Raw genomic sequence first — 55800 nt, 5'->3', positions numbered from 1 at the left:
GTACATCATCGCGCCGGCCAGGCCGCGCTGCTTGCCGTAGTCGACCCGGGCCTGGATCGACTTCTGGTTCAGGCCGGTGAAGAACTCGCCGTCCTTGTAGAAGTACGAGGCCTTGGCCTGGTCGTCCCAGTAGGTCGTCGCCGGGTTGTCGACGATCCCGCCGAGCTCCTTGTAGTTGGCGATGCCGGCCTGCTGGCTGGTGGGCCGGGCGCCGGAGGCGCCGGTGGCGGGCTGGGCGAGGCCGTTGTTCGCCCCGGCGGGGACGCCCTTCCAGCCGCGGTAGTAGAACTCGTAGCCCAGGGTCAGCTTGTTGGCGGGGAAGCCGCCGGTGATGCCGTAGGCCGGGTTGCCGTCGATCCAGGAGTCGATGGCGTTGTCGATGCTGTACTTCTGGGTGCCCGGGGCGATCGGGTCGGTCGGGTCGTTGGTGCCCGAGTACAGCGGGGACTGGTGGTACGTCGGCCCGTCGCCGTCCCAGGCGCCGTGCATGTCGTACGTCATGATGTTCGCGTAGTCGAGGTACGCGCCGATCTTGTCCGTCTCGATGTACTTGATCTTGTCCTGGCCGGCCGGGAGGGCCGCGGTCAGCAGGAGCTTCTTGCCGCCGTTGGCCTGGCCGTAGGCGTCGAGCTGCTCGCGGAACTCCTTGAGCAGGAGGGTGAAGTTCTGCTTGTCCTCGGGGGCGTAGTGGTTGCCGAGGTGGCCGCCGGACGAGCCCGGGTACTCCCAGTCGATGTCGATGCCGTCGAAGATCCCGGCCGCGGTGCCGGGGCCGCCGTAGCCGTCGGCCTTGGGCAGGTTGCCCTTGATGTACTGGTCGATGCAGGAGGAGACCAGCTTCTTGCGGGAGGCGTCGGTCTTGGCCGCGTCGCTGAAGTACTTCGAGTACGTCCAGCCGCCCAGCGAGATGTTGATCTTCAGGTGGGGATACTTGGCCTTCAGCTGCTTGAACTGGTTGAAGACGCCCACGATCGGCTGGTCCCACTTGTCCGCGACGCCGCTGACGCTGTCGGCCGCGCTGAAGGACTTCTGGTAGTCGGCGTACGAGTCGCCCGCGCCGTCACCGGCGTTGGGGTTGTTGTCGTCGCCCGCCGCCTTGTTCGCCTCGAAACAGGTGAGGTCGGTGGGGTGGATGTTGCCGAACGAGTAGTTGATGACGTCCAGCTTCCCCGCTATGCCCCGGGTGTCCAGGTGCTTGGGGTAGAAGGCGTTGCCGTAGACGCTCCACTGGTCGTAATAGGCGATCCGCACGCCGCCGGCCGCGGCGGTGGTGGAGGCGTCGGCGGCCTGGGCGGTGCCGAGTCCCGCGAAGGTGGCCAGCGCTCCGGCTGCCAGCGCGGCCGTGGCGGCGGCCGCGACGAGGGGTTTACGGATGTGCATGAACTGCCTCCGTGGGGGTGGGAGGGGAGGGCATCAGCTGTAGGTGAGAGAAGTGATAGCGATCACCCGCCGCCCCAGTCAATGGTTTGGACCAAAGAAGGACTAGACCACTCGGCGGCCAAATGCCCTCGTCAGAGCCCTGGGCGCATACCAAGAACCGCCCGCCACCCCGGGTGACGAGCGGTTTAAGGCTCCCTTAGGTCATGCTCCGGCAAGGTTTCGGCAACAAACCAGCCAAACGCCATTCTCCGCGGATCCGGCCCCGCTCAGCCGACCGTCAAGGGCTCCGTCGGCATCCCGTACGCATTGGCAACGAGCCCGTAGGAGCGGATGCGGGCGGCTCCGCCGTGGGCGTTGGCGGTCAGCATCAGCTCGTCCGCGCCCGTCCGCGCCACCAGGGCGTCGAGGCCGGTGCGGACCTCGTCGGCGGTGCCGTGGACGACGTTGGCGAGCCAGCCGTCCACGAACTCCCGCTCCAGCGGGGAGAAGCCGTACGCCGCCGCCTCCTCGGGCGTCGGCACCAGCCCGGGACGCCCGCTGCGCAGCCGGAGCATCGACAGGGCGCCGGTGAGCACCTGCGCGCGGGCCTCGGCGGCGGTGTCGGCGGCCAGCGCGGAGACCCCGATGAGGGCGTACGGGGCGTCCAGCACCGCCGAGGGGCGGAAGCTCTCGCGGTACAGCTCCAGTGCGGGCAGGGTGCCGGCCGCGGAGAAGTGGTGGGCGTACGCGAAGGGCAGGCCCAGCTCCCCCGCGAGCCGGGCGCTGAAGCCGGAGGAGCCCAGCAGCCAGACCGGCGGGCGGGCGGCGGGCCCCTGCACCGGGCCGGGCACGGCGTGCACCCGGGCGTACGGGTGCCCGTCGGGGAAGTCGTCGTCGAGGAAGCGGGTCAGCTCCGCGAGCCGCCGGGGGAACTCGTCCGCCGCCTCGTCCAGCCGCCCGGGCCCGCGCAGCGCGGCCGCCGTACGGGGGTCGGTGCCGGGTGCCCGGCCGAGCCCGAGGTCGATCCGGCCCGGGGCCAGGGCCTCCAGGGTGCCGAACTGCTCGGCCACGGCCAGCGGGGCGTGGTTGGGCAGCATCACCCCGCCCGAGCCGAGGCGTATGCGGGAGGTGTGGGCGGCGAGGTGGGCCAGGATCACGGCCGGGGAGGAGCTGGCGACCCCGGGCATGGAGTGGTGCTCGGCGACCCAGTGGCGGTGGTAGCCGCGGGACTCGGCCTGCCGGGCGATCTTGACGCTGGTGCGCAGGGACTCGTGGGCGGTGGAGCCGCTGCCGACGGTGACCAGGTCGAGCACCGACAGCGGCACGGGCGCCGCGCCGGTGGCGGTCCCGCGGACCGGGTCCGGGGCCGGCCCCCCCGGCCCGGGGGCGCCCTCCGGCTGCCCGCCCGTGCGTCGGCCCGCGTCCCCGGTGTCGCTCATCGTCGTTCCCGTCCCGTCCCGCTCGTGCGCCCGCGGCGCCCCGTATGCCCCGTACGCCTCGTACGGCGTTCGTACGAAGAACTCGAACGGGAAGTGCTCGCCGGGCATTCCCGGCAGACCGGGCCATGCCCGTGCCCGTGGCATATGCCAATCGATTAGGCCCAGGCAGAGGGGCTTGATTAAGCCATCAATCTCCTCAACACACGCTCCACGTGGGCCTCTTGATGGCTATCGTGGTAGAGCAAGCGGTAACAACCTGGTAGGGGGAAACCGTGGCGCTGAAGCCCGAGCCGACCGCGCCGTTCCACTCGGTGCAGTACGCCCTGCGCGTACTCGAAACGATCTCGCGGCACACCGGCGGTGTGACCGACGTGCAGATCGCGCGTGAGACCGGCCTGCCCGCGGTCCACCTCACCCCGATGCTCCTCATGCTGCGGCGCGAGGGATACGTCCTCCAGGTCTCCGACGGCGCCTACGCCATAGGGGACTCCCTCGTCCTGCTCGGCTCCGGCATGGACCGGCAGCAGGCCCTCCAGGAGAAGCTCCAGGACACCCTCGACAAACTGCGGGACTCGGTCGGCGCGGCCGTCTACATCAGCCGCTACGTGGACGGCGAGGTGCGCATCACCCAGTTCGCCGACAGCCCGCGCACGCCCAAGGTGCACGAGTGGGTCGACTTCCGCTCGGCGGCCCACGCCAGCGCGGTCGGCAAGTGCCTGCTGACCCAGCTCGACCTGAACGGGCGGCGCGACCACCTGTCCCGGCACAAGATCGCCCGGCTGACGTCGAAGACGATCGTGAACGAGCGGATCCTGTTCTCCAAGCTGGACTCCCAGCCCGCCACCGTCCCCGTCCTGGACCTCCAGGAGTACGCGGTCGGCACCGTCTGCGCGGCCGTCCCGATCACGGCCGGTGCGGCGGTGGGGTGTCTGGCCCTGTCCATGCCGGTCGAGCACGCCCACCGGCTGCGCGCCGCGGCCGACGCCCTGAACCGCAAGGCCGCACCGCTACTGCTGTCGCTCACGCTCTGAGGTCCCGCGGGCCCCGAGGGGGCGGTGGCGCCCGGCGGGGCACGGCGGGAAGGACCCGGAAAGCACTTCGGGCGGTTCCCGGTGAACCGGAAACCGCCCGAAGATCAGGTGCGCCGCCAGGGACTCGAACCCCGGACCCGCTGATTAAGAGTCAGCTGCTCTAACCAACTGAGCTAGCGGCGCCTGCTGACAGAGAAAATACTACCTGCTCTCGAAGGGTGCTCCAAACCATTACCGCGGCGGTCGCGCGGCGGGCCCCTCAGCGCTCCAGCAGCTCCCTGCGGCCCTGGGCCTCGTACGCCGACAGCAGTGCGGCGCGGCCCTCCCCGTCGAGGGGGCGGTAGGCGCCGCCGGTCCGGTGCCAGACCGGGCCGGGGCCGAGGAAGCCGGCCCGGCGCAGGGCGACCCGGTGGATCTTGTTCGTGGCCGTGACGGGCAGGGCGTCGAGGACCCTCACGTAGCGCGGGGCCATCTTCGTGCCGAGGTCGGGCTGTGCGGCCAGGAAGGCGGCGAAGGCCTCCGGGTCGAAGGACGCCTCCCCGCGCAGGGCCACCGCGGCCATCACCTGGTCCCCCGCGACCTCGTCCGGGACCGCGTACACGGCGACGGCGGCCGCCGCCTCCCAGCGGGCCAGGACGTTCTCGATCACCGCGGCGGCCAGGTTCTCGCTGTCGACCCGCAGCCGGTCGTCGGTGCGGCCCGCGAAGTAGAGGAAGCCCTCGGGGTCCCGGAAGAACAGGTCGCCGGTCCAGTACCAGCCCCCGCGGGTGCGGGCCGCCTCGGCGTCGGGATTGCGCCAGTATCCCTCGAAGAGGCTGCGGCCCCGGTTGACCAGCTCGCCGATGGCCTCGTCCCCGTTCAGCAGCCGGCCGCGCGCGTCCAGGACCGCGGGCGGGCACTCGCGGCCCGTCTCCGGGTCGACCACGGCCAGGTCGTCCCCCGGGGCGGCCCGGCCCAGCGCGCCCTCGGGGGTGCCGGGGCCGCGCTGGACGGAGGCGCCGCCCTCGGTGGCCCCGTACCCCTCGACCAGCCGGACCCCGAAGCGGTCGGCGAAGCGGGCCGCGTCCACCGCCCCCGCCTCGGTGCCGAAGCCGAGGCGCAGCCGGTGCTCCCGGTCGTCGGGGCGGGGCTCGGTGGCCAGCAGGTACTGGACGGCCCGGCCGACGTAGGTGAAGTACGTCGCCCCGTAGGCCCGTACGTCGGACAGGAACGCGGAGGCCGAGAAACGGTGGCGCAGCGCGACCGGGGCGCCGGCGCAGAGGGCGGGCAGCCAGTCGGCGATGACGGCGTTGCCGTGGAAGAGCGGCATGCAGATGTAGTGGACGTCGTCGGGGGTGACCGAGAAGTGCCGGGCGAGCGATCCCCCGGCGGCGGCGAGGCGGCCCTGGCTGCAGACGGCGGCCTTGGGGGCGCCGGTGGAGCCGGAGGTGAAGTAGAGCAGCAGGCGGGTGTCCGGCCGGGGGCCGCCGGGGCGCACGCGGGCCGCGCCGGGCTCTGCGGCGGCGTACGGGGCGAGCAGGGCGGCGTACTCCTCGGTGCCGGTCACCAGGAGGCGTACGCCGGGCAGGTCGAGGCCGCGCAGCAGCGGGAGGTGGGCGGGTTCGGTGACCAGGATCCGGCAGTCGGTGTGCAGGATGTCGCGGGCCAGCTCGGGGCCGCGCCGGGTGGGGTTGATCCCGGCGACGGCGGCCCCCGCGAGGGCCGCCGCGCCGAGCCAGAAGGGGAACTCGGGGGTGTTGTCGAGCAGCACCCCCACGTGCGGTTCCGCGCCCGGCGGCAGCAGGTCGGCGAGGAGCGCGGCGCGGGCGGCGGCCTCCTGCGCGGTCCGGTGGCGGCTGAGGACGACGGGGCCGGCGCTGTCGGCCGCGCCGGCCCCGTACATCAGTCCCGGCCGGTGGTCGCCCCACTGGCGCGCGACGAGTTCCGCGACGGTGCCGGCGGCATCGGGTGCTGTCGTGGTCCGCATGCCGCCGGAGGTTAGCTGACGTTCCGTCAGAATTGAACGTCGGAGCAGGCGTAGAAGGCCATCGGGGTGTCGTTGACCGTCCAGACAGCCAGGATCATGTGCCGGCCCGTCTTGCCGGCCGGCATGGAGCCACGGTGGATGGTGGTCATGTCCGGGCGGCCGCCGTTGTAGGGGACGACGAGGAAGGGCTGCGGGTCGAGGGAGGCGCGGGTGAGGGGCTTGGTGGGGTCCCAGCCGTTCTTGGTGACGTAGTACTTGAAGTCGGTGGTGGAGTGGTTGGCGGTGAACTGCCAGCGGAAGTCGAAGGGCTGGCCGGAGTTCACCCTGGTCGCGGGCCAGTTGCCGCCGCGCGGGTCGTCGAGCTGGGCGAACTCGGCGTGCCCGCCGGCGCATATCTTCCCGTCCGCCGGACCGGCCGCGGGGAAGCCCTTGTAACCCTCGACGCTCTGCGGCTCCCACTGGATGGGGCCGCAGTCGGAGACCGTCCTGTTGGCACAGAGCTTCTGGCGGCTGATGGGGGTGTCGGTGTAGCCGTGGCTGCTGGCGTTGGGGGCGCCGAGCAGGGTGGCACCGGCGAGGAGGCCGAGCCCGAGCGTCGCGGCCGCGCCGACGCGCACGGGACGGGAGGTACGGGAGGGTCGTGCGGGGCGCGAGGGCCATGAGGGCATGCGGAAGGAACGCATGGTGCTCCTTGGGCGTGGGGGGAGGGGATTCCGGCAGGTGCGTGCGCGCGCGTGGGGATCGGCCCTGGCGGGCCGGCGGGGACTGCGACTCCGAGCGGTGGGGCGGACTAGGTCTAGACCAAGTCCCACAGTATTGACGGGAGTTGGCCATGTCTATACCAATGCGAAAACGGGTGGTCCGGTCATTACCGGCCACCCGTCCGCGTACGGAACCCCCGTGACTGCCGTTACTGGTCGGACCGCCCGGTGTAGAAGGCGACGGTGAGGTCCTTGACCAGGGCCTTGCGCTCGTAGTCGTCCAGCTCCACGATGCCGCGCGAGGTCAGCCGGTGGACCGTGTCGTCCACGGCGTCGACCACGGAGGTCAGCACCGTGTCCCGGTGCTTGGCGTCGATCGCGGCGACCCGGCGGCGGCGCATCGCCTCCGCGACCTCGGGCGCGTACTCGATCCGGGTCGGCTGGGCGGAGAACACCTCGATCCCCACCGCCTCGGTCCCGGCCGCCACCATCCGGGTCAGCGCGTCGCCGACGGCCTCGGCGTCGCGCAGGGTCGGGGCGTCCTCGTGGAAGGCGTCGGCGGGCAGCTGGGACAGCACCCGGGCCATGGCCGACTCGACCTGCTCGGCCAGGTAGTCGACGTGGTCCTCGACGGCCAGCGTGGCCCTCGCCGTGTCCTTCACCTGCCAGACGACCTGCACGACCACCTGGAGGGCGAGGCCGCCGGAGTCCACGGCGGCCATCGGCTCGCTGCGCCAGTGGCGCAGCCGGACGTCGACCCGCTGGCGCAGCAGGAGGGGGCTGATCCAGGTCAGGCCGGTACGCCGGACCGTGCCGCGGTAGCGGCCGAAGAGGGTGAGCACCCAGGCGTGGCCGGCCCTGGCCCGACCGAGGCCGCCGAGCGCGAGGAGGGTGACGATGCCGAGGAGGGCGAGCGGGGGCCAGTGCGCGGCGCGCAGCCCGTGGTAGGCGCGGGGCGAGGCCCCGAAGGCGGCGACCACGGTGGCCGGGACCACTCCGGCCCGCCACAGCACCGCCGCGCAGCCGAGGAGGGCGAGGCCGCCGACCGCCACCGCGATCCAGCCGGGCAGTACGGGCCCTCGGTGCTCGCGGAGCCGGTCGTCGCCCCGGGGTACGCGGCGCCCGGCCGACGGCTTCTTCGGGGCGCGGGCGGCGGAGGTGGTGGCGGCCGGGACCGCGGGCGGTCGGGGCTGCGGGCGGAACGGGATGTGCAGCGGGACCTCCGTGACGGCGGTGCCGCTGCCGCTGCCGCGCGGGGGGCGGGGGGGCTCCTCGGCGCGCATCCCGCGCGCGACGGCCCGAGCGGCGATCTCGGCGGGCCCGGGGCCGGGCACGCCGGACGGGGGCTCGGGGGTGGGGTGCGGGATCCCGGCCGCGGCCCCGTCCCCCGCCCCGGCCTGGCTCCGCGCGGCGGGCACGTCACCCGGAGCCGGCTGCGCGGACCCGGCCGCGCGGGCCTCCGCCGGTGCGGCGGCGCGGGGGGCCGGGGCGGTGACGGCGGCCGGCTCCGGGCGGGCGGGGTGGACGGCGGCGACCCCGGACCCGAACCGGGTGGCCCCGAACGGCTGGGCCGCGGCCGCCTCGACCGGGTGCCCGTCCCGCACGGCCGGCCGCACCGGATCGGCGGGGTGCCCGGCCGCGGCGGCGGGCTGCGGGCCCGGGCCGGAGTGGGCTTCGGGCGCACCCGGCCCGGCAGCGGAATCCGGCTGCGGGCCCGACGCGGCGTCCGCTGCGGGCGACCCGGGGGGCATGCCCGGCTCGGCGTGGGAGGCGGGGTGGGGCGCGGGATGCCCGGCGGGCACACCCGGAGCGGCGTAGGCCTCGGGGCGCGGCGCGGGATGCCCGGCGGGCGCGGTGCGGGCGTCGGGCTGCGGCGCGGACGCACCCGGCGCCGGGGCCGGGCGCACCGCCGCCCTGGCCCCGGCCGGCGGCTGCGGGCCCGGGGCCGGGCGGGCTTCGGGGTGCGGCGCGGGGTGCCCGGCGGGCGCACCCTGAGCGGCGTGGGCGGCGGGGTGCGGCGCGAGGTGCCCAGCGGGCGCACCCGGCGCCGGGGCCGGGCGCACCGCCGTCCTGGCCTCGGCCGGCGGCTGCGGGCCCGGGGTCGGGCGGGCTTCGGGGTGCCCGGCGTGTGCGCCGGGTACCGGGGCCGGGTGCGCGGCCGCCCGGGCGGCGGTGACCGGCTGAGGGTCCCGCTCCGGGTGGGCCGCGGGGTGGGGCGCGGGCCCTCCGGCGTGCGCATCCGGGGCCAGGGCCGGGTGTGCCGCCCCCCTGACCTCGGCCGACACCCGCGGACCCGGCGCGGGGTGCCCGGCGGGCGAACCCGGGGCGGCGGGGCGCGGCGCGGGCGCGGCCACCCGGGTCGCGGCAACGGGCTGCGGGCCCGGCGCGGGGTGCGGCCCGGGCGCGGGCGCCGTGGCGGACGTGTCCGGGACCGGGTGCGCGGCCGCCCGGGCTGCGGGCTGCAGGGCCGACGGGCCGGCCGCACCCGTCGGCCGCGCCGGCGGCGGGGTGGCGGGGTACGGGGCCGCGGCCGGGTGGGCGGCCGCCCGGGCCTCGGCCGACGGCTGCGCGCCCGGCGCGGCGTGGGCGGCGGGGTGCCCGGCGCGCGTGCCCGGCGCGGGGTGCGGCGCGGGCGCGGGCGCCGCGGTCGACGCGCCCGGGGCCGGGTGCGGCGCCGGGTCGACCGGGTGCGCCGAAGCGGCGGTGGGGCCCGGGGCCCACGTGCCCCGGTACACCGCCACCGGGTCCGCGAGCGTCGCCGCAGGCGGAACGGCGGGGAGGCCGGGGACCCGGAAGGCGCCCGTGGTGAACGTGGTGTGGGTGGGGTACATCGTTGCCTCCGTCATGCGAACAGCCGGCGCCAGGTTTCCGGGCCCGGGTAGCCGTCGGCCGAGGCGCCGCGCCAGCCCTGGGCGCGCTGGAAGGCCTCGACGTTGCGGCGGTCGGCCTCGCTCCAGCGGGGGCCCGGGCCGGACGTGTAGTGCTTGCCGAAGCCCTTCTGCACCAGCCGGCGGCCGAGGGCGAGTACCGCCGGATGGGACTGCCCCGGGCGGAAGACCCGCAGCCCGGGATAGGCGGGCACCCCGGTGGAGCCCGGCAGGGCCGCCGGCGGGGATCCCGGCTTCGGCGCGCCCGGCCCCGTCCGCCCCGTCGGCGGGATGTCCCTGCCCTGGCGCTGGACCAGCAGCCGCCAGGTGTGCTCGCCCGGGATGCCGTCGGCGTCGGCGCCCGTCCAGCCCTGCGCCTGCTGGAAGGCCTGCGTGGCCTGCAGGTCGGCGTCGCTCCACTTCGGGCTCGGACCCTTGGGGTAGAACCGCAGGGCACCCCGCCCGATCAGCATCTTGGCCAGCTCGGCGACGTGCTCGTTGTCCGCGCCCGGACCGAACTTCGCCGCGCCGGGGAAGGCCGCCGTGCCCGCCGCCGGGGCGCCCGGTACCGGCGCGTCCGGGAGGACCCCGGTGGTCACGCCGTTGTAGCGGTACGGGAGGTACTTCTCCGAGTTCTTCCAGTACCCGTACGGCGTGGCCTGCTTCCGCGTGTACGGGCGGGTCTGCTCGTAGGCGACGTAGTGGGTGCGCGTCTCGTCGACCCAGCCGCCGAAGATGACCACGTGCGAGCCGTTGTTGGGGTCCGCCGGGTTGTGGAAGAGGAGCATGTCCCCCGGCAGCAGCTCCTCCTTCGTGATCTTCGTGGCGAAGGTGTCGAGGCTGCCGGTCCACTCGTTCGTACCGAGGTTCCAGACCATGGAGACGTACCCCGAGCAGTCCTGCCGGTAGCCGTCCGACCAGTACTCGGACATGCTGTACGGGACGCCGGCCTCCAGCCAGATCTTCGCCCGGTTGATGATCGTGGCCCGGTCGATGGCCCGCACCGCGGGCGGCGCGCCCGGCCGGCCCGTCGCCGAGGACGGCGGACGCGGCCCCGTGACCGGCGCCGGCCGTCCGTGCAGCGGGGCCCGGCCGCCCTGCGGGGTGCCCGGACCGTCCGAGCCGTTCCGGTCGTCCAGGGTCACCGGCCCCGGGCCCGGCACCGGCCCGGCCGCGGCCAGCGCCGCCGACCCGCCGCCGCCCAGCACCACACCGGCCGCGGTCGCCAGCACCAGCGCCCGGCGGGCCCCGCGCGCGGCCGGGTGGCCGCCGTCCCGCAGCGCTATGGCCCGCCCGCGCGCGAGGGCGCGGCGTCGCTGCGCGCACCCGAGGCACACGCAGTCGCCGGCGGGCTCGTACTCCTCGAAGGCCGGCATCGTCATCGGCGTCGGCATCTGCACATGCACCGGGGGCTGCGTCCTCATGCGGTTCCGTCCACTCCCCTGCTCGTCCACTGGTCGGCCGGGCACGCATCTGTCGGGGCATCAGATTCGGCTCGACCAGACATATCGTGCACGATAAACCCCCCAAACATGGGTTAATCGGACAACGCGGGCGCGGCTGGGTCACGAGCACCTCGGCAGGTGGGGTAGAGTTTTCCCTGTCAGCAAGCGCCGCTAGCTCAGTTGGTTAGAGCAGCTGACTCTTAATCAGCGGGTCCGGGGTTCGAGTCCCTGGCGGCGCACAGACGAGGAGAAGCCCCCCGCAGCGAAAGCTGCGGGGGGCTTCTTCGTTCCCTGCCTAGACCGATGCCGCGCCCGCCCCCGCGCCCGTCAGGTACGCGGAAACCACCACGTTCGCCGAGTACTGCCCGGCCGCCTTGTCGTAGTTCCCGCCGCAGGTCACGAGCCGCAGTTCGGCCCGGCCCGCGACCCGGGGCCCGTACGCCCGGTGCGGGTCGAAGCCCTCGCGCTCGTAGACCCGTACGTCCTCCACGGTGAACTCGGCGACCGTCGCGTCCGCCCGCGCCACGCGGATCTTCTGGCCCGGCTTGAGCGAGCCCAGTCCGTAGAACACCGCCGGCTTGGACTTCGTGTCCACGTGCCCCACCATCAGCGCGGCACCCGCCGCGCCGGGCGCGGGGCCCGCGCCCCACCAGCCCACCGTGCCCGGCAGCTCGTACGGCGGCGGGTCGATCGCCCCCTGCGCGTCCAGGCCGCGAGCGATCACCGGCGCCCGGACGCCCAGGTCCGGTACGTCGACCCGCGCGGGCATCGCCCCGGACAGCGGGGGCCGCGCCGCCGGGAGGGCCGCCCCCGGCTGCCCGGCGGCCTGGCCCGCGGGCGGAACGGGCGGGACCCCGGTGATCTCCTTGCCCCACAGCCACAGGCCCAGCACCAGCACCGTCCAGGCGGCGAAGGTCAGCAGCCGGCCGCCGGCGGAGGCCCTGGGCTCGCTCATCCGCCGTTGCGGCGGCGGCGCAGGGTGATGGCCCGGCCCGCGACCGCCAGGGTGGCCGCGGCGGCGAGGACGGCGCCGATCACGGTGTGGGGCAGCCCGGGGCCTTCGCCTTCGTGGCTCTTCTTCGCGGCCGCCGCCAGCCGGGTCGTCTCGGCGACCTGGGCGGACATCCCGCCGCCGCCCGCGTGGACCGGCCAGACCGGCGAGCGGTGCGGGTCGGGGCGGTGGTGGCCGCCGTGCCGGATCTCGATGGAGCCGCGCAGGCCGTCGGCGCCCTCGCACTTGACCCGGATCTCGTGCCAGCCCGGGTCGGCGTGCCGGGCGATCTTGGTCTCGCCGTACAGGGTCCGGCCGTCGCCGCGGCCCGAGGAGAGCCGGACGTCGGACGAGAAGACCGGGGACCGGGCGACCCCCCAGTCCCCGTCGCAGCCCCGCACGCGGATCTTGACGTGCGCTCCCGGCTCGGCCGGGTTCGGCTCCGCCGAGACACCGCCGCGGTCCCACTCGTTCGCGAGGGCGGCGGGGGCGGTCACGGCGGTGCACGCCGTCAGGGCGACGGCGGCCCCTGCGGCACGGAGAGCGATCAGAGAACTGCGCATGGTGAACCTCCTCAACAAGGAGATTCACGCGCGACGCGCCGCTCCGCATCCGGAGCGGCGCTCTCTTGGCCCGTACGTGTCAGCCGTACGCGCTAACGCACGGCCTCGCCGGCTAGACCAGGTCGACCAGGTCGGCGATGGAGTCGACCGTCTTGGTGGGCCGGTACGGGAACTTCTCGGTGTCCTGGGCCGTGGTCAGACCGGTCAGCACGAGGAAGGTCTGCATGCCCGCCTCCAGGCCGGCCAGCACGTCGGTGTCCATCCGGTCGCCGATCATCGCGCTGGTCTCGGAGTGGGCGCCGATGGCGTTGAGGCCCGTCCGCATCATCAGCGGGTTGGGCTTGCCGGCGAAGTACGGCTTCTTGCCGGTCGCCTTGGTGATCAGCGCGGCGACCGCGCCCGTCGCGGGGAGCGGGCCCTCGGTGGAGGGGCCGGTCTCGTCGGGGTTGGTGCAGATGAAGCGGGCGCCGCCGTTGATCAGCCGGACGGCCTTGGTCATGGCCTCGAACGAGTAGGTCCGCGTCTCGCCGAGGACCACGTAGTCGGGCTCGTGGTCGGTCAGGATGTAGCCGATGTCGTGCAGGGCGGTGGTCAGACCCGCCTCGCCGATGACGTACGCGGTGCCGCCCGGGCGCTGGTCGTCGAGGAACTTCGCGGTGGCGAGCGCCGAGGTCCAGATGTTCTCGACGGGCACGTCCAGGCCCATGCGGCTGAGCCGGGCCTGGAGGTCGCGCGGGGTGTAGATGGAGTTGTTGGTCAGCACCAGGAAGGGCTTGCCGGACTCGCGCAGCCGCTTGATGAAGGCGTCCGCCCCGGGGATCGGCGTGCCCTCGTGGATGAGGACCCCGTCCATGTCGGTGAGCCAGGATTCGATCGGCTTGCGCTCCGCCACTGACTTCTCTCCGCTCTGCTGGCCTCTGACCTGTGGGCCTGTGGTCTGTACCACCACCCTAGCGGGCGCGGGCCGCGGACGCCGGGGGCGTCCACGGCCCGGACGGACCGGCCGGAGTCCCCTTATCCGAGCCGGACGTTGTCGACGGTCCAGTACCAGTTGTTGTTGCCGCTGTAGCGGAAGCGGACCTGGACGTCGGTGGCCCCCGCCGGGACCTGGAGGGTGAGGGACTCGGACTTGGCGACGGCGTCGGCGGTGTACGTCTTCACGACCGCCGGGGTGCCGCCGTTGTAGGAGACGAGGACCTGGGCGGTCTGGCCGGCCTCGTGGCGGTAGTGCGTCTGGAAGTCCAGGGTGCGCGTGGTGCCGCCGGTGACCGCCCACTTGGGGGTGACGAGGGTGGAGTCGAAGGTGCCGGTGTGGGCCTTGTCGTCCCACTCGTCGGAGTCGGCGACGGCGAACACGTCTCGGGAGCGGACGTTCAGCTCGCGCCACTGGTCGCGCTGCGCCTGGCTCCAGAACTCGTCGGTGGCGAAGGCCCATCCGGCCCATTCGGTGACGCCGCCCGTGCCCATCTTCGAGTTGTCGACGGCCCAGCCGGCGGGCGGGGTGTGCGTGAAGCCCTTGGTGGCGGCGGGGATCCCGGTCTCGTCCACGCGGGCCTGGAGGTTCGGGCGCAGCGTGTCGAAGGGGTCGCTGTCGGGGGCGTTCAGCGGGAGGCCGTCCAGGGCGGCCGTGGTGACGCCGACCTGGGCGAGGGCGATCGCGGCGACGTCGACGAGGCGGACGTCCTCGCGGACGGAGCCGGCCGGGATGCCCGCGCCCTTGGCGATGACGAAGGTGCCGCGCTCCTGGATGGTGGAGCCGCCGTGGCCGCCGCCGTCGGTGTGTCCGTGGTCGGTGGTGACCAGGATCTTCCAGTTCTCCTGGGCGTAGGAGGGGCGGGCCTTGACGGCGTTGAGGAGCTGGCCGACCAGTACGTCGACGCGGCCGACGGCGTCGAGGTACTGCTGGCTGGCGGCGCCGTAGGAGTGGCCGGCGGAGTCGACCTGGCCGAGGTAGACGAAGGCGGCGTCGGGGTTCTGGTCGCGGAGTTCGGCGGCGGCCGCGGCGGCGATCTTCGGGTCCTCGTTGCCGTAGCCGTCCCGGTCGCCCTTGAGGGAGAGCCGCTTGTCGACCTTGGCGGAGAAGATCGGGCCGTTCTGGTCGGTGGAGGTGATGGGCTCCCAGTCGGCGGCCGCGTAGGTGTTCAGGGAGGGCTTGGCGTTCTCGGCGCGGGTCAGGAAGTCGGGGTACGCGCCGTAGTTCTTGCCGGTGAAGGAGTTGTCCTTCACGCCGTGCTTGTCGGGCCAGACGCCGGTGGCGATGGTGGACCATCCGGGGCCGGAGGAGGTGGCGGCCATCGGGTTCGCGTACAGGGTGCTGCGGGCGGTGAGGCCTTCGGCCATCAGGCCGTTCAGGTGGGGGGCGTTGGCGGCCTTGACGCGGTCGAGGACCACGCCGTCGAGGCCGATGACGAGGACCTTGTCGGTCCCGGCCTGCGCCGCGGCGGCAGCCGGGGCGGGGGCGGCCGGGGCGGAGGCGGCTGCCTTGGCGGCGGCCTCGGCCGCCTCCTTGGCCGGGTCGGCGGGGCCGGGTGCGGCGGCGGCCGTGGTGCCGAGGCCGAGGGTGGCGGCGAGCAGGGCCGTGGCGGTGGCGGCCACGGCGAGGGTGCGTCCGGACGGGACAGTGGACACGTGCTCCTCCAGGAGCGTCGGGGAAGGCGCGGCGGATCGAGCGGCAGCGTGCGGGTCGTGCGGGGACGTGCGGGGACGTGCGGCGGGTCCGGACCGAGGGCTCCCTCGGTCCAGACCCGTTATGCAGTGGTTACTCTTGCGGCCGTGAATGACCTGGGGGTTAAGGCTCAGCTTCCGGTCGCGGACTTCCACGCGTCGACGTGGGCGGTGAGGTTCTCGTCGATGTCGGCCCAGTCCGGCTGGAAGACCTCGACGCCGGTCATCAGCTGGGTGAGTTCGATGGCGTTGGCGTCGGTCGGCCTGACGTCGGAGCGCGCCGGGAAGCCGCCGCCGATCTCGCTGACCTGCTTCTGCGCCTCCTCGCCGAGCATGAAGTCCAGGAGCTTCTTGCCGTTGTCGGCGTGGGGGGCCTTGGCGACCAGGCCGGCGGCGTAGGGCAGGGCGAAGGTGGTGGGCTTGCCGCCGTCCTTGGCGGGGAACCAGATGCCGAGGTTGGGCATGGACTTGGACTGGGCGAAGTTCATCTGGACGTCGCCGTTGGCGACGAGCAGTTCGCCCTTGTCGGTCTTCGGCGCGAGCTTGCTGGTCGAGGAGGAGGGGCCGACGTTGTTGGCCTGGAGCTTCTTCAGGTACTCCATCGCCGGTTCCCTGCCGCCGAAGTCGTGCATCGACTTGATGAGAACGGCCGTGCCGTCGCCCGCGACGCCGGGGGTGGAGTACTGGAGCTTGCCCTTGTACCTGGCGTCGAGCAGTTCCTCCCAGGTCTTGGGGGCCTGGGGGAGCTCCTTCTTGTTGTAGACGAAGCCGAAGTAGTTGTTGACGACGGAGGTCCACTTGCCGTCAGCGGCCTTGTCGGCCCCGTTGACCTTGTCGGAGCCCTGCGGGACGTACGCCTGGAGCAGCCCCTTGCCGTCGGCCTGCTGGATGAAGGGGGGCAGGGTGATCAGCACGTCGGCCTGGGTGTTGGTCTTCTCGCGGACGGCGCGCTGCACCATCTCGCCGGAGCCGCCCTCCACGTACTTGACCTCGATGCCGGTCTTCTTGGTGAACTCGGCGAAGACCTTGTCGTACCAGCCGTCGCCCTTGTCGCTCTTGAGGCCGTCGGCGCTGTAGACGGTGACGGTCTTCTCGCCGCCGCCCTTGCCGGAGCCGTCGGCCGTGGCGGAACCGCCGCAGGCGGTGAGGGAGGCGGCGAGGGCGAGGCTGCCGGTGAGGGCGGCGGCGGTACGGAGCGCGAGTGTGCCGGTGGTCATGGAACTTCCTTACGGGGAAAGGGAGTCTGCGGGGACGGGGAGAACGCGTGGGGGGTCAGCGGTAGGACGCGCGGGTGCGGACGCGGGAGACGGCCAGCAGCACCAGCAGGGTGGTGGCCATCAGGACCACGGCCACGGCGGATCCGCCGAAGAGCGAACCGCGGTCGGTGGCGGTGAAGATCCGGACCGGGAGGGGCATCCAGTCCGGCGGGTAGAGCATCATCGTGGCGCTCAGCTCGCCCATGGACAGGGCGAAGCAGAGTCCGGCGGCCGCGGTGAGGGACGGCAGCAGGAGCGGGAGGCGGACCCGCCACAGCACGTAGCCGGGACGGGCGCCGAGGGAGGCCGCGGCCTGCTCGTACGCGGGGTCGAGACGGACGAGGGCGGCGGAGACCGACTGGTAGGCGAACGCGGTGACGAGGACCGTGTGCGCCAGGACGACGATCGGGGCGGTGCCGTTGAGGAGGACCGGCGGCCGGCTGAAGGCGACGAGCACGGCGAGGCCGACGACCACGGACGGCACGGCGACCGGCAGCACGAACAGGGCGTCCAGGGACCGCTTCCCGCGTCGGCCGAGGGAGGCGGCGGCCAGCGCGGCCCAGGTGCCGACGGTGAGTGCGAGCAGGCTCGCGGCCAGGGCGGTGACCAGGGAGGTGGTCAGGGCCTGGAGGGACTCCCCGCGGACGGCCGCGGCGTAGTTCTCGGTGGTCGGGCCGGAGGGGAAGGCGCCGGACCAGTGGGTGGCGAAGGAGGCGGCCACCACCACGAGGAGGGGGAGGGCGAAGAGGGGCAGGAAGAGGACGCCGAAGAGGGCCCAGGCGGCCCAGCGGCCGCCCTTGCTATGCACCAGCACGCTTGCTCACCACCCGGTAGAGGCCGAACAGGCCGACGGACACGGCGATGTTGACGACGGCGACCACGCAGGCAGCCGGGTAGTCGGATTCGAGGATCGCCTTGCCGTAGACGAGCATCGGGAGGGTCGTGACGCCCTTGGCCCCGGTGAACAGGACGATCCCGAACTCGTTGAGGCACATGACCAGGACGAGGCTGCCGCCGGCGGCCAGGGCGGGCAGGGCCTCGGGGAGGATCACCTGGCGGACGATCCGGGCGGGGCGGGCCCCGAGTCCCGCGGCGACCTCCAGCTGGGCGGTGTCCAGCTGGGAGAAGGCGGCGAGCAGCGGGCGCATCACGAAGGGGGTGAAGTACGTGATCTCCGCGAGGAGGACGCCCCAGGGGGTGGTGAGGAACCGGAAGGGGCCGTCGGCGACGCCGAAGACGTCGGTCCAAACGCCGTTGGCCATGCCCACCGTGCCGTAGACGAAGAGCAGGGCGAGGGTGATGAGGAAGGAGGGGAAGGAGAGGAAGACGTCGATGAACTTGGCGACGGCCCTGGCCCCGGGGAACGGGACGAACGCGATGACCAGGGCGAGGGTGAAGCCGAGGAGCAGGCATCCGGCGGTGGCGCCGACGGCCAGCCAGACGGTGGTGCCGAGGGCCTCGCGGAAGGCGTGCGAGGCGAACACGGCGGAGTAGGCGTCGAGGGGACCGCCGCCGTCGTCGGGCGCGAAGGACTGCCGGACGACCAGGGCGAGCGGGTAGAGGAACACCAGCGCGAGCACCACCACCGGGGGCAGCGCCCAGACCGCCGGTGGCAGCCGGAACCCGGTCCGGGCGGGCCGCAGGGCCTCAGCCATCGCCGACCCCCGCCGCCAGCAGCACCGCGTCGCGGGGCTCGAAGTGCAGGGTCACCTCGTCGCCCAGCGCGGGCGTCTCCCTCAGCTCGGGCAGGTCCGCCTTCACCCGGTGCCCGCCCACGTCCACGTACAGCCGGTGCGTCGAGCCGCGCCACTGCACCTCGCTGATCGTGCCGCGCAGGGCGTTCGGCCCCTCGCCGAGCCCGAGCAGGTGCGGGCGTACGCACAGGGTGGCGGTGGCGCCCGGAACCGCGGGCACGGCATCCAGGTCGAGCCGGCGGCCCGCGAAGACGGCGCCGCCGTCGGCCACCGTCACCGGCAGCAGGTTGGCGTTGCCGACGAAGGAGGCCGTGAACTCGGTGCTCGGTGCCCGGTACAGCTGCTGCGGGGTGCCGCAGTCCTGGAGCCGGGCCCGGTCCATCACGGCGATCCGGTCGGCCAGGGTCAGCGCCTCGACCTGGTCGTGGGTGACGTACAGGATGGACACCTCGGGCAGTTCGCGGTGCAGCCGGGCCAGTTCGGCCAGCATTCCGGAGCGCAGCTGGGCGTCGAGGGCGGAGAGGGGCTCGTCCAGGAGGAGGACGCCGGGGCGGATGGCGAGCGCCCGGGCGATGGCCACGCGCTGCTGCTGGCCGCCGGACAGTTCTCGGGGGTAGCGGCGGGCGTAGGCGGCCATCCCCGTCATCTCCAGGGCCTCGGTGACGCGGGCGGGGATCCCGGCCTTGGGGGCCTTCTGCGCCCTGAGCCCGAAGGCGACGTTGTCTTCGACGCGCAGGTGCGGGAAGAGGGCGTACTGCTGGACGACCATCCCGATGCCGCGTTTGTGCGGCGGGAGGGCGGTGACGTCCCGGTCGCCGATGAGCACCCGTCCGGAGGCGGGGCGGACGAAGCCGGCGACCGCGCGCAGGGCCGTGGTCTTGCCGGAACCGGAGGGGCCCAGCAGGGCCATGACCTCGCCGGGCTCGACGGTCAGGTCGAGGGAGTCCAGGACGGTGGTGCCGTGGTAGGCGACCGAGACGGAGTCGAAGCGGATGCCGCTCACGACGGCTCCGTTCCGGCGGGGAGGGCGGGGAGGGCGAGCAGGGCGGGGAGGGCGGCGACGGAGTCCAGGACGTGGGTCGCGCCGTGCCCGGTCAGCGTGGCGCGGTCGTGGGCACCGGTGAGGACCCCGGCGACGATGCCGGCGCCGGCGCGGCGGCCGCTGAGCATGTCGTACGCCGTGTCCCCGGCGACGACGGTCTCGCGTACGTCGGCCACGGCGCCGGTGCGCAGGAACGCGGCCAGCACCATGTCCGGGTAGGGGCGGCCGCGGCCGCCCGCGTCGGCGGGGCACAGGGTGAGGTCGGCGAGGTCCTGCCAGCCGAGGGCGGCGAGGATGGCGTCCTGGGTGACGCGGGCGAAGCCGGTGGTCAGGGCGACGGTGTGGCCGGCGGCGCGGAGTTCCTCGACGGCGGCGCGGGCTCCGGGGAGCGGGGCGACGAGGCCGCCGTCGACGAGTTCCGCGTACGCCTCCTCGAAGGCGGAGTTGGCGAGCCGGGCGCGGTCCTCCGTGCCGAAGAGGTGGCGGAAGACGGAGATCTTCGACTCGCCCATGGTGTCGCGGACGTACTGGAGCTTCTCGGCGTGGGCGGGGGTGCCCGGTTCGACGCCGAGGCGACCGGCGGCGTGCTCGAAGGCGCGCTCGACGAGGCCGCCGTCGGCGACGGTGGTGCCTGCCATGTCGAGGACGACCAGCCTGCGGTTCGTGTCGGTGGGGGTCTCGGTCATGCGGCTCACCAGCCCAGTTCGTTCGCGGTGGTCTCGGCTATGGCGGGCGAGCAGGTCATGCCGCGGCCGCCGGGTCCGGTCACCAGCCAGACGCCGTCGGCCACCTGCTGGCGGTGGACGACGCGGGTGGTGTCGGTGCACTGCGCGTACACGCCCGCCCAGCGGTGCCTGATCTTCGGCAGGGGGCGGCCCAGGAAGGACTCGACGACCTGGGCGAGGTGGTCGTACGGGTCTTCGAGGGTGTCGAACGCGAAGGGGTGCTCGTACTCGTGGGTGTCGCCGATGGTCAGTCCGCCGTCCTGGCGCTGGACCATCAGCAGCTGCATCTTGTGCGCGGCGGCGACGGGGGTCTGTGCCTGGGCGGCGTTGAGCTCGTCCAGGGCGGGGCTCCGGTAGGCGGGGTAGTAGCGGAAGCTGTCGGCGTCGGCGACGGAGGTGGTGAGCGGCTCGCCGAGCGGGGCGGTCTGCATCATCTGGAGCCGGACGCGGCGGACGGGGAGTTCGGGGGCGAGTTCGCGGACCAGGCCGGACAGCCAGGCGCCGGTGGCGAGGACGACGGCGTCGCCGCGGTGGACGTCGCCGTGGTCGTCGCGGACGGCGCCGGGGCCGGCCAGGTCGCGGACCTCGCGGCCGGGGAGGAAGGTGTAGCGGCCGGAGGCGCGCAGGGCCTCGCGGAGGTGGAGCTGGGCGGTGCGCGGTTCGACGGCGGCGTCGCGCTCGCACCACAGGGCGGCCTCGAAGGCGCCGCGCAGGGCCGGGTTGACCGCCCTCGCCTCGGCGGCGGTGACCAGCTCGTAGCCGCGGGCGGCGGCGTCGGGGCGGGCGGCGGCCGCCTCGGCGACCGCGTACTCGCGGGCGTTGCGTACGGGGGTGAGGGAGCCGATGGCGCGGAAGCCCAGTCCGGGCACCTCCGCGCCGATCCGCTCCCAGAGCTCGCGGGCGCGCAGGGCGGTTTCGAGCTCCTCGCCCCCGGCCCGGCCGCTGACCCAGATCTGGCCGAAATTGCGCAATGAGGCGCCGCGCGCCTCGGCCTCGCGCTCGATCTGGACGACCTCGTGGCCGCGTTGGACTGCTTGCCAGGCGTGCATGGTGCCGACCACGCCGCCTCCGACGACTATGACTCTCACGGCGACAACGGTGGGCGCGGTCCGTGACCCGGGGGGATCGCGGGGGCGACGGGTCGGTGAACAGCCCTCGACGCTTGGACTAGACCCGTTACCGTTCCGTGATGCGACTGGTGGCCGTTTTGGTTGACTTGGCGGTTGTTTGGGCGGGTGCTCCTGCCGCTATTCGGGCCGCAGGTGGGTCGTGAAGCTGAACCGGTCGCCACGGTAGAGCGAACGCACCCGTTCGAGCGGCCGGCCGTCCCGGTCCCGCGAGAAGCGGTGGATGAGCAGCATCGGGAGGGCGGGCGGGGTGCCGATCAGCAGGGCCTCGCGGGGGGTGGCGAGGACGGTCTCCAGCTTCTCGTCCGCGTCCCCGAAGGAGATGCCGAGGCTGTCGTGGAGGTAGCCGTAGAAGGAGGAGTCCGGCTTGAAATCGACGTCGAGGTGGGGGACCCGGGCCACCCGGATGTACGTGCTCTCCAGCCCGACGCGCTCGTCGTCGGCGAGCAGGACCCGCTCCAGGTGCCAGACCGGCTCGCCCGCCTCGGCCCCGATGCCGGGCGCGAGGTCGGCCGGGCAGGGAAAGCGCTCCAGGCCGATGAGGTTGCGGCCCGGACGGCGGCCCTGGCGGCGCACCCCCTCGGTGTAGCTGGCGAGGGACAGGGGCTGCTCCAGCTTGGGGCCGGCGACCACGGTGCCGCGCCCGGAACGGCGCAGCCGGCCTTCGAGCAGCAGCTCGCGCAGCGCCTGCCGCACGGTCTCGCGGGCCACCTCGTACCGCTCGGCGAGGTCGCGCTCGGTGGGCAGCGGGCCGCCCTCGCCGAGTTCGTCGAGGAGCTCGGCGATACGGGCCTTCACGGCGTAGTACTTGGGGATGCGGCCGTGCTCGGGGATGCCGGAGCGGACGGGCGAGCCGGGGCGGTGGGGCGGCGGCTGGTTCAGGTCTTCCACGCTCGGACTGTACGCGGGGCAGGTGTACGGGCTACGCGGACGTCCTGATCCTCCGGGCCCCGAGCAGCAGCCCGCCCCCGGCGGCGAGGGCGGCGGCGGCCGCGGCACCGTAGGCCCACTCGCGGGGGCCGGTGTGCGCGAGCGATCCCGCCTCGGCCGGGTCTTGCGGCCCCCGCACCGAGAAGCGGTACCCGCCGGCCTCGCCGACCCACTCGCCGTCGTCGGCCTTGCGCTGGACCAGCGCGGCATCGGCGACGACCTCGCCGAGGGGGGCGTCGGGGGCGAAGGCCAGCCGAACCTTGACGGTGACCGAGCCCCCGGCGGGGACGGAGAAGCCGGAGAACCGGCTCCCGCCGTCGAACACGGCGATGATCTCGTCGCGGTCGGAGCGCTCCAGGGTCACGGGGTAGGGGCCGCCGGGCGCCTCGAACTCCATCCGGAGGTGGGCGGGGCGCAGGGCCCGGGCGGCATCGGTGAAGACGACCACGGGGTGGATGGCCGTGCACGTGCCGCTGGTGGTGTTGGTCAGGTCCAGCAGCCAGCCCTGCGGCCCGGCCCCGGCCCGGTAGACCGCCGGACCACCCCGGATCCGCGCCCCGATGGGGAACGCCCCGGCCTTGCCGTCGCCGCAGGTGGCGTGCGCCCGGGAGGGCAGCGCGGGGGCGGGGCGGGCCCCGCCGCCGTTGCCGATGTCGGCGACGGCGGGGGTGCCGAGGGCGAGCAGGAGTGCGGTGAGGGCGAGGGCGTTGCGGGCGTTGCGCAGTCGCATGGGAGACCCTTTGCTGCTCGCCGGACGGTATGACGCACGGTACGGAACGGAACGCCCCCGGTGGGCACCGACCGAACCGCGGCCGACCGGAACGCTACGGGACGATGTTCGGACGAGGCGACAATCACCCCGCCCCGTGCCCGCACCCTGCCACGACCCCCCACCCCCCTCCCCGCACCCCACGCCCGAGCCCATCCGCTTTACGCCCGAACGGCGGCCGCCCCCGCCACGGAACGCCGCGGGCGCAGGAGGGGCGGGGGGGGCGGCCCCTGTCAACGCCACAGGCGCGGGGGTCCGGGGTGACGGCGCCGCAGGCGCGGGGGCGCAGCCCGCCGGCGCCGCAGGGGGTTCGGGGCGCAGCCCGCCGGCGCCGCAGGCGCGGGGGCGCAGCGCCGAGCTGCACCTCAGGGGGTTCGGGGCGGAGCCCCGAGGAACGGTGGAAGGGCGGGTAGGGGAACACGCCCCGCGCAGCGGCCCACCCCCGGCCCGCCGGACACCCCGCCCGGCCGGAGCGGCCCGCACCCGGCCGGAGCCGGCCGAGCCGGCCCCCCACCCCGCCCGGCCAGGGCAGCGGTCAGGTCCAGCCGAACACCCGCCCCCGCACCAGCGCCGCCGCCCCCTCCGCGACGCCGGCCGGGGAGCGCGCCACCGACGGGGGGTGCTCCAGCAGGACGCGGGAGGCCAGCGCCGCGCGGACCCCGGCCACGAAGGGCTCCGGGTCGGCGTCCACCACCCGGCCGCCGAGCAGGATCCGGTCCACGTCCAGCAGCGCGGCCAGGTTCGCCGCCCCCTCCCCCAGGATCCGCGCCGCCTCGGCCGGCTCGCCCCGGGCCACCGCCTCCAGGCAGAGCACCTCCAGGCAGCCGCGCCCCCCGCACCGGCACGGCGGGCCGTCCAGCCGGAGCACCTGGTGGCCGAACTCCCCCGCCGCCGAGCGCGCCCCCCGGTGCACCGCCCCGTCGAGCCGCAGCCCGGCCCCGAGTCCGGTGCCGACGTGGAGGTACACCGTCGTGCCCGAGCCGGGCCCGCCCGGAGCCGCCGCCGCGACCCCGGCGTTGGTGTCCTTGTCCAGCACCACCGGCAGCCCCAGTCGCCCCGCCAGCACCTCCCGCAACGGGTACCCCGCCCAGTCCGGGAACCCCGTCACCCTTCCGAGCACCCCGCCGCGCCAGTCCAGCGGGCCCGGCGCGGCGGCGCCCACCCCGAGCAGCGGCGGCCCCGCCCCCGCACCGCCGGAAACCCGCGCGACCGCGCGTACGACCGAATCCACCACCGGTTCGGGCCCGGCCCCGAAGTCCAGCGGCCCGCTCCACCGCGCGAGCACGCCGCCCGCCAGGTCGACGCGGACCGCGCTCAGCTCGTCGCGGTCCAGGTGCACCCCGACCGCGTGCCGGGCCCCGGGCACCAGCCGCAGCAGCGTGCGCGGCTTGCCGCCGGTCGAGGCACCGCGGCCGGCCTCGGCCACCAGGCCCTCCGCCGCGAGCCTGGCGGTGATCTTGCTGACGGCCTGCGGGGTGAGCCCCGTACGCGCGGCGAGCTCCGCCCGGCCCAGCCCCGGCGCACCGGCGGCGCGCAGCAGGTCCAGCAGCAGCGCCTCGTTGTGCCCGCGCAGCGCCGGCAGGTTCACCCCGCCCCGCCCGCCGCCGCCGTCTCCGTCCCGGTTACCCCTGTCCACCAGCCCATTGTCCACCCTCCTTGCACTTACGCAACACTGTTGCCAAAGTGGCCCCATGAACCTCTCCCCCACCTCCCCCCTGCGCGTCGCGCTCATCGGCTACGGACTCGCCGGCTCCGTCTTCCACGCCCCGCTGGTGTCCGCGACCGAGGGCCTCCTCCTCGACACCGTCGTCACCTCCGACCCCACCCGGCAGGCACAGGCGCGCGAGGCCCACCCCGGCGTGCGCATCGCCGCCTCCGCGGACGAGCTGTGGCAGCGGCCGGACGCCCCCGACCTGGTCGTCGTCGCCTCCCCCAACAAGACCCACGTCCCCTTCGCCACCGCCGCCCTCACCGCCGGCATCCCCGTGGTCGTGGACAAGCCGCTGGCCGCCACCGCCGCCGAGGCGTACGCGCTGGCCGCGCTCGCGGAGCGCACCGGGACCTTCCTCTCCGTCTTCCAGAACCGCCGCTGGGACAACGACTTCCTCACCCTGCGCCGCCTCCTCGCCGACGGCGAGCTCGGCGAGGTCCAGCGCTTCGAGTCCCGCTACGAGCGCTGGCGTCCGCAGCTCAAGGGCGGCTGGCGGGAGTCCGGAGCCCCGGAGGAGATCGGCGGCCTGCTGTACGACCTCGGCAGCCACGTCGTGGACCAGGCGCTGGTGCTCTTCGGCCCGGCGGTCCGGGTCTACGCGGAGACCGACGTGCGCCGTCCGGCCGCCGAGGCCGACGACGACACCTTCATCGCCATCACGCATGCGAACGGCGTCCGCTCCCACCTCTACGTCAGCGCGACCGCGGCCCAGCTCGGCCCGCGCTTCCGCGTACTCGGCTCGCGCGCCGGCTACGTCAAGTACGGCCTGGACCCGCAGGAGGCCGCCCTGCGCGAGGGCCTGCGGCCGGGCGGCGCCGACGGTCAGCCGTGGGGCGAGGAGCCCGAGCACCTGTGGGGCCGGCTCGGCTCGGGCGAATCCCCCTTGACCGGCGGCGGAGTCCCGGTGCCCACGGCCCCGGGCGACTACCCCGCGTACTACGCGGCGGTCGCGTCGGCCCTGCGCACGGGCGGCCCCGCACCGGTCACCGCCGAGGAGGCGGCCCGCTGCCTGGCGGTACTGGAGGCGGCCCGGAGGTCCTCCCGCGAGGGCGTGGCCGTGGAGATGTGATCCTTCTGACTTGATCCATCTTTGTCGCAAAATCGACGTTGGCCGTCCCCGGTCTACACCTATCCTTCACAGGCTGCCGATCATCACACTTGTGAAGAATGGAATCCCCACCTGTGAAGCTGCCCCGGATCGCATCCGTCGTGGCCACCGCCGCGATCGCCCCGGCCGTCCTGCTCTCCTCGCCCGCCTTCGCCGCTGACGCCTCGTCGGCGGCACCGGCCGCCCCGTCGGCGCCGACCGCGCCCGACCAGGACCCGCAGGGCGCGAAGCCCGCGGAGCCGTCGGCGAAGACCCCGGCCGCGGACCCGGCCGCCGACTACCGGGCCGAGATCCAGAAGATCCTGGACGACCCGTCGCGCGGCCCCGGCGTCCGCGAGGCCGCGATGGCGGCGCTCAAGGGAACGGTCGCCGACATGCAGACCTTCCTCACGACCGGCTTGCCGCAGCAGCAGCTGGAGGACGACCGCGTGCGGGTCGCCCGGATCGGCGAAGCGGGCGGCAAGGGCGTGCGCAGGGCGGCGGACGAGGCCATGCGCGTGAACACCCAGAAGGCGCTCACCGACTTCCTGAAGGAGGGCCAGCACGTGGCCCGCCTCGACGACGACCGCGTCGAGATGATGCGCATGCTCAACGGCGCCGGCCGGGGCATCACCCAGGCCGTCAACGACCTGATGAGCAACGGCACCCGCGAGCAGATCCGCGAGTTCGTCGCCACCGGCCAGCACAAGATCCGCGCCGTGGACGACCGCGTCGCGCTCTTCTCGATGCTGAACGGCGCGGGACCGGGCCTCAAGGAGGGGATCATCAAGCTCCTGGAGGGCAACGCGACCCCGGAGCAGCTGCGCGAGTTCATGACCAAGGGCCAGCACGCGCTGCGCGACGACGACAACAAGGTCGACATCTCGCGGATGGTGAACGGCGCCGGCCCGGAGCTGAAGAAGGCCGCCCTCGCCGCCCTCAAGGGCACCCCCGAGGACCGCGCCGCCTTCCTGAAGACCGGCCAGCACGTGGCCCGCGCCAAGGACAAGGCCGCAGGCCACACCGGCGGCACCGAAACCGGCACGGGCACCGGTACCGGTACCGGCACCACCGGCGTCCAGCCGGCCGGCGCCAAGGGCACGACCGGCAACACCAACGTCACCCCGGCGGGCGGCTCCTCCTCCACCCCGCTCGCCAGCACGGGCGCCGGCTCGGAGACGTGGATCGCCGGCACCGGCGCCGCCGCGCTCGCCGCGGGCGCCGGCCTGGTGATCGCCAACCGTCGCCGCCGCGCCTCGGCCGAAGGCTGACCGGCACCACGACCCGCACGCGGAGGGGCGGACTGCCACCGGCAGCCCGCCCCTCCGCGCACTCTTGCCCTACGCGCCCTACGCGCTCTTGAACTCCTGCCGCTGCCGGCCGAGCTTCTCGATCTCCAGCTCCACCACGTCGCCGGCCCGCAGGTACGGCTTCGGCTCCGGCTGGCCCATGGCCACGCCGGCCGGGGTGCCGGTGACGATGACGTCGCCCGGGTACAGGGTCATGAACTGGCTCAGGTACCGCACGACCTCGCCGACCGGGAAGATCTGGTCGGCGGTGTTGCCGTCCTGCTTGAGCTCGCCGTTGACCCACAGCCTGACGTCCAGGACCTGCGGGTCCGGGATCTCGTCGGCCGTGACCAGCCACGGGCCCAGCGGGGTGAACGTCTCGCAGTTCTTGCCCTTGTCCCAGGTGCCGCCGCGCTCGATCTGGAACTCGCGCTCCGAGACGTCGTTGACCAGCGTGTAGCCGCCGACGTGCGCGAGGCCCTCCTCGGCGGAGCCCAGGTAGCGGGCGGTGCTGCCGATGACGACGCCGAGCTCGGCCTCCCAGTCGGTCTTCACGCTGCCGCGCGGGATGAGCACGGTGTCGTCGGGGCCGACCACCGTGTCCGCGGCCTTCAGGAACAGGATCGGCTCGGCCGGCGGCTCGGCACCGACCTCGGCCGCGTGCCCGAAGTAGTTCAGCCCGATGCCCACGACCTTGCCGATCCGGCCGACCGCGGAGCCGATCCGCAGCCCTTCGGCGTCCAGGACCGGCAGCTCGCCGCCCTCCGCGGCCTCCCGTACCCGGGACAGCACGGACTCGTCGGACAACAGGGCGCCGTCCACGTCCGCGATCAGGCCGGACAGGTCCCGCAGGGTCCCGTCCTGGTCGAGCAGCGCGGGGCGCTCCGACCCGACGGGTCCGACACGCAGCAGCTTCATGGGCATTCTCCCGTGGTCGTGGGTGGTCGGCCCGCGGGCATGCCGGTGGAACGGGCACGTCACGGGCCGGCCGATGGGTTGCGGCCATCGGAGGATTGGTTGATCCTCCAAGATGTCCGACCAATCCGCAAGACCCTGTTCACAGACTGGAACGCGCTGCTCCGTCCTTGCGGTACTGGAGCCAGGCCCGCTCCCCGACCGACCAGGCGGTGGTGGTCAGCAGGTAGAGCCCGGCGGCCAGCGGGACCACGGCAGCCGTGACCAGCGTCCCGAACGACAGCAGCGGCAGCACGCCGCCCAGCTTCCGCATCACCGCCACCTGCTCGGCACTCAGCTCGGGCCGGCCCCCCTCACCCTTCCCGGGCACGGGCGCTGACGCCGACGCGGCCGCAGCGGCCCGCCGCCCCCGTACCGCACTCCAGGCGGCCACCCCCGCGATCGCCGCGAACAGCCCGAGGAACACCAGCCCCTGCGCCCCGAACAGACCGCCCTCCGCCAGCGCCTCCGTCCACCGGGCGCCCAGCGGCGCGGCGAACAGCCGGTGCCCGAGCAGCTCACCGCCCGAGGAGAAGGACTGGTACATCAGGAAGAACACCGGAAGCTGCAACAGCACGGGCAGGCAGCCGGCCGCCGGAGTTGCCGCACGGAACGCCGCACGCCCCAGCGGGAACAGGGCCAACCTCACGAGCACGGTGAACAGCACGATCGCGGCAGCGGTCGCAGACTCGGCCAGCACCGGCTCCAGAAGCCGGCCCAGCTCGACAACAAGATCAGTGAAAACGGACACGCGGGCCCTCCAGGGGTCTCGTCGAACGTCGAAGGAAATGCGCTTCGGCGTGACGACCCGCGAGGGGCGACAACAGCGATGGATCAGAAGAAGGCAGGAGGCACTGCGCGCCCCTACGCGGCCGTCAGGACCGGACGGCCGGGCGCCCTGGGCCGCGACCGGCCCGAGGCGTCGGGATCGCGCTGCGGCAGGAACGCCGTGCGCTGCTCGCGATCACGGATCGCGGTACGTATTCGATGGGGCGGCACGGGCCGGACGAGGCACGCGGCCAGCACGGCGGCCCCGAAGGCGACGGCAGCGGCCAGCACGACCACACCCGCAGCCAGCCCGGCATCCCCGGAGAACAGCCCGAGGACCCCTCCGAGCAGGAGCAGGGCGACCAACAGTCGCACCACCCGCGAGGACGAGAGCACACACGACCGCGCCCGAACGATCCGCTCGAACACCACTCCCACCCCCTCCGGCACCCGACAGACGAACTCACGACCGATCCTAACGGCCCGCACCGACAACGGTCTTGAGAGCCCCCCACACCACCAGCCGGTACTTGGAGGTGTATTCGGGCGTGCACGTGGTCAACGTGATGTAGGAACCGGCCGCCTCGTAGCCGTAACCGGGCTTCACCCCGCTCCGCGGCACCGGCGCGATGACCCCCACGTCCCCCGGGGTCGTCTCCGCCAGCACCTTCCCCACCGCGTACACGTACCTGCGCCCCCGCACGTCGACGTACACCTCGTCCCCCTCCCTGAGGCGGTTCAGGTACCGGAACGGCTCCCCGTGGGTGTTCCGGTGCCCGGCGAGCGCGAAGTTGCCCTCCGCACCGGGCTGAGCCGTCCCCGGGTAGTGGCCGGCGTACCCCTTGTCCAGCACGGCCCGCTTGTCGACCCCCTCCGCGACGGGCACCGCGAGCCCGAGCCGCGGAATCCGCAGCACCGCGTACGCCTCGTCCCGCACCGGAGCCGGAGCCGGCACCCTCACCGGAGCGGACCGCCCAGGAGCAGGGGACGCCGAACCCGACGCACGCGGCACCGGAGCCCCACTGGGCCCCTCCTCGACAACCACCGGATCCCCACCACCACCCCCACCCCCACTCACCGGGGCCGAAGACTCACCCGGCGCCCCACCCACCCGCTCCCACCCCTCCTCCAGCGCCTGGACCTGCTCCTGCGCGGCCGCCGCCGCCTGCCGGTTCGTCCACCACACCTGGTGCACGACCAGCAGCGCCACCACCACACCCACCGTGGTGAGCACCTCGCCGCCCACCCACAACAGCCGCACCAGACCCGCCCGCCCCACCGGCCGGCCGCCCCTCTGCACCACCACCCGCACGTGATCCCGCACGGCGGGCACCTTAAGACCTCCCCCCTCAACTGACCAGCAGCAGTACGGTGTGAACCATGCGCCCCGACACGCCTGCCGAGCACACCGCCGAAGCCGAGCGTCTGATCCGCACGGCGACCCGCTACCCCGAGGACCAGGAGCCCTTGCTCCTCCAGGCCGCGGCCCACCTCGAACTGGCCGACGCCCGGGAGCGCGCGAGCGCCCTCTACGACCAACTCCTCTCCGACTCCCCCTCCAACCCCCACCTGATCAAGGCCCGCCAGGCCGCGAACCTGTGGGAGTACGGCCACGAGGCCGAGGCCCGCGCCCTGATCTCCGGCATCCGCTCGGCGGCCCCCGCGGACCCGGCGCCCTGGGAGGTCATCGCCGAAGCCCTCGAAGCCCACGACGAACTCGAGGCCTCCCACGCGTGCTTCACCGAGGCGGCGACCCTCCTCACCTCGGAGGACACCCCCCTCACCCACGCCACCACCGCGCTCCTGACGGGCCGCCACCGGGTCCGTCGGCTCCTCGCCCTCCCCCACGACGACTGGGACATGGTGGCGGACACCCGCCACATCGGCCCGATCCCGCTGGACGAACTCCACGACCCGAAGCGCATCTGGGCCCTGGGCTCCAACGACCCGGCCGAACTCCGCGCCGAGATCGCCCGCCTGCGCGCCGAACTCGGCGACCGCCGTGCCGCCCTGTCCCGCCCCTTCCCGGTGGCGCTCCTGCACTGGCCGGCCCGTGAACTGTCCGAGCTCCTCGCCTCGTACCCCACCCTCGCGGCGGAGTACCCCAGCCGCGACGCCCACCTCACGGCGGTGGAGTCCTCCCTCCGCGCCCTGGCCGCCTCGGGCACCACGAACCTCGGCATCGTGACGGGCAGCGTCCCCTCGTACGAGGCCTTCGCGGCCTCGGAGAAGACCTCCCCTGCCTCCCCGGCCCTCCTCCCGGAATACGCCACCACCCTGGCCGCCCGAGGCAAGGCCACCCCCTGGCCCCCCATCCCCACGGCCCCCTGCTGGTGCACCTCGGGCAAGCCGTACAGCGAGTGCCACGGGCAGGATGCAGGGGCGGCGCACCCGTGAGCAAAGGACGTCTTGTCCTCCAGGGGCCGGGCGAGCTCTGCACCAACACCGAACGGGGTGAGCATGTGCTGCTCGCTCCGAGCGACGACACTGATGCCCAAGCCGTTCTCGGCTGGCTGCGCTCCTTTGACGTCGCCGGGCTGTACACGGGAGCCATCGCCAACTCAGTCGACTATGTGCTGGACGGGGCCCGGACCGGCCGCTACGACCTGCTGTCCACTGACGTCCACCCAGGCGAGAGGGCTTCGGTGGGTGCGAAGCTCGAATACGAGGTCCTGCGGTCGTTCAGCCTGCCGAAGGAGCCCCCGCTCGACACGCGGATCGCAAAGGTGCCCGTGGACATCAAGGCGACCGTCGGCGCGAACTGGGCAATACCCTCTGAAGCTCATTGCCAGCTCTGCATCTGCACCCAGATACAGCTCGGACGCAATCGGCACCGCTCGTGGCTGGTCCGCGCCCACCGCTCGTGGCTCTACCGCGGCAAGGGCAACAAGGACGGCAAACGAGGTCTGGCCGTAGACGCCCGGGAGCAGTGGAGCATTCCCCTGTACGACTGGACGCCGCTGCCGGTCAACCCCCTGACGCGGCTCACGGCAGAGGAAGCCGCCCTCGTCCTCGCAAAGCGTCCTGGGCAGGAGCACCGGTTCGCCATGATGTTCCGCTACCTCGAAGGACAAGTCATACCCCGCAGCGTCATCGCAACCGTCGGCGCTGGACGACATGATCCGCTTCGCCGGGCCCGGAACATCAGAAGGCGCCTCGCACAGGATGGCCTTACCCTGCTGTGCGGGAAGTGGAGGGACCAGCAAGATCTCGCAGCGGCATACAAGATCACGCTGGGGCCAGAGGACTGGGTCGCGCTGCGCCTGGAGGAAGGGCATTGCCATGATGAGTGAGGACCCATGGCAGCCTCCCGAAGGTTCCTGGGCCTCCTCCGCTGCCCGGCGCCGCAACATGCAGGCGATCCGCAGCCGCGACACCAAACCAGAGTGGATCATCAGGCGTCTCGTTCACGCACGAGGACTGCGCTACCGGGTCGCCGCCCGCCCGCTTCCCCGGCTCCGCAGGACCGCTGACCTTGTCTTCGGGCCAACGAAGGTGGCGGTATTCGTGGACGGCTGCTACTGGCACGGGTGCCCCGAGCACTATGTGCCTCCCAAGACCAATCAGGGCTACTGGTCGGAGAAGGTGGCCCGGAACATCGCGCGGGACCGTGACACGGACCGGCAGCTGGAGGAAGCCGGCTGGCTCGTGCTCCGCTTCTGGGAGCACGAGGGATCAGAAGCCTGCGCGGCGGCGATCGCCGCCGCCGTGCAGGATCGCCGCCGTTAGTTCCCGGCCTGCACGGCCTCCTGGCGCGCCCCGCGCAGTACCTTCGCGATGGCCTCGCCGACTACGCGCGCCACGGGCGGCGGGAAGGCATTGCCGACCTGACGGTACTGTGCGGTCTTGCCGGGAAGCTTGCCCTCGGACGGGTCTCCCTCGAAGTCCCATTCCGGAGGGAATCCCTGGATGATCGCGGCCTGGGTGACCGTGAGCATCGGACCGTTGCGGAAGAGGTCGCGGTCCGAGCTGTCCTTCTTCTCTACGTCCTTCGGCGCGTTGGCTACACCGAGGGCGTTCACTCCCAGCTTCGCCCAGGCCGCTTTGGCCCGGCTCGGCCCGAGGTCGGCGCCGCCGTGCTTCTTGGACCCGCCGACGAGGGTGGGCGCGATTCCGGTAGCGGCGGCCTTGTGCCAGTCCGCCAACGCCTTGGCGGCTTTCCGGCCCACGGCTCCGCCCTTCGTGATGAACGGCTTGTACCGCTCGTTCATCGTTTCACCGAGGGCTTCGCCTACCGTCTTGATCTCCGCGTTCGGGGCAGGCCACTCAAAGCCCTCAACACCGGGGATATCCGCGCGGATGGCCACCAGAATCGCCCGCGGGCGCAGCTGCGGAACGCCGAAGTTGCTGGCTTCCAGAACCCTCCAGCCGCACACCTTGTACCCGGCGCCGTCGTACTCCGTCCGGTCACCGGTCACGGGATCAACAGCCCATCCACCCTGCAGGCGCGCCTCGACCCAGTCCCGGTAATCAGTAAACTTATCGTCCTTGATTCCCCGGACATTCTCAATCATGACCGCCTTCGGCCGGAGCTCGTCTACGAGCTGCAGCATCCTCGGGAAAAGGTCACGTTCGTCATCCTTTCCGAGCTGCTTTCCTGCATGCGAAAAGGGCGGACAGGGAACGCCACCTGCAAGGAGATCCAGTTCCTCCTCCTCCAGGGGGTGGCCAAGGAATTTTTCAGCCTTGTCCAGCTGCACCGTCGGCTTGAAGTCATTGACATCGCCTTCAATGATGTCGCAGAAATCCCGCTCGAATTCCCAGCCGTCCCTGCTGGTGACGTTGCGCAGCAGGGTCGCTGCGGCGTGCTGGTCGATCTCGACGAGTGCGAGGTGCTTGAAACCAGCCTGGTGGAGGCCGATGGCCTGCCCCCCGGCGCCGGCACAAATCTCAATCGAGGTCAGCGCGTCGTCGCGGGCGCCCATCGAGTCCTCCTGGTGTAGCAGATGCAGACAGGCAAGTGTCGCATCTGCCACTGACACCAGGGGACACTTCGGTCCGCGGGGGTGCGGCGGCTCTCGTCCAGCGCACCGGTCCACTGCTTCTCAGCGGCCTCCCGCGACCCGCACGTGCTCGAGCAGGGCTCGCATGTCGGCCTCATCCATACCTGCGGTCACCGGCTGTTCTTCCTGGAGATCGCCCAGCTGCCGCACCGAGGGGTCGTCCAGGATGGCCCCCATGAACTCCAGCTTCTCCGCGAGGCGCAGCGCGACCACCTCGTCGATCGTTCCTTCGGACGCGAGCACCGTGACGCGAGTCTCAGTATCCGGGGCCAGGCCCAGGCGGTGAATACGGTCCAGGCTCTGCAGGAACCTCCCTGCCATGAAATCTCGGTCCACGTAGACCGCGTCGTGGCAGTGGTGGTGCAGGCTGATGCCTTCACCCAGCGTGGCCGGGTTGGAGATCAGCACGAGGCAGTCCGGGTCGTTGCGGAACCGGTTGATCTGCTCCTCCCGGTCCTGGGTCCCGCCGTGGACCACGGCAGGCTGGAACTCGCCCAGCAGCTGCTCCAGGCTCGTGATATTGCGGACGAAGGTCGACCACACCAGGGTTTTACGGCCCGCCGCCGCATTCCTGGAAACGATCTCCCTCAGTTCTCGGTACTTGGGCGGCATCTCATACTGAGGAAGCCGCTGCAGCAGACCGTAGAGCGGCTCGTCCTGCGGAATGTCCAGCGGCGGCACCTGGAAACTGAGGGCTTCGTGCCTGGTGCTTCCCTCCACCAGCAGGGCAGGGCTGGTGGCAGCCATGAGCAGCCGGAGCATCGCCTTGCCGAGCGCGTCGAAGTCTTCCCTCGACAGCTCGGCGCGCGCGGTGAACCGTCCGACCAGGGCGTCGTAGATTTCGCGGTGCAGTCCGTCCAGCGGCACCGTCCGGATAACCGGCTGGAAGGGAGGCAGCCCCAGTTCCCTTTTGGTCGTGCGGGTGAACAGCGGTCGGAGTACCGAACTCGCGTGCGCCAGGTCGCCCCCCGCCACGGCCTGTGTGACCACCCGGCGGCCGTGACCGGGCCACACGAACGACAGCAGGTTCTCCAGGTCGCGGGCTCCGTTGGGGGCAGGCGTGCCGGTAAGGATCAGGCGCCGTCGGCTCAGCGGCCCCAGCGCCATGCAGGCACTCCCGTAGGTCCCCTCGGCACCCAGCTTCATCCGGTGCGCCTCATCGAGGATCACCATCGACGGTGCAGCGCGCAGCCACCCCGCCAGTCCTGTCAGCGAGCGGTCCAGCCGTTCGTAATTGACCACCAAGATCTCGGCATGCGGATCCGGAGTCCTGCCCATGACGGTGGTCACCGGCGGATTTCCGAAACACTCCAGGCTCTCGGAGATCCAGGACTCATAAGCCGACTTAGGGCTCACTACGAGCAGCCGCCGGGCCGTCCCGCGTTCCTTCATTGCCGCGTAAACGGCCAAGCCGACCCTCGTCTTGCCGGCGCCGGGAACGCTGAAGTTCGCGCCGTGCCTCAGCGCGAGCAGTCTGGCGATGTCCCGCTGCTGGAAGCCCGTAAGGTCTGCGCGCCAGTCGTCCCCGAGAAGGCCGGCCACTGAGTCGGCATCTGCCGAACCGGCTCCGGTCCCGTCGACGTGCGGGACCTCGTCCAAGCAGGCGGCCGCCTGGTCCGCATCGTCGAAGACATCGCTGACGAGCGCGAGCAGGTCCTCGTCCCACTCGACGGAGTCCGGAGCCGGCCAGTCCGACAGCACGTGCAGACCCGCAAGGAAGTCGTCGAGCGGGACCTCAAGCAGGTGCGGGCCTCGCTGTCCGCCGACCGGGAAGGCCGTGGCCACATGGGTCAGGTCAGCACCGAACGGCTCACCAGCACGCAGTACGGCCCTGGTGCGGGAGACGTCGAAGGCCAGATGCAGCGACGGCTCGGTCACTCCTCCTCCTTCTCCTGCATGGCACTGAGCAGCCACACCACACCATCGCCAGGTTCCTCAATACGGGCCGCCTCCCGGGCGAGCTTCATGAGACTGGACTTGAGAGCCAGGATCGCCTCGTCGAGCGTCTCCTCATCCAGATTGCGGGAAGCCCTGGCAAGGGTCATATCCGTAACGCACTGCTCAATGTCCTGAACGGCGTCGTTGAGACGGTCCGGAGCAGCCTGCTTGCGCTTGCGGACACGCGCGTCCTTGCCCGCCGGCACGAGCGCCTCCTCCACCGCCTCTCTGGCCTGCCGCCACAGCTCGGCCGCTTCGTCGGACTCCTGCTGGTCTACCGCTCCCGGTGCCCGCTCCACAGCCTTCGCCCGGAGCAGCGTGTTCGTGAAGGCCTTCGCCGCCGCTACGTGCGGGTTGTCAGCCGGCAGCGCCCGGTTGAGGCCCGGAATGACACGGGCCGCAGCGGGCTGGGCGGGAGCCTGCTTGAGCTGCTCCGGAAGGTGCCGCTGCAGATAGCGACTGCGGAAGTCCACGTCGGCGAGACGCACGTCCGTCTTCGAGAACTCCAGCACGATCAGCGCGAGCCGGTTCTCCTTCAGCAGGTCAGCCTGTCCCGGGTTCTGCCGGGACGCCTTCGCAAAGGCACGATGGAGCTCACGCAGCTTCTCCTGCTGGTCCTCGAAGTCCATCAGCTTGAGCTGCGCCGACCCGGTTTGGGACCGCGCTACGAGGTCGTTGAGCGTGGACAGCACCCAGCGGTCCTGCTCAGCGGTCTCCGTCCGGATCCGGAAGTCCTTGGCGATGTCGGCGAGCGGCCGGCCCGCGGCCGCCTGCTCCTCGATGGTCAGCAGCCGGTTGATGTACGAGTACGGCCGACGGGTGTCATGGCGCAGCTGCAGCGACAGCTCGACCGCGTTGATGTCGGACCAGGTGCAGGACTCCGGAAGCACTCCGACCCGGACGCTCGGCACGCCGAGTTCACGCAGCGCAGCGACCCGGGTGTTGCCGTTGACGAGGATGCCGTCGCGCGTGACCAGACCGGGCTCGTTCTGGCGGTACTCCTTGAGGCTCGCCTTGAGCTCGTCGAAGTCGCCGTCCCGCTTGGCCGGGTTCGAGGGGAGTGCCTGGAGCAGGTACCGGAGGTAGTCCTGGCTCTCCGGCGCCCAGGGGTTCGCGGTGAGCAGGCGGTCACGCTCCAGATCGAAGCTGCGCTGAGCCCGGATCCGATGCGTAGAAGGGTTGAAGTACAGCTGGTCCACCGGCAGATCGATGACCTGGACCACGAGCGGCTTCGTCCGCCACTCGACCATCAGCGTCTCCTGGAGGCCGTCGCCTGCGCTGACTTCCTTGAGCCGCTTCTCGACCAGTTCCTCGTTCTCAGCGGCACGGGGCGGCCGGCCGAAGTCCATGCTCACGGTGTGTTCTCCTCTGACTGCATGTCCATGGATGCGTAGTGGGCGGGAAAGGGGTGGGGGCCGTTGCGCCACACAGCCCCCCATATGCCTATTGTCAGACCGGCGGCAGTGACAGGGCCGCACGGATCTTGTTCCTGGCGTCGGCCGGAAGCGTACGGAAGTCCGCCCAGATGCGCTCCACCTCAGCGAACTCCCTTGCGTCGGCGGAGACCCACTCCGTCAGGGTCTTGCGGTCCAGCCCTCCGAGCCGGCCCACCCGGGCCAGGACCGCGTCCGCGTCAGCCGTCAGCCCCTTGCCTCCCACACGGCAACGGTTGCACTCGGCGACCTGCTCCACCTGGGTACCGCCACCGGGCTGGACGACCGGCCGCCGGGCGATGTCGAGCTGGGCGGACACGAAGGTTCCCGCGTACATCTCCCCCGCGGTGATGCCGCACGAGCGGCAGTGGTGTCCATCGCGAGCCAGGACCTCACGACGCCGCGTATCGGTGATCGACGACGCCGGACGGGTCCCCTTACCCGGCTCCCATACCGGCTCGCCCTGGAAGACGAACCGCTGCTCGTGCTGGTTCAGCCCCAGATCCTCGCGGTTGGTGTCGATCCTCCACCCGAAGTCACGCAAGTCGCGCACCCGCCGGTCGGCCTGGCTCACGCCGGGAAAGGCCTGCTTCACGTCTTCCTTCGTGAAGACGTTCCCCTCCCCCACCACCGTGACGAGCCACAGCGCCGCGCGCTTCATCGTGCCGAACTTCTCATCCGTCCACGACGGAAGACTCATGCCCATCTCCTCTATTCCTGGTCAGGGTTGAACTGTCCGGCTGCCCCCTCGGGCAGCTGGAGGCCCCCCACCGGCACCTCAGCGAACGACGTAACTGTTGCTCAGCACTCGCCAGGAAAACCAGTGCTGACGGAATATCGAGGTCAGATGAAAACTCCAGGCGGTTCACCAAAGGCCCTTCCGCCGGAAGGATTCTGTGAGATACCAGAGACTGAGGGGAATGGGAGCGGGGATGCCGCGGCGCACTAGAAATTGGAAGAAGCTGCCTGCCGGTCTGTCGGCTGCGCACCGGGACCTGGTCCAGATGCTGCGCAGGCTGCGCGACTGCAGTCACAAGACCCAGGTAGAGATCGCCAGGTCGGGGTTCCTGGTAGCAAGCAGCCTTTCCAACCACCTCAACGGCGGCCGGATCCCCGACGAACCCCAGGTCAGGGCCTTCTACAAGGCGATCCGGAAGGAGTTCGAAAGCATCGGCGCAGACCTTGCGGACCTCCCCTGTTCTCTCGAGGAGCTGCTGGAGCTGCGGCGGCTGGCACGCATCCAGCACTGCGCATGCGTCCCTCACGACGAGGAGCCAAAGGCGCCCGCAGTACCTGACGACGCGCCGGCTTTGCCGGTCTTCCAGCCGCTGCCGGGCCGGGTCAGCCGCCAACCCCGGCGTTTGAGACGCCAGCCGATGCAGAGGAGGACGGTTTCCCGCCATGTCCTGCGGAGGGCATCGGCCAGGCCGCCGGTGCCGGTCCCCCTCCCGGAAGGGGACCGGCCGCGCACCGGATACTCCCAGGCCGCCGACTGGACCGAGCTGGAAGTACTTATGGACTTCCTCGCCGACGGCCGCCACCGCGACGCGGGACTGCTGCTGTGGCGTGCCGGGCGCACCCTCTCGCCGGCAGAGCTCCTCCAAGCGGTGAGCTCCTGTCGAAGCGCCGGGCAGGAGGACGCCGCCGAAGCCGTTCTGACCAGCGTGACGGAACGCGCCGACAAGCAAGCCGTCTTGAACATCGTGGCGGCGTTCCAGCACGCCGGGCGGGCGGAAGACGTGGCATTCCTGCTGACCGCCGCCCAGAGCACTAGCTGAACTCCAGGGCAAGCTGCTGGTGCCCCCTGGCCAGGGCCGTGGGTGGGGTGGGGCGGGTGGTGCCCAGCGTCAGGAGGTGGCGGAGGGCTGCGATTACCTCGTGCGGGGTGTCGCGGATCATCGACGGGGTTGCGCTGACCACCAGGATGCCGTGGGCCTCCAGGCGGAGGCGGCGGCGGAGGGTGGCCTGCCAGGCGTCGCGGGTGTAGTGGTACTCCGCCGAGTCGACCTCCAGGGCCACGCCCTCGTCGGGCCAGTAGGCATCCGGGCTGGCCAGGAAGGTGCCGTCCGGGGTGTAGAGGCGGGCGTTCCACAGCGGGGTCGGGAGGCCGGTGCCGGTGAGGGCGTCGCGGGCGCGGGCCTCGGCGACCGAGCGGACCCCCTCAAGGAGTTCCCCGGCGGCGGCGCGGACCGCCGGGCGGGACAGGAGGCGGGAGGTGCGGAGTTCGGTGTGGAGGTCGTGCGGGTGGCACCAGCCGGACTGGACGACCTGGGCCAGGACCGAGCGGACCCGGTCGGGGCTCGGGCAGCGGGCCGCGAAGTCGGCGGCGGCGCGGACCGGGCGGGCGCTGGGGACGCCCGCGACCGTGATGGTGCGCGGCCAGCGGGAGGTGGTCAGGGGCCGGACCTGCGGGGTGCCGGCCAGCCGGCGCGGGGCGCGGACCAGGACGTCGGCGGGGGCGGGCGGGGCGTCGCGGATGCGAGGAGGGAGAGCGCCGCGGCGCCGGTGAGGGCGGCGGTCTCGCCGGAGAGCGGGTCCGCGGCCGGTTCGGCGGCGTACAGGACCGCGGCCAGGGCCCGTTGGCGCTGGTCGGGCGGGCCGGTCTGGAGGAGGTAGACGCGGGGCAGCAGGCGTTGCCAGGGCCCGCCGGGGCGGGTGCGGGAGTCGACGGTGCCGGCCGGGACCCCGGCGGTGACGGTGAGCTGGTGGCGGGTGGCGAGGCCGAGCTGGCGGCGGGCCGCCTTGACGCTTCCGGGCGTGATCATGGCCCGGGTATGCCCGCTGCGCGTCCGGTCTAGCGGGGGCGGCCCGGGTGGTCCGGGGACAGGAAGACGACGACGCCCGTCTGCGTGCCGGGGAGCGCCGGCACCTCGTGCCACCCCAGGCGGCGGTACGTGGCCACCGTGTCCGTGGCCAGCCGCGAGGTCAGCAGCCAGGCCCGCCGCTCCGGCGCGTCCGCGGTGATCTCCGCGAGCAGGGCCCGGCCGGTGCCGCGGCCGCGCGCGTACGCCCGTACGGCAAGCTCGTCGACCTCCAGCGCCCCGACGAGCAGTTCCCGCACCCGGTCGGGTCCGAGCTGGGCGGCGACCTGGGGGTACGCCCGGTGCTGCGGGAAGGGGGACTGCGTCAGCCAGCCGGTGGCGAACCCGTCGACGCCGGTCTCGGACTGCGCGAAGGCCATACGGAAGCCCGGGCGCCGGACGTCCGTCTGGAGGCGGGTGGAGAACTGGCGAATGGTTTCTTCGCATTCGTTCCAGGGCGCGGCGGAGAAGACGTCGGCGTAGGCGTCCACGAGTTCGTGCTCAAGGTCCAGGACCGTGCGTCCGTAGGAGATCACTGTGTCGGCTCCTGGGGTGATTGGGCGGTTTCCGGCTGGAAGACCGAATTTACGCCCAACGGGTTCCCGCACCCGGTGATGCGCAGAACCGGCGAGTGTGCGACAAATCGCCTCCGCACCGTCCGTGTCGCGGACCGGGGTGGGGCGTTGAGCAACCCGTGAACACGGACAGACTGCTGCGGGCGGCAGGACAGTGCGCGCTCGCCTTCCTCCTCGTCCTCGGGGTCGTCGCACTGCTGCCGCGCGCGCTGCGGGAGGCGTTGCCGGACGCGGTGGTGGGCGGGGCGGTGCTGGTGCTGGGGGCGGTGGGCGTCCGGCGGGCGTCGAGGCGCCCGCGTTAGGTTTGACGGAGCCGGTGCCGATGCCGGCCGTTCCATCGGAAGAGACGACGTGTGAGGGAGTTCGAGATGGCTCGGGTACCGAGTTCCGCGGTTGCGGCGGCAGGGCTGGTCGGCGGCTACGCCGTGGCCCGCTGGACCAAGAAGCGGCCGCTGGGCGGTGTCGTCCTCGGCGCCGCCGGGCTCGTGGCCGGCCGCGAGTGGCACAAGCGCGGCGGCGTGCCCGCGGCCGCCGGCCTGGGTGCGCTGTACCTGGCCGGCTTCGCGGGGGCCCACCCGCTGGCGAAGAAGGTCGGCGCGTGGCCGGCCGTCGTGGGCGCGGCCGGTGTCGTCGCCGCGACCGCCTGGGCCGTGGCGGACCGCTCCGCCGCCGCCTGACCGGTCCCTCCGGGGGCGGGGGGCCTTGTCCCGTCTCCCGGGCGGGGCTCCTGCCCGGGCCTGGGCGTCCCGTTCCCCCGACGGGGTCTGGTGGGGCCGCTGCGCGGGGCTGTCCCCTACCCGCCCTTCCACCGTTCCTCCCCCAGCTACCGCTGGGAGGTACCCCCAAGGCGCTGCCCGGACCCGCGCCTCAAACGCCGGCGGGGCTGAAATTTCCTGGGGGCTCCGGTCGCCGTTCGGTGCGGGTATCAGCCACGGAGGAGCCGAGGACGCCGAGACGGGAGGAGCGCGTAGCGATCTGATGCGTCTGGGTGCTCCGCAGGGGGTTCTGGTCGGGCTCTCGTGCGGGTTGCCGCGCCCCTGGCCCGGGATCAGCGCGACGCAGGCCGGGCGGGCCGGCGCTCGACCCCTCGTCTCATCGCTGAGGGACCCGTCCCTCTGTCCTCTGCCCCGTGCCGTTTCTTTGGGGGTTTCCCGGCAGTCTTTCGGCTTTCCGGGGCGGGTCGGCCTGTCAAGGGTGGAGCGAAGCGACATCGCGAAGCGACGCGACCGAAGGGAGCGCCCTTGACAGGCCGGCACGAACCGGAAGGACGATGGGACTGACGGGAAGCCCCCAACCCTCCCTGAGACTGCCCGAGGGGGTACCGGCCCCCCGGCCCGCGCCGCAGGCCTCGTACCCCCTACCCCCCCAACGCCCGCGACACCGTGTAGATCAGCAGGCCCGCCAGGGCGCCGACCACCGTGCCGTTGATGCGGATGAACTGGAGGTCGCGGCCGATGTGGGCCTCGATCTTGCGCGAGGTGTGTTCGGCGTCCCAGGCCGCCACCGTGTCGGTGATCAGCGAGGTGATCTCCCGCCGGTAGGTGGCGACGACGTACACCACCGCGCCCTCGATCCAGCCCTCCACCTTCTCCTGGAGCCGCCCGTCCGTGGCGAGCCGGGCGCCCAGCGACATCAGCGAGGACCGGACCCGCAGCCGCAGCTCGCTCTGCTCGTCCTCCGCCGCCGAGATGATCATCGTGCGGATCGCGGACCACGCCGAGGCGATCACGTCCTGGATCTCGTCCCGCGCGAGGATCTCGGACTTCAGCCGCTCCACCCGCGCCCGCGTCTCCGTGTCCGACTGGAGGTCCGCCGCGAAGTCGCGCAGGAAGCGGTCCACCGCCCCGCGCGCCGGATGCCCCGGCATGTCGCGCATCTCCGTGACGAAGCGCAGCAGCTCCTTGTACACCCGGTCGCCGATCTTGCGGTCGACGAAGCGCGGGGTCCAGCCGGGGGCGCCGCCCTGGACGGCGTCCATCACGGAGTCCCCGTGGGTGACCAGCCAGTCGTGGGCCTTGGCGCACACCAGGTCGACGGCCCGGTGGTGGCCCCCGTCGGTGACGACCCGTTCCAGGGTCTTGCCGATGCCCGGGGCGATCTCCGCCGCCTCCGCCCGCCGCGTGATCGCCTCGCCCACCACGGCCTGTACGTCGGAGTCCCGCAGCACGGTCAGGGCTCCGCGCAGGGCGGTGGCCAGCTCCGCCGTCACCCGGTCGGCGTGCGCGGGCTCGGCCAGCCAGGCGCCGAGCCGGCCGCCGATGCCGAGGGAGTGCAGCCGGGCGCGCACCACGTCCGCCGACAGGAAGTTCTCGCCGACGAACTCGCCGAGGGAGACGCCCAGCTGGTCCTTCTTGGTGGGGATGATCGCGGTGTGCGGAATCGGCAGCCCGAGCGGCCGCCGGAAGAGGGCCGTCACCGCGAACCAGTCCGCGAGCGCGCCCACCATGCCCGCCTCGGCCGCGGCGGCGACGTACCCCGCCCACGCGCCGGCGCCCCAGGCGTTCTGCGCGCACTTGGCCAGTACGTAGACCAGCGCAACCAGGACGAGCAGTCCCGTCGCGGTCGCCTTCATCCGGCGGACGCCACGCTGCCGCTCCTCGTCCGCCGCGTTGAAGACGAACCCGCCCCGCGGCGGGGCACCCTGTGGCGGGGCACCCCGTGGCGGGGCCGACGGGCCTCTCGTCCGCTCACCCGTGCTGCTGTTCACGTGCCGCTCCTGCCCTTCCCCCGATGGCCGGTTTTGTCTGCATAGCATCCGACTCCCGGGAGGTCCGGGGAGTTCCCGGCGCGCCGCCGGAGGCGCTGTGACCCTTCCGCTAGAGCTCCTTTAGAGCTCCTTGCGGGACGTCTCGCCGTCCAGCCCCTTCGATCCCTTCGGCCCCTTGAGCCCCTTCGGCTGCTTGACCTTGACCGCGACCCCGCCCCAGAAGGCGAGGCCGTTCACGACGACGCGCGGGGCGCCCGGCTCCGGCCGGTTCTCCACGGACTTGCCCTGGTCGAAGGCGCCCATGATGCCGATGCCGCGTACGTCGACCTCGACGCCCGGCGGGACGGTGATCTCGATGCCGCCCATGACGGCGACGCAGGTGATGACGACCTCGCGCTGCGCGAAGTCCGCCTCGCGCAGGTCCAGCTCGCCGCCGCCCCAGATCGCCACGGCGTTGAACCGGGCGGGCACGGTCCAGCGCCCCTTGCGCTGGAAGCCCGACATGACGGCGACGGCCGTGGCGGAGGTTCCCGTACCGCCTATCCGGTCCGGCCAGGACGAGGCGGCGGGCGCGGAGGCGGGCGCGACCGGGGACGGGGAGGTTCCGGCCGCCGGCAGGTCGCGGGTGAGCGGTTCGAGTTCGGCGTACGTACGGGACGTGTACGCCGCCTCCAGCCGTTCCTCGAACTCCTCCATGTCGAGCCGGCCCTCGGCGACGGCGTCCCGGAGCCGGTCCACCACCCGCTCGCGGTCGGCGTCCGACGCCCTCAGCGCGGGCGGCTCGGCCTTCTCCAAAGACGTCTTCTCCGGCAACGGCTTCTCCGGCCGCTCGTCACTCATATGGCCCACCCTATGCAGAGACCCGACGCCCCACCCCGGGGCGAACCCTGATTTCCCCCTACCTCGAACCCCCACCCCTCATCCCCTCATCGCCCCATCACCTCACCCCCCCATCACCTCACCCCCCATCACCTCACCCCCTCATCCCCTCACCCCCGCCCCGCGTACATCCGCGCGATCACGTCCTCGATGTCCGGGTCCCGCACCGACAGGTCCAGCAGCGGGTATCGGGCCGCCACCGCCGCCACCAGCGGCGCCGCCGACTCCCCCGCCGGAAAGGCCAGCCACTGCCGCGGCCCTTCGACCCGCACCACACGGGCCCCCGGCACCTCCACCGGCGGGAGCTCCCGCTCCAGGTCCACCACCAGCGTCCGCTCGCTGCCCTCGCCCAGCGCGTGGAGTCCGCCGAGCGCGCCGTCGTACATCAGCCGGCCGTGGTCGATCACCATCACCCGCTCGCACAGCTGCTCGATGTCCTGGAGGTCGTGGGTGGTGAGCAGCACCGTGGTCCCCAGCTCCCCGTTCAACTGCCGCAGGAAGGCCCGCACCTTCGCCTTGCTCACCACGTCCAGCCCGATCGTGGGCTCGTCCAGGTAGAGCACCTCCGGATCGTGCAGCAGCGCCGCCGCGATGTCCCCGCGCATCCGCTGCCCCAGGGACAGCTGCCGTACCGGTACGTCGAGCAGTTCGCCCAGGTCCAGCTGCTCCACGCACCGTTCCAGGTTCTCCGCGTACCGCGCCGCCGGGATCCGGTACATCCGGCGCATCAGCCCGTACGAGTCCTTCAGCGGCAGGTCCCACCACAGGGTCGTGCGCTGCCCGAACACCACGCCGATCCGGTGTGCGAGCCGCATCCGCTCGCCCGCCGGGTCGATGCCCGCGACGCGCAGCCGGCCGCCGCTCGGGGTGAGGATCCCGGTCAGCATCTTGATGGTGGTGGACTTCCCGGCCCCGTTCGGCCCGATGTATCCGACGACCTCCCCGCGCGCGATCGCGAAGCTGATCCCGTCCACGGCCCTGACCTGCCGTTTCTCCCGGCGCAGCAGTCCCGTCCGACGCCGTACGTCGAAGACCTTCTCGACCTGCTCCAGCAGGATGAGCGCATCACCGCCCACCGCCTCCACCTCCGCCTCCGTCTCCGTCTCCGTCTCCGCCACGTCCAACTCCCCGACTCCCCTAACTCCCCGTGCTCCGGTACGAACGGACGCCCGCGCGCCACGCCAGCGACGCGGGCAGGAACACCGCGAAGGCCACCAGCGGGCTCAGGAACGCCACCCATCCCGGCAGCCCCAACGGATCGGGCCGGCCCAGCACGTACAGCGCGGGCAGCCAGTTGACGAAGGCCAGCGGGACCACGTACGTGGCCCCGCGCAGCAGCTCCTTCGCGAACACGGTCGGCGGGTACTGGAGCATGGTGCAGCCCCCGTACGTGAAGGAGTTCTGCACCTCCGCGGCGTCCCCGGCGAGGAACTGGAAGGCCGCGCCGGCCACCAGCACCCCGCCGAAGATCCCCGCCCCGGCCACCACCATGACCGGCACCAGCAGCACCTTCCCGGGGGTCCACTGCACGTCCAGCACCGAGACGGCCCAGCCCAGCACGCCCAGCCCCTGCACGATCCGCCCCAGCCGGCGCAGCGCGAACCGGTCGGCGGCGACCTGGGCGAGCAGCGGGACGGGGCGTACGAGCATGGTGTCGAGGGAGCCGTCGCGGATCCGGGCGCCGACCCGGTCGGTGTTGCCGAGGAGCAGGTCCGCCAGGCCGAGGGAGGCCGAGCAGGCCCCGTACAGCAGGGCGGTCTCGGGCAGGGTGAAGCCGCCGAGCGCGTCCACGTGGGAGAACATGACGGCGATCGCCACGAAGTCGAGGGCGGTGATCGCCCCGTTCCCGAAGGTGGCCAGCAGGAACGACATCCGGTACGTCATCGTCGAGCGGATCCACATCCCGGTGATCAGCCCGTAGCCGCGCAGCCCCTCCCGGAGCCGGCCTCCGGCCCGCGACCCCGCCCCGTACTCCCCCGCCCCGTACGCCCCCGCCCCGTGCGCCCGCCCGGGCCCGGATGTCCGCGCCCGGCGGTCCACCGTCGCCTCAGCCACCCTGGACCACCACCTTCCGTGTCGCCGCCGACTGGACCAGCCGCCCCGCGCCCAGCAGGACCAGCGCCCACACGGCCTGGAAGCCGAGGGCCCGTACGGCAGCCCCGGACCCGGCGTGGGTGCCGAGCAGCACGTCCAGCGGGACCTGGAGCATCGCGGCCCACGGCAGCAGCCGCAGCAGCTCGCCGAAGCCGCCCGGGAAGACGGTCAGCGGCAGCAGCATCCCGGAGCAGAAGATGGTCAGGACGGTGGCCATCAGGTTGACGCCCGCACCGTCCAGCAGCCAGAACGCCGCCAGCCCCAGCAGGTACCGCACCCCGAAGCCGACGACCAGCCCGAGCGCGACCGACACCAGGAACAGCAGCCAGCGCAGCGGGTCGGAGGGCAGCGCGAGGGTGAAGGCGCACGCCCCGGCCACCAGGGGCAGCACCCCGCGCCCCAGGAGCTGGAAGGCCGCCCGGCCGAGGTCGGCGGCGAGCCACCAGGCCTGGAGGTCGGCCGGGCGGTACAGGTCGACGGCGATGTCACCCGTGCGGATGCGCTCCTGGAGCTCCTCCTGGAAGCCGCCGCCGATGAGCGATCCGGCGGCCAGCAGGGACTGGCTGACCCAGACGAAGGTGAGGGCCTGGGCCTGGTCGTAGCCGCCGAGGTGGGGGCGCTCGTCCCACAGGGCGAGGTACGTGTAGGCGACGATGAAGCCGAAGACGGTGTTGGTGAACACCCCGGCGGCCGTCGCCGTCCCGTAGGTGGCGTAGCGCCGGAACCCGCCGGCCGCGACTGCCGTGTAGAGCCGCACCGCATCCCTCCGTTTCCCGCATCGTTCCCACGTCGTCCGGAGCCGTCGGACCTCCACCGGAGGACCGGCACCGGAGCGGACACCGGACCCGGCACCAGACCGGCACCGGACCGGCACCGGACCGGCGCCGGACCACATCGGCCAAAGCGCGCGAGCTTAGTGCGGAGGGGCGAGCCACGCGACCGTTTTACGCCAGTCCATCCGGACAACATGAGGTAAAAATGTGGATATTTCCCACAGCCATCACGGTCACGAGGAGCCCCGGAGATGAGCGACCAGTCACCACCCCCCGGCTGGCCCCCTCGCGACCCCGACACCCCGGCCGGGGCCCCGCCCTCCGCCCCGGGGCCGCACCCCACCCCGAAGGCCCGCCCCCGGCGCACCGGATGGCGCCGCTTCCTGCCCACCTGGCGCATGCTCCTCGGCACCCTGCTGCTGGTCGCCCTGCTGATCTGCGGCGCGCTCGTCGCCGGGTACCTGCTGGTCGACATCCCGCCGGCCAACGCCGCCGCCACCGCCCAGTCCAACGTGTACCTCTACGCCGACGGCTCCCAGCTCGCCCGCGACGGCGAGGTCAACCGCGTCAACGTGCCGCTGTCGCAGGTGCCCCTGGGCGTCCAGGAAGCCGTACTGGCCGCCGAGGACCGGGACTTCTACTCCGAACGGGCGGTGGACCCGAAGGCGATGGTCCGCGCCGCCTGGAACACGGCGACCGGCAAGGGCACCCAGTCGGGTTCGACCATCACCCAGCAGTACGTCAAGAACTACTACCTGGGCCAGGAACAGACGATCAAACGGAAGGTCAAGGAGTTCTTCATCGCGATCAAGCTCGGCCGCGAGAAGTCGAAGGACTACATCCTGGAGGGGTACCTGAACACCAGTTACTTCGGCCGCAACGCCTACGGCATCCAGGCCGCCTCCCAGGCCTACTACGGCAAGGACGTCAACAAGCTGACCACCGCCGAGGGCGCCTACCTCGCCACCCTCCTCAACTCCCCCAGCGCCTTCGACGTCGTCTCCCACCCCCAGAGCCGCGACCGCGCCGTCGCCCGCTGGAACTACGTGCTCGACGGCATGGTCAAGAAGAAGTGGATGACCCCCGGGGAACGGGCCGCCGCGCGCTTCCCCGAACCCGGCAAGGTCCGCACGGCCGCCGGCCTCTCCGGACAGCGCGGCTACCTCGTCGAAGCCGTCAAGGACTACATCGCCGAACACAAGATCCTCGACGACAAGACCCTCGCCGAGGGCGGCTACCGGATCACCACCACCATCGACAAGCGCCGCCAGAGCGCCTTCGTCGACGCCGTCCAGAACCAGCTGATGGACAAGCTCGACCCCCAGGCACGCCCGGTGGACCGCGTCGTCCGGGCCGGCGGGGCCTCCATCGACCCGGCCACCGGCAAGGTCGTCGCCCTCTACGGCGGCATCGACTACACCAAGCAGTACGTGAACAACGCGACCCGGCACGACTACCAGGTCGCCTCCACCTTCAAGCCCTTCGTCTTCGCCTCGGCGGTCCAGAACGGCTCCCGCACCCAGGACGGCCGCCGGATCACCCCCAACACCCTCTACAACGGCGACAACAAGCGCCGCGTCGTCGGTACCCGCATCCCCTACGCCCCCGAGAACGAGGGCCAGGTGTCGTACGGGGACATCACCGTCAACACCGCCACCGACCTCTCCGTCAACACCGTCTTCGCCCAGATGGTCGTGGACGTCGGCACCGAGAAGGTCAAGCGGACCGCCATCGACCTCGGCATCCCCGAGGACACCCCGAACTTCGTCGTCGGCCCGGCCATGGCCCTCGGCACCATGCAGGCCAGCGTCGTCGACATGACCCAGGCCTACGCGACCCTCGCCGACCACGGCCGGTACACCCCGTACACCTACCTGGAGAAGATCTCCAAGGACGGCGACGACATCCACCTCCCCGACCGCACCCCCCGCCAGGCCGTCAGCCGCGAAGCCGCCGACACCACCACGTCCATGCTGGTCAGCGTCGTCGACAACGGCACCGGTACGGAGGCCCTGGCCGCCGGCCACCCGGCCGCCGGCAAGACCGGCACCGCCGAGCTCGACCGCGCCGCCTGGTTCGCGGCGTACACCCCCGACCTCGTCACCGTCGTCTCCGTGATGGGCCAGGACCCCGACACCGGCACCCTCCAGTCCCTGTACGGGGCACTGGGCGAGGCCCGCATCGGCGGCGGCGGCTACCCCGCCCGGATCTGGGCGGCCTACACCAAGACGGCCCTGGAGGCCACCGACCCGGAGGACTTCGACCTGGAACTCCAGCCCGGCGCGGCCCAGCCCCCACCGCCCCCGCCGGTCCAGCCCACCACCCCGCAGCAGCCCGAGGGCAGCCGCCCGCCGTGGCAGCGCCCCGACCGGCCCACCCCGCCCGGACCCCCCACCCCGCCCGGACCGCCGAACGGCGGCCAGGACAACGGCGGCCAGACGAACGGCGGCCAGAACACCGGAGGCGAAACGAACGGCGGCCAGACCCAGGGCGGCCAGACGAACGGCGGCGACACCACCGGGGGCCAGAACACCGGAGGCCAGACGACGGGCGGCCAGACCACCGGCGGCGACACCACCGGCGGCCAGACCCAGGGCGGCCAGACGAACGGCGGCACCACCCAGGGCCGCCGCCCGCCGTCACACTTCCTGGAGTGAGCGGGTGAGCGGGTGAGGGGGTGAGCCGGTGAGCGCGCTCAGTGCCCGGAGGTCGCCTTCAGCCCCACCACCGCGACCAGCAGCAGACAGATGAAGAAGATCCGGGCGGCGGTGACCGGCTCCCCCAGCACCGCCATCCCGAGCACGGCCGCCCCGGCCGCCCCGATGCCCACCCACACGCCGTACGCCGTACCGATGGGCAGGGTCTTCGCCGCGTACGACAGCAGCACCATGCTGGCGACGATCCCGGCACCTGTGAACACGGACGGCCACAGCCGGGTGAAACCCTCCGTGAACTTCATGCCGATCGACCAGCCGACCTCCAGCAGACCGGCGACGAGAAGAAGAACCCAGGCCATGACAGGCACCTCCGGGACGAGAACGGAAACGGGGGTGCGTCGTCTTTGCGTCCAGCTACCCGGTACGGCGCGTCTCGTCGGGGGTTCCACCCCACCGTAGCAAAGGGCGTGCAAAAGGGCCGGTGACACCCGTCACCGGCCCTTCCCCGTACAGCAGCCCTCAGAGGTACAGCCCGGTGGAGTCCTTCGACCCCTCCAGCCGCTCCGCGGCCACGGCGTGCAGGTCCCGCTCGCGCATCAGCACGTACGTCGCCCCGCGCACCTCGACCTCGGCACGGTCCTCGGGGTCGTACAGCACGCGGTCGCCCGGCTCGACGCTGCGCACGTTCTGCCCGACCGCGACCACCTCGGCCCAGGCGAGCCGCTTGCCCACCGCGGCCGTCGCCGGAATCAGGATGCCGCCGCCCGAGCGCCGCTCGCCCTCGGGCGTGTCGGACTTCACGAGCACGCGGTCGTGGAGCATGCGGATGGGCAGCTTGTCGTGGGTGGTGTTCTCGCTCACGCCCCGAACCTACCTGCCGCCGTCCGCCCTGTGCGCCGCTGGGTGGTCACCGCGTGGTCACCGCTTGCGGCGCGAGGACGCCACGAGCAGCCCGACCACGCCGACCGCGAGGAGCGCGACCGGCAGGATCCGCTCGATGCGCGGGGCGCCGTCCTCGTGGCGCAGGCCGTCCTTCACGTCGGTGACGAGCCGGTTCACGGCGACGAACGCACGGCCCGCCGTCTGGTCCACCGCCGAGGCGACCCGTGCCTTCGCGTCCCCGATGATCGTCTGCGGGTGCATGCGCACGCCGATCTCGTCGAGCGTCTCGGCGAGCTGCTCCCGGCGGCGGACGATGTCCGCCTCGATCTGTGCGGGGGTCCTGGCTTCCGGCACCGCGCTGCCTCCGTCGTCGTTTCGTCGTCTGTGGGCTTGATCCGTCATGGACAGTCTGTCAGCTCAGTCAGCTTAGGCTCATGCCGTACGGATCCCCTCCCGAGGAGAGCACTGACATGAGCGAGCGACTCCAGCCGGGCGACATCGCCCCCGCCTTCACCCTGCCCGACGCGGACGGCAACGAGGTCTCGCTGGCCGACCACAAGGGCCGCAAGGTGATCGTGTACTTCTACCCGGCGGCCCTGACGCCCGGCTGCACCAAGCAGGCCTGCGACTTCACGGACAACCTGGACGCCCTGGCCACGGCCGGCTACGACGTCATCGGCGTCTCCCCGGACAAGCCGGAGAAGCTCGCGAAGTTCCGCGAGCAGGAGCACCTGAAGGTCACCCTGGTCGGGGACCCGGAGAAGGAGACCCTGACGGCGTACGGGGCGTTCGGCGAGAAGAAGCTGTACGGCAAGACGGTGACCGGGGTCATCCGCTCCACGGTCGTCGTGGACGAGGAGGGCAAGGTCGAGCACGCCTTCTACAACGTCAAGGCCACCGGCCACGTCGCGAAGATCATCAAGGACCTGGGCATCTGACCCCGTCCGGTCCCGCACCCCGCGAAAGTCCCGCACCAGAAGTGGTGCGGGACTTTCCGTTTATCGCACGTAACCTCCCGTGATGCTGATCGGTTAACCCGTACGAGGCCGCGCGGACGCGGGGCCCGGACGGAGGAGCGGCGAATGTCGGCACGGCGGTACACGCGGGAGCTCCTTGAGGAGGCTGCCCGCTCGACCCGGAACTTCGACGACGCGGTCCGGTGGTGCGGAGGGGTCCCGACTGCGGGTTCGAGGCGCTACATACGGGCGAAAATGGCTGAAGCCGGCGTCGACTTCTCGCACTTCCCCACCCGGTGGGCGCGTCACACCGAGGAGCGGCTGCGGGAGCTGGTCGCGGTCTCGACATCCGTCAAAGAGGTGGTCGCCCGGCTCGGCATCAGTCAAGTGGGCGGCAACCAGGCGCACATCAGCAGGCGGATAGCGGAGCTGGGCATCGACACCTCGCACTTCCGGATCACACGGAAGCCGCGCCCGAAAGGGTCCCTGGGGCCCGTGCTCGCGCTCCGCGAACCGGAGGACGGGCGGGTGCCGGGAGAGCGGCTCCGGCGCGCCCTGCTCGCGTCCGGCGTCCCAGAGGAGTGCGCGGACTGCGGCACGGGGTCGGAGTGGAACGGCATGGCGCTGAGCCACGAAGTCGATCACGTCAACGGCGACTGGTGGGACAACCGGCCCGAGAACCTCCGCCTCCTGTGTCCCAACTGCCATGCGGTGACGGACACGTACCGCGGCCGGAAGCGGCGGCGAGCCGCGTGAAGCGCCCCCAGTACACGCGCGAGCGGCTCGCCGAAGGCGCGGCGAGCGCCGACAGCCTCGTCGGCCTGATGCGTCGGCTCGGCGCACCGCTCGACAGCGGCCCCCGCGCCTACATCCGCCAGCGGCTGGCCCACTACGGGATCGACACCTCGCACTTCGTCGACGAGCCCCTCCCTCCACGGCCCCCGCAGTCCTACACCAGGGAGCGTCTGGCCGAGGCGGCAGCGCGGTCGAGCAGTATCTCCGGCATGCTCGACCACATGGGCGTCGTGCCCTACGGAGGGGTGTTCGGCCATCTCCGCAGGAAGCTCGACCGGTTCGGCATCGACACCTCGCACTTCACGCCCCACAACGGCCGCGGGGAGCGGCTCTTCGGGCGGGAGGAGATCACTCTCGCCGTCGCCGAGTCCACCAGCCTGGCCGGGGTGATGCGAGCTCTGGGACACCATGAGTTCAGCGGAGCGGGACGGACCCGGGCCCGGCGGAGCATCGACGAGTACGGGCTGTCGACCGAGCACTTCACGGGACAGGGGCACACCGCCGGACGCCCGTCACCGACGCGCAGATCGGCGGACGTGATCCTGCGGCGGCTCGACGACGGTTCGGCCCGTGAGAAGAGCGCCGTCCTGCGCCGCGCCCTGGACGAGCTCGGTGTGCCCCACGTGTGCGACGCATGTGGGACCGGTGACACCTGGCAGGGCAGACGGCTCGTTCTGGAGATCGACCACGTCAACGGAGACCGGCTGGACAACCGCCGGGAGAACCTCCGCTACCTGTGCCCTTCCTGCCACAGCCAGACGGGAACCTTCGCGAAAGGATCTCGCCGCACAACCCGGGGGGAGGCACAGTAAAGTAGCCGCGATGGGCCCGTACCCCAGCTGGCCAGAGGGCGCCGGTTTAGGTCCGGTGTGTCGTGGGTTCGAGTCCCACCGGGCCCACATCAACGGCCGGTCACCTCATCCGAGGAGACCGGCCGTCGGCACGTCCGCCGGGCGTCAGCCCAGCAGTTCCCGCAGGACCGGGATCAGGCCGCGGAAGGCCTGGCCTCGGTGGGAGATGGCGTTCTTCTCGTCCGGGGTCAGTTCCGCGCAGGTGCGGGTGTCGCCCAGGGGCTGGAGGATCGGGTCGTAGCCGAAGCCGCCCGTGCCCGACGGGGTGTGGCGCAGGGTGCCCAGGAGGCGGCCTTCGACGACGCGTTCGGTGCCGTCCGGGAGGGCGAGGGCGGCGGCGCAGAAGAAGTGGGCGCCGCGGTGTTCGTCGGAGATGTCGCCGAGCTGGGCCAGCAGGAGGGCGAGGTTGGCCTTGTCGTCGCCGTGGGTGCCGGCCCAGCGGGCGGAGAAGATGCCGGGGGCGCCGTTCAGGACGTCGACGCAGAGGCCGGAGTCGTCCGCGATGGCGGGGTGGCCGGTGGCCTGCGCCAGGGCGTGGGCCTTCAGGAGGGCGTTCTCGGCGAAGGTGACGCCGGTCTCCTTGACGTCCGGGATCTCGGGGTACGCGTCCGCGCCGACCAGCTCGTGCGGCAGGCCGGCGGCGGACAGGATGGCGCGGAGCTCGGTGACTTTGCCCGCGTTGCGGGTCGCGAGGATCAGGCGGGTCATGCTGCCCATTATCCCGGGGTGCAGACCTTGGTGATCTCGGCGGCGGCGTCGGCGATCGGCTTGACGTCGGGGGTGGTGTCGCCGTTGTTGACGGCGGTGCGGACGTTCTTGACGGCCGTGCCCATGGAGTCGACGGCCTTGCCGAGGTCGGCGTTGCCCGTCGTGTCCTTGATCTTCTTGAGGTTGGTGTCGATCTGGTCGAGCGCGTTCTGGGTGTCCTGGATGCTGTTGCCCGCGTTGGAGACGGCCTGCTGGAGGTCGTTGACGCTGTCGGCGATGGCGACGGCGGTGTTGGCGCAGTCCATGGCGGTGGAGATGGCGTCGCAGGACGTCACGGCCGGGACGGCGAGCGCGGCGGCCAGTGCGACGGCGGCGATGCGGAGCTTCGGCTTCTTCGGCTTCATGGATCGGTCCCCCGGGGTCGGATGCGTGGACGGGCGCACGGTGGTGAGACCGTGCGCCCGTATCCGCGTAGACGCGTGCCCGCGTCCGGCGGTTGCCGCGCGCTACGGGGCCTGGAGGTCCAGGGCGCCGAGCTGGAGGGCTTCCAGGTCGGCGCAGCCGCCGGCGGCGAGGTCGAGGAGGGCGTTGAGTTCCTTGCGGTCGAAGGGCTCGCCCTCGGCGGTGCCCTGGACCTCGACGAAGCGGCCGTCGCCGGTGCAGACGACGTTCATGTCGGTCTCGGCGCGCACGTCCTCCTCGTAGCAGAGGTCGAGGAGCGGGACGCCGTCGACGATGCCGACGGAGACGGCGGCGACGGTGCCGGTCAGCGGCTTGCGGCCGGCCTTGATCAGCTTCTTCTGCTGGCCCCAGGCGATGGCGTCGGCGAGGGCGACGTAGGCACCGGTGATGGCGGCGGTGCGGGTGCCGCCGTCGGCCTGGAGGACGTCGCAGTCCAGGACGATGGTGTTCTCGCCGAGCGCCTTGTAGTCGATGACGGCGCGCAGCGAGCGGCCGATGAGGCGGGAGATCTCGTGGGTGCGGCCGCCGATCTTGCCGCGGACGGATTCGCGGTCGCCGCGGGTGTTGGTGGAGCGGGGGAGCATCGAGTACTCGGAGGTGACCCAGCCCTCGCCGCTGCCCTTGCGCCAGCGCGGGACGCCTTCGGTGAAGGAGGCGGTGCAGAAGACCTTGGTGTCTCCGAAGGAGATGAGGACGGAGCCCTCGGCGTGCTTGCTCCATCCGCGTTCGATGGTGACCGGGCGGAGCTGTTCGGGCGTGCGGCCGTCGATGCGAGACATGGTGGTGAGCCTAGTCGGTGCGGGGGTACGCGTGGACCCCGTCCGGTGTGCCCGGTACGGGGTCCTCGTGGTGTCTGCGGAGCGCTGGGCTCAGCTCACATCATGTCTTCGATCTCGCCGGCGATCGGGTCGGCGTCGGTGCCGATGACGACCTGGATGGCGGTGCCCATCTTGACGACGCCGTGGGCGCCGGCGGCCTTGAGGGCGGCCTCGTCGACGAGGGAGGGGTCGGCGACCTCGGTGCGCAGGCGGGTGATGCAGCCCTCGACCTCTTCGATGTTGTCGATGCCGCCGAGCCCGGCGACGATCTTCTCAGCCTTGGTGGCCATGTGTTTCTCCCTGAGTGTTTCGAAGGACGAGTCTCTGCGGCCGTGGCCGGCCGGCTACCCGCTGCGTCCTGTTCGTCACGTTAGCTCACGTTGCTCACGGTTGGCCTATCTGCGCGAGCGCGAGCCGGACGCCTGCCGAAGGATGACGATCAGCAGCAGCCTGCCCACAACTGGTCTACACCAGTGTGCCGCACGTACTGCGACTGCCCAAACGGCCGGCCGAGGGAGGACGTGGATGAGCGCGAGCAGCTCGGCGGCGGTGCCGCGCCGGCAGTGGTGGAACGGACTGTTCCAGGGGCTGCAGAAGATGGGGCGGAGCCTTCAGCTGCCGATCGCGGTCCTGCCCGCGGCGGGCATCCTGAACCGGCTCGGGCAGCCGGACGTGTTCGGCAAGGACGGTCTGGACTGGAGCGCGGTCGCCAAGGTGATGGCCGGGGCGGGCGGGGCGCTGCTGGACCCGGACCTGGGCCTGCCGCTGCTGTTCTGCGTGGGTGTCGCGATCGGCATGGCCAAGAAGGCGGACGGTTCGACGGCGCTGGCGGCGGTGGCGGGGTTCCTCGTGTACCGGGGGGTGATGCACGCGTTCCCGAAGCCGTGCCCGTCGGGGACGAGGGACATCGGGGGCGGGTGCCTGACGCCGACGGACACGTTCGCGGGGTACGCGTACCAGAATCCGGGGGTGTTCGGCGGCATCGTGATGGGGCTGCTGGCGGCCTGGTTCTGGCAGCGCTACCACCGGGTGAAGCTGGTGGACTGGCTGGGCTTCTTCAACGGGCGGCGGCTGGTGCCGATCATCATGT

At 72.5% G+C, this 55800-nt stretch carries 55 protein-coding genes, 3 tRNA genes, 1 pseudogene and 1 riboswitch (2 of these 60 only partly in view); of the genes and pseudogenes, 16 read left to right on the top strand and 43 right to left on the bottom strand.

Features of this window, described 5'->3' with window-relative positions:
* Positions 1–1380: the 5' portion of a glycosyl hydrolase family 18 protein gene (locus tag ACIPW5_RS18910; protein ID WP_401245979.1), read on the bottom strand. It extends 315 nt beyond the left edge of the window; only the first 1380 of its 1695 coding nucleotides appear in the window; it begins with the start codon at positions 1378–1380; the stop codon falls past the left edge of the window.
* Positions 1381–1646: 266 nt separating this feature from the next.
* Complete coding sequence (locus ACIPW5_RS18905; RefSeq protein ID WP_401245977.1) at positions 1647–2798, bottom strand: LLM class flavin-dependent oxidoreductase; 1152 nt, start codon at positions 2796–2798, stop codon at positions 1647–1649.
* Between the two features lie 272 nt (positions 2799–3070).
* Here ACIPW5_RS18905 and ACIPW5_RS18900 point away from each other — a divergent pair, with 272 nt between their 5' ends.
* Positions 3071–3829 (top strand): IclR family transcriptional regulator, encoded by a 759-nt coding sequence (locus tag ACIPW5_RS18900; protein WP_401245975.1) that lies wholly within the window; start codon positions 3071–3073, stop codon positions 3827–3829.
* Positions 3830–3938: 109 nt separating this feature from the next.
* On the opposite strand, the gene ACIPW5_RS18895 is transcribed toward ACIPW5_RS18900, so the two are convergent.
* The 5 genes from ACIPW5_RS18895 to ACIPW5_RS18875 form a co-directional block, all read right to left on the bottom strand.
* Positions 3939–4012, bottom strand: a tRNA-Lys gene (locus ACIPW5_RS18895).
* Between the two features lie 76 nt (positions 4013–4088).
* On the bottom strand, positions 4089–5795 hold the full coding sequence (locus ACIPW5_RS18890; RefSeq protein WP_401245973.1) for an AMP-binding protein: 1707 nt from the start codon (positions 5793–5795) through the stop codon (positions 4089–4091).
* Between the two features lie 26 nt (positions 5796–5821).
* Complete coding sequence (locus ACIPW5_RS18885) at positions 5822–6412, bottom strand: lytic polysaccharide monooxygenase (RefSeq protein ID WP_401245971.1); 591 nt, start codon at positions 6410–6412, stop codon at positions 5822–5824.
* Positions 6413–6705: 293 nt separating this feature from the next.
* Positions 6706–9342 (bottom strand): SPFH domain-containing protein, encoded by a 2637-nt coding sequence (locus ACIPW5_RS18880; RefSeq protein WP_401245969.1) that lies wholly within the window; start codon positions 9340–9342, stop codon positions 6706–6708.
* A complete protein-coding gene (locus ACIPW5_RS18875; protein ID WP_401246196.1) occupies positions 9339–10745 on the bottom strand; it encodes a peptidoglycan-binding protein in 1407 nt (468 codons plus the stop codon). The genes ACIPW5_RS18880 and ACIPW5_RS18875 overlap by 4 nt, the downstream gene beginning before the upstream one ends.
* A 228-nt stretch (positions 10746–10973) precedes the next feature.
* Between ACIPW5_RS18875 and ACIPW5_RS18870 the strand changes: the two genes are divergently transcribed.
* Positions 10974–11047: transfer RNA gene (locus ACIPW5_RS18870), tRNA-Lys, on the top strand.
* 56 nt (positions 11048–11103) lie between these two features.
* Here ACIPW5_RS18870 and ACIPW5_RS18865 read toward each other — a convergent pair.
* From ACIPW5_RS18865 to ACIPW5_RS18805, 13 genes are all read right to left on the bottom strand, one after another.
* Positions 11104–11763: a class F sortase gene (locus tag ACIPW5_RS18865; RefSeq protein WP_401245967.1), complete on the bottom strand. Its 660-nt coding sequence runs from the start codon at positions 11761–11763 to the stop codon at positions 11104–11106.
* On the bottom strand, positions 11760–12362 hold the full coding sequence (locus ACIPW5_RS18860) for a hypothetical protein (protein ID WP_401245965.1): 603 nt from the start codon (positions 12360–12362) through the stop codon (positions 11760–11762). The genes ACIPW5_RS18865 and ACIPW5_RS18860 overlap by 4 nt, the downstream gene beginning before the upstream one ends.
* 112 nt (positions 12363–12474) lie before the next feature.
* Positions 12475–13254 carry an HAD-IIA family hydrolase gene (locus tag ACIPW5_RS18855; RefSeq protein WP_401245963.1) on the bottom strand — a complete coding sequence of 260 codons (780 nt, stop codon included), beginning with the start codon at positions 13252–13254 and terminating at the stop codon, positions 12475–12477.
* Positions 13255–13376: 122 nt separating this feature from the next.
* Complete coding sequence (locus ACIPW5_RS18850; RefSeq protein WP_401245961.1) at positions 13377–14990, bottom strand: alkaline phosphatase family protein; 1614 nt, start codon at positions 14988–14990, stop codon at positions 13377–13379.
* Between the two features lie 167 nt (positions 14991–15157).
* A complete protein-coding gene (locus ACIPW5_RS18845) occupies positions 15158–16243 on the bottom strand; it encodes a 2-aminoethylphosphonate ABC transporter substrate-binding protein (RefSeq protein ID WP_401245959.1) in 1086 nt (361 codons plus the stop codon).
* A 55-nt stretch (positions 16244–16298) separates the two neighbouring features.
* Positions 16299–17096 (bottom strand): ABC transporter permease, encoded by a 798-nt coding sequence (locus ACIPW5_RS18840; protein WP_401245957.1) that lies wholly within the window; start codon positions 17094–17096, stop codon positions 16299–16301.
* Positions 17083–17937, bottom strand: coding sequence for a 2-aminoethylphosphonate ABC transporter permease subunit (locus tag ACIPW5_RS18835; protein WP_401245956.1), 855 nt, complete (start codon positions 17935–17937; stop codon positions 17083–17085). The genes ACIPW5_RS18840 and ACIPW5_RS18835 overlap by 14 nt, the downstream gene beginning before the upstream one ends.
* A complete protein-coding gene (locus ACIPW5_RS18830; protein WP_401245954.1) occupies positions 17930–18979 on the bottom strand; it encodes an ABC transporter ATP-binding protein in 1050 nt (349 codons plus the stop codon). Before ACIPW5_RS18830 ends, ACIPW5_RS18835 begins: the two co-directional genes overlap by 8 nt.
* On the bottom strand, positions 18976–19704 hold the full coding sequence (locus ACIPW5_RS18825; protein WP_401245952.1) for a phosphonatase-like hydrolase: 729 nt from the start codon (positions 19702–19704) through the stop codon (positions 18976–18978). The genes ACIPW5_RS18830 and ACIPW5_RS18825 overlap by 4 nt, the downstream gene beginning before the upstream one ends.
* A gap of 5 nt (positions 19705–19709) precedes the next feature.
* On the bottom strand, positions 19710–20831 hold the full coding sequence (locus ACIPW5_RS18820) for a TIGR03364 family FAD-dependent oxidoreductase (RefSeq protein ID WP_401245950.1): 1122 nt from the start codon (positions 20829–20831) through the stop codon (positions 19710–19712).
* Between the two features lie 159 nt (positions 20832–20990).
* Entirely contained in the window at positions 20991–21761 is a 771-nt protein-coding gene (locus ACIPW5_RS18815) for a GntR family transcriptional regulator (RefSeq protein ID WP_401245948.1), read from the bottom strand.
* Positions 21762–21792: 31 nt separating this feature from the next.
* Positions 21793–22530 carry a hypothetical protein gene (locus ACIPW5_RS18810; RefSeq protein ID WP_401245946.1) on the bottom strand — a complete coding sequence of 246 codons (738 nt, stop codon included), beginning with the start codon at positions 22528–22530 and terminating at the stop codon, positions 21793–21795.
* A gap of 574 nt (positions 22531–23104) precedes the next feature.
* Positions 23105–24157 (bottom strand): ROK family protein, encoded by a 1053-nt coding sequence (locus ACIPW5_RS18805; protein WP_401246193.1) that lies wholly within the window; start codon positions 24155–24157, stop codon positions 23105–23107.
* 103 nt (positions 24158–24260) lie between these two features.
* On the opposite strand from ACIPW5_RS18805, the gene ACIPW5_RS18800 reads away from it, so the two are divergent.
* Together ACIPW5_RS18800 and ACIPW5_RS18795 are read left to right on the top strand one after the other, a co-directional pair.
* On the top strand, positions 24261–25349 hold the full coding sequence (locus ACIPW5_RS18800; RefSeq protein ID WP_401245944.1) for a Gfo/Idh/MocA family oxidoreductase: 1089 nt from the start codon (positions 24261–24263) through the stop codon (positions 25347–25349).
* A gap of 98 nt (positions 25350–25447) precedes the next feature.
* On the top strand, positions 25448–26638 hold the full coding sequence (locus ACIPW5_RS18795; RefSeq protein ID WP_401245942.1) for an ALF repeat-containing protein: 1191 nt from the start codon (positions 25448–25450) through the stop codon (positions 26636–26638).
* Positions 26639–26716: 78 nt separating this feature from the next.
* Here the strand turns inward: ACIPW5_RS18795 and ACIPW5_RS18790 are convergent, their stop codons facing one another.
* The 4 genes from ACIPW5_RS18790 to ACIPW5_RS18775 all read right to left on the bottom strand — a co-directional run bounded on the left by ACIPW5_RS18790 (position 26717) and on the right by ACIPW5_RS18775 (position 29711).
* Complete coding sequence (locus tag ACIPW5_RS18790; protein WP_401245941.1) at positions 26717–27574, bottom strand: fumarylacetoacetate hydrolase family protein; 858 nt, start codon at positions 27572–27574, stop codon at positions 26717–26719.
* Positions 27575–27713: 139 nt separating this feature from the next.
* On the bottom strand, positions 27714–28361 hold the full coding sequence (locus tag ACIPW5_RS18785; RefSeq protein ID WP_401245939.1) for a YidC/Oxa1 family membrane protein insertase: 648 nt from the start codon (positions 28359–28361) through the stop codon (positions 27714–27716).
* 113 nt (positions 28362–28474) lie between these two features.
* Complete coding sequence (locus ACIPW5_RS18780) at positions 28475–28756, bottom strand: DUF6412 domain-containing protein (RefSeq protein WP_401245938.1); 282 nt, start codon at positions 28754–28756, stop codon at positions 28475–28477.
* A 97-nt stretch (positions 28757–28853) separates the two neighbouring features.
* Positions 28854–29711 (bottom strand): class E sortase, encoded by an 858-nt coding sequence (locus ACIPW5_RS18775; protein ID WP_401245937.1) that lies wholly within the window; start codon positions 29709–29711, stop codon positions 28854–28856.
* A gap of 47 nt (positions 29712–29758) precedes the next feature.
* Here ACIPW5_RS18775 and ACIPW5_RS18770 point away from each other — a divergent pair, with 47 nt between their 5' ends.
* Genes ACIPW5_RS18770 through ACIPW5_RS18760 form a run of 3 tightly spaced genes read left to right on the top strand, consistent with a single transcriptional unit; the run spans position 29759 to position 32107 of the window.
* The gene (locus ACIPW5_RS18770) at positions 29759–30775 is read left to right on the top strand and encodes an SEC-C metal-binding domain-containing protein (RefSeq protein ID WP_401245935.1); all 1017 of its coding nucleotides are present in this window, start codon (positions 29759–29761) and stop codon (positions 30773–30775) included.
* A complete protein-coding gene (locus tag ACIPW5_RS18765; RefSeq protein WP_401245933.1) occupies positions 30772–31671 on the top strand; it encodes a NaeI family type II restriction endonuclease in 900 nt (299 codons plus the stop codon). The genes ACIPW5_RS18770 and ACIPW5_RS18765 overlap by 4 nt, the downstream gene beginning before the upstream one ends.
* Positions 31664–32107, top strand: coding sequence for a very short patch repair endonuclease (locus ACIPW5_RS18760; RefSeq protein WP_401246190.1), 444 nt, complete (start codon positions 31664–31666; stop codon positions 32105–32107). The genes ACIPW5_RS18765 and ACIPW5_RS18760 overlap by 8 nt, the downstream gene beginning before the upstream one ends.
* Here ACIPW5_RS18760 and ACIPW5_RS18755 read toward each other — a convergent pair.
* From ACIPW5_RS18755 to ACIPW5_RS18740, 4 genes are all read right to left on the bottom strand, one after another.
* A complete protein-coding gene (locus tag ACIPW5_RS18755) occupies positions 32104–33303 on the bottom strand; it encodes a DNA cytosine methyltransferase (RefSeq protein WP_401245931.1) in 1200 nt (399 codons plus the stop codon). The two genes, ACIPW5_RS18760 and ACIPW5_RS18755, sit on opposite strands and share 4 nt — an antisense overlap.
* Positions 33304–33423: 120 nt before the next feature.
* The gene (locus ACIPW5_RS18750; protein ID WP_401245930.1) at positions 33424–35259 is read right to left on the bottom strand and encodes a DEAD/DEAH box helicase; all 1836 of its coding nucleotides are present in this window, start codon (positions 35257–35259) and stop codon (positions 33424–33426) included.
* Positions 35256–36674, bottom strand: a complete 1419-nt coding sequence (locus ACIPW5_RS18745; RefSeq protein WP_401245928.1) for a transcriptional regulator — start codon at positions 36672–36674, stop codon at positions 35256–35258. The genes ACIPW5_RS18750 and ACIPW5_RS18745 overlap by 4 nt, the downstream gene beginning before the upstream one ends.
* A 94-nt stretch (positions 36675–36768) precedes the next feature.
* Entirely contained in the window at positions 36769–37452 is a 684-nt protein-coding gene (locus ACIPW5_RS18740) for a hypothetical protein (RefSeq protein ID WP_401245926.1), read from the bottom strand.
* A 232-nt stretch (positions 37453–37684) separates the two neighbouring features.
* Here ACIPW5_RS18740 and ACIPW5_RS18735 point away from each other — a divergent pair, with 232 nt between their 5' ends.
* On the top strand, positions 37685–38530 hold the full coding sequence (locus ACIPW5_RS18735; RefSeq protein WP_401245924.1) for a hypothetical protein: 846 nt from the start codon (positions 37685–37687) through the stop codon (positions 38528–38530).
* Here ACIPW5_RS18735 and ACIPW5_RS18730 read toward each other — a convergent pair.
* From ACIPW5_RS18730 to ACIPW5_RS18720, 3 genes are all read right to left on the bottom strand, one after another.
* A complete protein-coding gene (locus tag ACIPW5_RS18730) occupies positions 38523–38771 on the bottom strand; it encodes a hypothetical protein (RefSeq protein ID WP_401245922.1) in 249 nt (82 codons plus the stop codon). The genes ACIPW5_RS18735 and ACIPW5_RS18730 overlap by 8 nt on opposite strands.
* Positions 38772–39145: 374 nt before the next feature.
* The gene (locus ACIPW5_RS18725) at positions 39146–39517 is read right to left on the bottom strand and encodes a hypothetical protein (protein ID WP_401245920.1); all 372 of its coding nucleotides are present in this window, start codon (positions 39515–39517) and stop codon (positions 39146–39148) included.
* A gap of 29 nt (positions 39518–39546) precedes the next feature.
* Positions 39547–40089, bottom strand: coding sequence for a GNAT family N-acetyltransferase (locus ACIPW5_RS18720; RefSeq protein WP_401245918.1), 543 nt, complete (start codon positions 40087–40089; stop codon positions 39547–39549).
* Positions 40090–40247: 158 nt separating this feature from the next.
* Here ACIPW5_RS18720 and ACIPW5_RS18715 point away from each other — a divergent pair, with 158 nt between their 5' ends.
* Both ACIPW5_RS18715 and ACIPW5_RS18710 read left to right on the top strand, forming a co-directional pair.
* A complete protein-coding gene (locus ACIPW5_RS18715; protein WP_401245916.1) occupies positions 40248–40430 on the top strand; it encodes a hypothetical protein in 183 nt (60 codons plus the stop codon).
* A gap of 66 nt (positions 40431–40496) precedes the next feature.
* Positions 40497–40805: a hypothetical protein gene (locus ACIPW5_RS18710; protein ID WP_401245914.1), complete on the top strand. Its 309-nt coding sequence runs from the start codon at positions 40497–40499 to the stop codon at positions 40803–40805.
* A 680-nt stretch (positions 40806–41485) separates the two neighbouring features.
* Here ACIPW5_RS18710 and ACIPW5_RS18705 read toward each other — a convergent pair.
* From ACIPW5_RS18705 to ACIPW5_RS18685, 5 genes are all read right to left on the bottom strand, one after another.
* Positions 41486–42883, bottom strand: a complete 1398-nt coding sequence (locus ACIPW5_RS18705) for a DUF445 domain-containing protein (protein WP_401245912.1) — start codon at positions 42881–42883, stop codon at positions 41486–41488.
* Between the two features lie 72 nt (positions 42884–42955).
* Positions 42956–43675: a DUF1707 domain-containing protein gene (locus ACIPW5_RS18700; RefSeq protein WP_401245910.1), complete on the bottom strand. Its 720-nt coding sequence runs from the start codon at positions 43673–43675 to the stop codon at positions 42956–42958.
* Positions 43676–43824: 149 nt separating this feature from the next.
* Positions 43825–44832, bottom strand: a complete 1008-nt coding sequence (locus tag ACIPW5_RS18695) for an ATP-binding cassette domain-containing protein (protein ID WP_401245908.1) — start codon at positions 44830–44832, stop codon at positions 43825–43827.
* 19 nt (positions 44833–44851) lie between these two features.
* A complete protein-coding gene (locus ACIPW5_RS18690; RefSeq protein ID WP_401245906.1) occupies positions 44852–45769 on the bottom strand; it encodes an ABC transporter permease in 918 nt (305 codons plus the stop codon).
* Complete coding sequence (locus ACIPW5_RS18685) at positions 45762–46565, bottom strand: ABC transporter permease (protein WP_401245905.1); 804 nt, start codon at positions 46563–46565, stop codon at positions 45762–45764. The genes ACIPW5_RS18690 and ACIPW5_RS18685 overlap by 8 nt, the downstream gene beginning before the upstream one ends.
* Before the next feature lie 267 nt (positions 46566–46832).
* On the opposite strand from ACIPW5_RS18685, the gene ACIPW5_RS18680 reads away from it, so the two are divergent.
* Positions 46833–49238: a transglycosylase domain-containing protein gene (locus ACIPW5_RS18680; RefSeq protein WP_401245903.1), complete on the top strand. Its 2406-nt coding sequence runs from the start codon at positions 46833–46835 to the stop codon at positions 49236–49238.
* A 38-nt stretch (positions 49239–49276) separates the two neighbouring features.
* Here ACIPW5_RS18680 and ACIPW5_RS18675 read toward each other — a convergent pair whose 3' ends face one another.
* The 3 genes from ACIPW5_RS18675 to ACIPW5_RS18665 form a co-directional block, all read right to left on the bottom strand.
* Positions 49277–49597, bottom strand: a complete 321-nt coding sequence (locus tag ACIPW5_RS18675) for a multidrug efflux SMR transporter (RefSeq protein WP_030158619.1) — start codon at positions 49595–49597, stop codon at positions 49277–49279.
* Between the two features lie 33 nt (positions 49598–49630).
* Positions 49631–49703: riboswitch (guanidine-III (ykkC-III) riboswitch) on the bottom strand.
* Between the two features lie 54 nt (positions 49704–49757).
* Complete coding sequence (locus tag ACIPW5_RS18670) at positions 49758–50099, bottom strand: co-chaperone GroES (protein ID WP_079427293.1); 342 nt, start codon at positions 50097–50099, stop codon at positions 49758–49760.
* Between the two features lie 57 nt (positions 50100–50156).
* A complete protein-coding gene (locus ACIPW5_RS18665) occupies positions 50157–50474 on the bottom strand; it encodes a DUF3618 domain-containing protein (RefSeq protein WP_401245901.1) in 318 nt (105 codons plus the stop codon).
* 116 nt (positions 50475–50590) lie between these two features.
* Here ACIPW5_RS18665 and bcp point away from each other — a divergent pair, with 116 nt between their 5' ends.
* The 4 genes from bcp to ACIPW5_RS18645 all read left to right on the top strand — a co-directional run bounded on the left by bcp (position 50591) and on the right by ACIPW5_RS18645 (position 52770).
* A complete protein-coding gene (bcp, locus tag ACIPW5_RS18660; protein WP_361597615.1) occupies positions 50591–51058 on the top strand; it encodes a thioredoxin-dependent thiol peroxidase in 468 nt (155 codons plus the stop codon).
* Between the two features lie 144 nt (positions 51059–51202).
* Entirely contained in the window at positions 51203–51832 is a 630-nt protein-coding gene (locus ACIPW5_RS18655; protein WP_401245899.1) for an HNH endonuclease, read from the top strand.
* Between the two features lie 68 nt (positions 51833–51900).
* Positions 51901–52683: an HNH endonuclease gene (locus tag ACIPW5_RS18650; RefSeq protein ID WP_401246187.1), complete on the top strand. Its 783-nt coding sequence runs from the start codon at positions 51901–51903 to the stop codon at positions 52681–52683.
* Positions 52684–52695: 12 nt separating this feature from the next.
* A tRNA-Leu gene (locus tag ACIPW5_RS18645) sits at positions 52696–52770 on the top strand.
* A gap of 57 nt (positions 52771–52827) precedes the next feature.
* Here ACIPW5_RS18645 and rdgB read toward each other — a convergent pair.
* From rdgB to ACIPW5_RS18625, 4 genes and pseudogenes are all read right to left on the bottom strand, one after another.
* Entirely contained in the window at positions 52828–53430 is a 603-nt protein-coding gene (rdgB, locus tag ACIPW5_RS18640; protein WP_401245897.1) for an RdgB/HAM1 family non-canonical purine NTP pyrophosphatase, read from the bottom strand.
* An 8-nt stretch (positions 53431–53438) separates the two neighbouring features.
* Positions 53439–53834 (bottom strand): hypothetical protein, encoded by a 396-nt coding sequence (locus ACIPW5_RS18635; protein WP_401245895.1) that lies wholly within the window; start codon positions 53832–53834, stop codon positions 53439–53441.
* Between the two features lie 102 nt (positions 53835–53936).
* Complete coding sequence (gene rph, locus ACIPW5_RS18630; protein ID WP_362066066.1) at positions 53937–54671, bottom strand: ribonuclease PH; 735 nt, start codon at positions 54669–54671, stop codon at positions 53937–53939.
* Positions 54672–54766: 95 nt separating this feature from the next.
* Positions 54767–55018 (bottom strand): annotated as a pseudogene (locus tag ACIPW5_RS18625) (glucose PTS transporter subunit EIIB); the annotation flags it as partial.
* Positions 55019–55235: 217 nt separating this feature from the next.
* Between ACIPW5_RS18625 and ACIPW5_RS18620 the strand changes: the two are divergent.
* Positions 55236–55800 carry the 5' end (the start) of a PTS transporter subunit EIIC gene (locus ACIPW5_RS18620; protein ID WP_401245893.1) on the top strand. 737 nt of this gene lie beyond the right edge of the window, so only the first 565 of its 1302 coding nucleotides appear in the window; the start codon lies at positions 55236–55238; the stop codon falls past the right edge of the window.

This window comes from Streptomyces sp. NPDC090077 (assembly GCF_044747545.1).
Lineage (GTDB): Bacteria > Actinomycetota > Actinomycetes > Streptomycetales > Streptomycetaceae > Streptomyces.
This window is presented reverse-complemented; position numbering and strand designations above follow the sequence as displayed.

Coding starts and splice junctions, on each gene's coding strand:
- ACIPW5_RS18755 (WP_401245931.1), bottom strand. CDS start 33,303: ATGGGCGCCCGCGACGACGCGCTGACCTCGATTGAGATTTGTGCCGGC.
- ACIPW5_RS18905 (WP_401245977.1), bottom strand. CDS start 2,798: ATGAGCGACACCGGGGACGCGGGCCGACGCACGGGCGGGCAGCCGGAG.
- ACIPW5_RS18875 (WP_401246196.1), bottom strand. CDS start 10,745: ATGACGATGCCGGCCTTCGAGGAGTACGAGCCCGCCGGCGACTGCGTG.
- ACIPW5_RS18795 (WP_401245942.1), top strand. CDS start 25,448: ATGGAATCCCCACCTGTGAAGCTGCCCCGGATCGCATCCGTCGTGGCC.
- ACIPW5_RS18675 (WP_030158619.1), bottom strand. CDS start 49,597: ATGGCCTGGGTTCTTCTTCTCGTCGCCGGTCTGCTGGAGGTCGGCTGG.
- ACIPW5_RS18860 (WP_401245965.1), bottom strand. CDS start 12,362: ATGCGCAGTTCTCTGATCGCTCTCCGTGCCGCAGGGGCCGCCGTCGCC.
- ACIPW5_RS18890 (WP_401245973.1), bottom strand. CDS start 5,795: ATGCGGACCACGACAGCACCCGATGCCGCCGGCACCGTCGCGGAACTC.
- ACIPW5_RS18735 (WP_401245924.1), top strand. CDS start 37,685: ATGCCGCGGCGCACTAGAAATTGGAAGAAGCTGCCTGCCGGTCTGTCG.
- ACIPW5_RS18740 (WP_401245926.1), bottom strand. CDS start 37,452: ATGAGTCTTCCGTCGTGGACGGATGAGAAGTTCGGCACGATGAAGCGC.
- ACIPW5_RS18845 (WP_401245959.1), bottom strand. CDS start 16,243: ATGACCACCGGCACACTCGCGCTCCGTACCGCCGCCGCCCTCACCGGC.
- ACIPW5_RS18810 (WP_401245946.1), bottom strand. CDS start 22,530: ATGCGACTGCGCAACGCCCGCAACGCCCTCGCCCTCACCGCACTCCTG.
- ACIPW5_RS18865 (WP_401245967.1), bottom strand. CDS start 11,763: ATGAGCGAGCCCAGGGCCTCCGCCGGCGGCCGGCTGCTGACCTTCGCC.
- ACIPW5_RS18770 (WP_401245935.1), top strand. CDS start 29,759: ATGCGCCCCGACACGCCTGCCGAGCACACCGCCGAAGCCGAGCGTCTG.
- ACIPW5_RS18705 (WP_401245912.1), bottom strand. CDS start 42,883: ATGCTATGCAGACAAAACCGGCCATCGGGGGAAGGGCAGGAGCGGCAC.
- ACIPW5_RS18680 (WP_401245903.1), top strand. CDS start 46,833: ATGAGCGACCAGTCACCACCCCCCGGCTGGCCCCCTCGCGACCCCGAC.
- ACIPW5_RS18635 (WP_401245895.1), bottom strand. CDS start 53,834: ATGAAGCCGAAGAAGCCGAAGCTCCGCATCGCCGCCGTCGCACTGGCC.
- ACIPW5_RS18700 (WP_401245910.1), bottom strand. CDS start 43,675: ATGAGTGACGAGCGGCCGGAGAAGCCGTTGCCGGAGAAGACGTCTTTG.
- rph (WP_362066066.1), bottom strand. CDS start 54,671: ATGTCTCGCATCGACGGCCGCACGCCCGAACAGCTCCGCCCGGTCACC.
- ACIPW5_RS18880 (WP_401245969.1), bottom strand. CDS start 9,342: ATGACGGAGGCAACGATGTACCCCACCCACACCACGTTCACCACGGGC.
- ACIPW5_RS18790 (WP_401245941.1), bottom strand. CDS start 27,574: ATGAAGCTGCTGCGTGTCGGACCCGTCGGGTCGGAGCGCCCCGCGCTG.
- ACIPW5_RS18655 (WP_401245899.1), top strand. CDS start 51,203: ATGTCGGCACGGCGGTACACGCGGGAGCTCCTTGAGGAGGCTGCCCGC.
- ACIPW5_RS18710 (WP_401245914.1), top strand. CDS start 40,497: ATGGCTCGGGTACCGAGTTCCGCGGTTGCGGCGGCAGGGCTGGTCGGC.
- bcp (WP_361597615.1), top strand. CDS start 50,591: ATGAGCGAGCGACTCCAGCCGGGCGACATCGCCCCCGCCTTCACCCTG.
- ACIPW5_RS18725 (WP_401245920.1), bottom strand. CDS start 39,517: ATGATCACGCCCGGAAGCGTCAAGGCGGCCCGCCGCCAGCTCGGCCTC.
- rdgB (WP_401245897.1), bottom strand. CDS start 53,430: ATGACCCGCCTGATCCTCGCGACCCGCAACGCGGGCAAAGTCACCGAG.
- ACIPW5_RS18835 (WP_401245956.1), bottom strand. CDS start 17,937: ATGGCTGAGGCCCTGCGGCCCGCCCGGACCGGGTTCCGGCTGCCACCG.
- ACIPW5_RS18760 (WP_401246190.1), top strand. CDS start 31,664: ATGAGTGAGGACCCATGGCAGCCTCCCGAAGGTTCCTGGGCCTCCTCC.
- ACIPW5_RS18800 (WP_401245944.1), top strand. CDS start 24,261: ATGAACCTCTCCCCCACCTCCCCCCTGCGCGTCGCGCTCATCGGCTAC.
- ACIPW5_RS18650 (WP_401246187.1), top strand. CDS start 51,901: ATGCGTCGGCTCGGCGCACCGCTCGACAGCGGCCCCCGCGCCTACATC.
- ACIPW5_RS18825 (WP_401245952.1), bottom strand. CDS start 19,704: ATGACCGAGACCCCCACCGACACGAACCGCAGGCTGGTCGTCCTCGAC.